The sequence below is a fragment of the Burkholderiales bacterium genome, assembly GCA_035560005.1.
Lineage (GTDB): Bacteria > Pseudomonadota > Gammaproteobacteria > Burkholderiales > Eutrophovitaceae > DASRFY01.
The window spans coordinates 56,733-113,962 of the sequence record DATMAN010000068.1; the positions used below are offsets into that span (position 1 = coordinate 56,733).

Here is a 57,230-nt window from a genome sequence, read left to right on the forward strand (position 1 = left end):
CGCGACTCCATCGTCGGCAAGATCACCTTCGACGATCACGGTCAGAACAGCGTCCCGCTGATTACCAAGTTTGTCGTCCAGGATGGCAGGTGGGCCGTGTGGGAGGACAGCGAATACGCGAAGGGCCGGCGCAAACTGCCGCGTCCCTGAGCGGGCAGCCTGTTCGATGGACTTGGGTTTCGCCGGACAGTATGTGCTGAACGGAGTGGTCCTCGGCGTCATCTACGCGATGGTCGCCGTGGGCTTCACGCTGTTCTTCGGGGTGCTGGACGTGATCAAGTTCTCGCACGGCGACGTGGTGATGGCCGGCGCGTTCACCGCGCTCGCCGTATTCGGTGGCCTGCAGGCCATGGACGCGGGTCATGGGGTCATGGCGGCAATGCTGCTCGCGCTCAGCGCAATGGCCGCGATGGCCCTGCTCGGCGCCGCGGTCGCCAAGTTTCTTATCATTCCACTGAAACGCGCGCCCTCGCTCAACACGCTGCTCATCACCCTGATGTTCGGCTTGGCGCTGCGCGAAGCGGTGCGGCTTTTCTATCCAGGCGGCTCGAATCCGAAGCCGTTCCCGCGTCTGTTGCCGACCGAGGCGCTGACTTGGGGTAACTTCACCCTGCGGCTGGACAGCGTGCTGCTGGTCGGTATCGGAGTGGGCGCGATCGTCGCCGTCCACTGGCTGATTCGGCGCACTCGATTGGGATTGGCGATCCGCGCCGTGGCGCAGGACGCCGAAACCGCGCAGGTCATGGGCATCGATTTCGAGCGCGTGGTTGTGCTGACTTTCGCCCTGGGTTCGGCACTGGCCGCGCTCGCCGGCGTGGCAAACGGCCTGTACTACAACGAAGTGAACTTCAGCATGGGTCTTCTGCTCGGCGTGATCGGTTTCAGCGCCGCCGTCGTCGGCGGCCTGGGCAGCCTATACGGGGCGATCATCGGCGGGTTTCTGTTCGCGGCTCTGCAAACGGTCGGTGCGATCTGGTTTTCCGTGCCGGCTTACAAGGACGTTTTTGCCTTTGCCTGCATCATCGCGCTGATGGCGTGGAAGCCGACCGGGCTGATCGCCGAGCGCAGCGCCGAGCGCGTATGAGGTCAGCCGGCGCGCCCCCGGCATTCTGGCCGCTGGGGGTCGCGGCCCCTGCTTGCGGGCTGTTCGTGGTGCTATTCCTGTGGCTGGAGGCGCAGTGGGAGATCGCGCTGCTGGCGCTTCTGCTGGTGGCCGGGTTGCTGGCCGCCGGGCGCCTGGGCTTCATCGCGCGCGTGCAAGCGACGGCCGACGCGCGCCCGCGCCTGGCGCTGATCAGTGTCCTGATCGTTGCGCTCGGTGGGATGGCGGTGCTGCACGGCCAGCATTTCGCGTTGCTGATGCTGGCGACCGTGGCGCTCTACATCACAGTGTGTCTGGGACTTACGCTGCAATTCGGCTACGCGGGCGTGGTGAATTTCGCAGGCGCCGCGTTCTTTGGTATCGGGGCCTACAGCGCCGCCGTGCTGGCGCAGCACACCGGTCTGCCTCACTTGCTGATTCTTCCGGCTGGCGGTCTGCTGGCGGCCCTGATCGGCTCTCTGCTCATCCTGCCGATGTTGCGCACCCGTGGCCACTATGCCGCGTTGATCACGATTGCCTTCGGCATTTTGTTTCGCACGTTTCTCGAGGTGAACGACGCGCTGGGCGGCCCGCAGGGGCTCAAAGTTCCGGGGTTGCAGGTTGCTGGCTGGTCGTTCAATGACCCGATTCCATTGGGAGCGGAGCGCGAGGCCTCGTTTTACTTCGGCTACACGCTGGCCGCGCTTGCGCTGGCCTTGGCGGCTTATGTGATGGTCAAGCGCATCGAACGTTCTTGGATCGGGTTGAGCCTGGATGCCGTGCGCAGCGACGAGATCGCGGCATCCGCCTTCGGCATCGACGTCGCGCGCTGGAAGATCCTCGCCTTCACGGCCGGCAATCTGCTGGCCGGGATGGCCGGCGCCCTCTACGCGATGATGGCCGGCTTCGTCGCGCCCGCCAGTTTCACCTTCGGCGATTCGCTGCTGCTGGTGGCGATCGTGCTGCTCGGTGGCAGCGGCAATCCACTGGGTGTCGTTCCCGCCGCGCTGCTGGTCGTGGTGCTGCCGGAAAAGCTGCAGGTGATCCAGGAATATCGACTGCTGCTGTTTGCGGCCCTGGTGATCGTGATCCTGCGCTTTCGGCCCGAGGGCCTGCTGCCGAGGCGCATGCGCCAATACTTTCCCGGCTGGCGGCGATGGTGACACAAGCGTTGCTTCAGGTGCGGGGCCTGACCGTCCGTTTCGGCGGCCTGACCGCGCTCGATGCCTTCGACTTCGAGCTGGAGCAGGGAGAAATGGTCGGGCTGATCGGCCCGAACGGCTCGGGCAAGACGACGTTTTTCAACGCTCTCACCGGCATCTATCGGCCGGCGGCCGGAGAGATCCACCTGCACGGCCGCGCGATCACGGGACTGCCGCCGCAGCGCATCTACCAGGCTGGGGTGACGCGCACGTTCCAACGCCTCCGACTCGCGCTGCAACTGTCGGTGTTCGACAATTTGATGATCGGCAACCATCGTCGTCTGGACCACGGACTGCTCGGCAACCTGATCGGCCGGCGCCGGCTGAGGCGGCAGATCGAGCACAACGTCGCCCAAGCCCGCGCGTTGCTGGAGCGCTTCAGCGCGCCGCTCGCTCGCCGGCTGTTCGATCCGGTGTCGCAGCTGCCGATGATCGATCGCCGCCGGGTCGAAGTTTGTCGGGCACTGATCAGCGAGCCTGCGATTTTGCTGCTGGACGAGCCCTCGGCCGGGATGACGCACGAGGAAACGCGCGCCCTGATGGACGACTTGCTCGCGTGCCGGGAGCGCCTGCCGCGGCTCGCCATGGTCTTGATCGAGCACGAGATGGGCGTGATCGAGCGCGTGACCGATCGGTGCGTCGTGCTCAACTACGGCCAGACCATCGCGCGCGGGACTTATCGGGACGTGGCCGCCGATCCCAAGGTGCGCGCCGCCTACCTGGGCGAAGACTGACGTGAGCGCAGGGCTCGTGCTCGAAGACGTGGTGGCGGGCTATGATCAGGCCGACGTGCTGGCCGGCGTTTCTCTGCAGGTGCGGCCGGGCACGATCACCTGTCTGCTGGGGGCCAACGGTGCCGGCAAGACCACGCTCATCCGCGCGGTGCTCGGACTGACCCCTGCGCGAGCGGGGCGGATCGTGTTCGACGGACGCGAGATCACCCGACTTTCGACCCACGAGATCATTCGGCTGGGCATTGCCTGCGTGCCAGAAGGGCGGCGCGTCTTTCCGGCCATGACGGTAGAGGAAAATCTCCGGGTGGGCGCTTATCGGGAAGACGACAAGGCCCGTATCGCGCAGCGGCTGGCGCAGGTCTATGCCATTTTCCCGAGACTCAAAGAGCGCGCCGCGCAGCTCGCGGGGACCCTGTCGGGCGGTGAACAGGCGATGCTGTCGATTGGGCGCGGGATGATGTCCGCCCCGCGGCTGCTCATCTTCGACGAGCCTTCGCTCGGCCTTTCGCCGCTGTACGTGAAGGAGAATTTCAACGTAATCCGCCGCATCAACGACAGCGGCATCACGGTGCTGCTGGTGGAGCAGAATGTGCGCCGGACGCTCGAGGTGGCTCACCGCGGCTACGTGCTGGCGCAGGGACGGATCGTCGCACAGGGCGAGGCCGGCGCGCTCAGGGACGATCCGCAAGTGCGTGCGGCCTACTTCGGTCACTGAAGGAGTCGAGGACGATGAATTCCACGGTTGATGCCGTGCAACTGACCCGGGAGATCGTGCGCATGAACACGATCAACCCGCCCGGAGACGAGGAGGCGTGCGCGCGGCGTCTGGGTGCCCTGCTGGAGAGCGTGGGCTTCTCGGTGGCCTACCACAAACTCGGCGACAAGCGCGCGAACCTGGTGGCGCGCATCGGCGGCGGGGTGCGGAACAAGCCGCTGTGCTTCACCGGCCATATCGACACGGTGCCGCTGGGAGCGGCTGCCTGGTGCAAGGATCCGTTCGCCGGAGAGACGCACGCCGGACGGCTCTACGGGCGCGGCACGAGCGACATGAAGTGCGGCGTGGCCGCGTTCGTCACCGCAGCCGTGCGGCTCGGACGCCGGCTCGAGCGCAGCGCCGGCCTGGAGCTGGTCATCACCGCGGGTGAGGAAACCGGATGCCAAGGGGCCTTCGATCTCGTGCGCAAAGGCGCGCTCGGGCAAGCCGGTGCAGTGCTCGTGGGCGAACCCACCTCGAACTATCCCTTGGTCGGTCACAAAGGGGCTTTCTGGCTTCTCGCACGCACCCGCGGCGTCACCGCGCACGGCTCGATGCCGGAAAAGGGCGTCAACGCGATCTACAAGGCTGGCCGGGCGCTCGGCGCGCTGGAGAAGTTCCGCTTCGCCGACCCGGCGCACGCACTGATGGGACAGTCCACGCTCAACGTGGGCACCATTCGCGGAGGACTCAACATCAATTCCGTCCCCGACGAAGCGGTGATCGCCATCGACATCCGCAGCGTGCCCTCCGCCAGTCATGCTGAACTGAAGGCGCAGTTGCAGCGTGCGCTGGGATCGGACGTGGAGCTCGAGGTCCTGCTCGACCTTGCGCCGGTGTACACGCCACCGGACGATCCCTGGGTACAGGAGGTGTTCGACGTCATGCAGTCGCATCTGGGCGTGCGGCCGGAACCGAAGACCGCCAGCTATTTCACCGACGCAGCGGCGCTCGTCGGCGCCTATCGCTCGCCGCCCATCGTAATTCTGGGACCGGGAGAGCCCCAGATGGCGCATCAGACCGACGAGTACTGCGTCGTGGAGCGCATCGGAGTCGCGGTGGCAGCCTACGAGGAAATCACGCGACGGTGGTGCGGGCTCTGAGCAACACAACGCGTTTCTCGGCCCTTCCCGTGGCCGAGAGGGCTGAAGCGCTACTCGATCCCGGCGCGCTCGAGGCGCAATCGTCTGCCGGCAGCCTGTGGCTCGCGCGCGGGCGCCTGGCGCTGCGGCCGGTGCTCCTGGCCGTGACCGACCGCACACGCGCCGGCGGAGCGCTTGGCGCGGCCGAAAGCGGCGCGCTGCGCAATCTGCTCAGCCAGGCGTGCAGGGATGGGCAGGCGGTCGTGCTGCTTCTCGAGTCGGCTGGAGCGAAGCTCGACGAGGGCCTCTCGGCCTTGGGCGCGTTCCGGCGTCTGTTCGCGGCAGCGCTGGAGGCGCGCCTGGCCGGCGTGCCGATGGCAGCGGTCATCACTGGCGACTGCTTTGGCGGCGCCAGCCTGCTGGCTTGCGCCTGCGCGCAAAGATTCGCTCTGGCCGGTGCTCGTTTCGGTCTGTCCGGGCCGGGGATCATCCAGGCGCTGGGTGGAGTGACCGAACTCGACGCCTCCGACCGTGACGCCGTGCAAAGGCTGCTGGGTGTCTCGGCGCGACACGGCGCTCGCCTGTTCGAGCGGATTTGCGACGACAATGGTCCAGCGCTGCGCACCGCTCTATCCGGGCTGCTGGCGGCCCGGCCGACGATCGACTTGCACGCCGAGCACCGACGGTTGCGCGAGCGTCTGACCAAGGCCGGCGTGGCGGTTCACGCGCCGGGCGACGCCTGGCGCGCGTTCGGGTCAGGGCGCGCGGTCGGCGCGCTCGAATGCTGGCTGGCCGCCGATGCGGTCCTCGATCGCCCGGCGGAAGATCTCGCAATCACCCTCGACTCTCCGGGTCAGGCGACCACGCGCCTGGACGAAGCTGTGGGGTTGTCTCAATACGTCGCGCACCTGGCCTTGTGCCTGGCCAGCTTCAGGGCGGGCGGCGGGCGGCTGCGGCTGCGGCTCGGCGGCGAAGCCGCTGGCGCGATCTATGTGGCGCTCGCCGCGCCAGCCGATCGTGTCAGTGCCTCGCGCTCGACCCTCGTCAGAACGCTGCCGCCGCGCGCAGTCGCCGAGGTACTGCGGACACCGGCGGCCGAGGAAAGCATCGAAGCGGCGCTCACTGCCGGCGTGGTGGACGAAATCGCATGAGCGGCGCCAACCTGTACGCGGCAATCGCACAGGCGAATGCCCGGCGCAGCGAGGCAATCGCGCTGGAAACCGAGGACGGTGCGCAATACCGTTACGGCGACCTCGACGCCTGGTCGGCGCGTTATGCGAACCTGATGGTCGGTCTGGGACTCGCGCCGGGTGATCGCGTCGCGGTGCAGACGGAGAAAAGCCACCACGCGCTGTTCTTCTACCTGGCGTGCCTGCGCGCCGGGCTGGTGTATGTACCGCTGAATACCGCCTATCAGAGGAGCGAGCTGGAATACTTCCTCCAGGATGCCGAACCGCGCCTCGTCGTTGGGCAGATCGGTCGCGAAGGGCAACTGGCCGAGCTGCTGCGCGCAAGTTCTGCATCGCGACTGCTGACGTTGGACGAGACCGGCACCGGGAGCCTGCGCGAGGCAGCCGAAACGTGCGCGGCGCACTTCGACACGGTCGGGGTCGCGCCGGATCAGCTCGCGGTCATCATCTACACCTCGGGGACCACCGGACGTCCCAAGGGCGCGATGGTCACCCACCGCAACCTGCTGTCCAACGCCCTGGCTCTGATCCGCAGTTGGGGATTCACCGATCGCGACGTGCTGCTGCACGCACTGCCGATGTTCCACGTGCACGGCCTGTTTGTCGCCAACCACTGCGCGCTGCTTTCGGGAGCGAAGATGCTCTGGCGGCGGAAATTCGACCCGCGTGCCGCGTTGCGCGACCTGCCGCGCGCCACGGTGTTCATGGGAGTCCCGACTTACTACACGCGGCTGCTGGCCGAGTCCGAGTTCGGGCGTGCGCAGTGCTCCGGCATGCGTCTGTTCATCTCCGGTTCGGCACCGTTGTTGCCGGACACCTTCGGGCAATTCGAGGCACGCGCCGGTTTGCGGATCCTGGAGCGCTACGGCATGTCGGAAGCGGGAATGATCGCGTCCAACCCGCTGAGCGGCGAACGCCGGCCCGGCACCGTGGGATTCCCCCTTCCGGGTGTGAGCGTGCGCGTCGCCGATGCCGAGGACCGGGTGCTGCCTGTCGGCGCGGCCGGCATGATCCAGGTCAAGGGCGACAACGTCTTCGCCGGCTACTGGCGTCGACCGGAGGCCACGAGGCAGGAGTTCACGTCGGACGGCTGGTTTCGTACCGGCGATATCGGCAGCTTCGACCGCGACGGTTATCTGTCGATCGTGGGACGCGCCAAGGATCTCATCATCAGCGGCGGCTACAACGTCTATCCGAGGGAAGTGGAATCGGTGCTGGAGCGCCTGCCGGGCGTGGCGGAGTCCGCGGTGGTGGGTGTGCCGCACCCGGATTTCGGGGAGGCGGTGACCGCGGTCGTGGTCGCCGTGCCCGGCGCCGTGCTGAACGAAAACGAAATCATCGCGGCACTCAAATCGCAGCTCGCCAACTACAAGGTTCCCAAGCGTGTGTTCATCGTAGCGGAGCTGCCGCGCAACGCCATGGGCAAGGTCCAGAAGAACCTCCTGCGGGAACTTTTCGCTCGGGCATGATCGACGCCCGCGAAACGGCGCAGTTCGCCGAATCGCTCGCCGAGGACATTGCGACCGCCGGCTATTCGATCCGCGCCGGATTTATCGATGAAGAAGAGCTGGCCGCACTGCGCGCGGCTTTGCTCTCGTTGCAGGCGGTGGGACGCTTCCGTCCAGCGGGCGTGGGCAAGTCGGCGGAAGTATGCGGCACCGAGCGCAGCGACCGGATCGCGTGGTTGGATCCGGAGCACGCATCACCGGGTGTTTCGGCGGTGTTGGCGCGCTTCGAAGCATTGCGTCTTGTGCTCAACCGCAGACTGTTTCTCGGGCTGTTCGAACTCGAGTGTCATTTCGCGCACTACCCGCCGGGCGCCTTCTATCGTAGACATCTGGACCAGCTGCGAGGGGATTCCAGACGCGCACTCACCTGTGTGCTGTATCTGAACGACGCGTGGCGCGCTGAAGATGGCGGGGCTTTGCGCATTTATCTGGACCTGGAGGGTCGAGCGCTCGATGTCATGCCACAGGGTGGCAGACTGGTCTGTCTGCTCAGCGATCGCTTCGAACACGAAGTTCTGCCGGCGCAGCGCGATCGCTGGAGCCTCACCGGCTGGTTTCGCCGCCGCTGACTTTCGGCGTCGATGAACCGCTCGGCGCGCGCAGCGCGAGCGTGGAGGCACGGCGATCAGGCCGCGAAAAGCGACCACAACATGCGTGAGGCGAGCAGGAAGAGAACCACGGCGAAGATTTTCTTCAACAACGGAACCGGCATGCGATGCGCCGCCCGGGCGCCGAGCGGGACGGTGACGAAGGTGCCGAGCACGATCCCAACCAGCGCCGGCAGGTATACATAGCCCATGCTCCAAGGCGGCAGAAGATCCAGATCCAGCCCGTGGAAAATGTATCCGGCCGCGCCCGCCGCGGCGATCGGCAGCCCGAGCGCAGCCGATGTCCCGACGGCGTTGCGCATCGGGACGTTGCACAAGGTCATCAGCGGGATCGAGATCACGCCTCCGCCGGCACCAACCAGGCTGGACATTACGCCGACCAGCACCGCGGCGATCCACATGCCGACCGGCCCCGGCAATTGCCGCGATGGTTCCGGCCGGATGTCGAGAAACACTTGGGCGGCGGAGTAGTAGACGAACGCGACGAAAATGACCGCCAGATATCTAGATCTGAGCGCTTCCGCGACGAAGGTTCCCACCAGCGTGCCGATCACCAGCCCCGGCGCCGCGCGGCGCACGATGTCCCAGCGCACGGCCCCATGACGATGATGCGCGCGCAAGCTGGCCAAGGACGTGAAGACGATGCTGGTGAGTGAAGTTCCGAGCGCCAGGTGCAGTACGCGGTCCGGTGCGAAGTCCTGGGCGGCAAACAGGAAGACCATCAGCGGAACCAGCAGTACGCCGCCGCCGATTCCGAGCATGCCGGCGAAGAAGCCGACCACAACGCCCATCATCAGATAAGCGACCCACCACTCCACCAGGGCGTGCTCCCGATTATCGGGCGCCGTTCAGCGCTTGATTTCCGGGGAATGCTCCGAAAATCCCTGCGCGCGGCGCCGTACAAGCCCTTGAACGAGATCCCACTCGCGTTCGCTGACCGGGGTAATCGAGAGCCGGTTGCCGCGCCTGAGCACCTGCATCGACCGAAGCGCGCGGTGCGAGCGCAGCTCTTGCAGCGAGATCAGGCGCGTCTTTTCCACCAGAGTCACGTCTACGTTGTACCAGCGCGGGCTGTGGCGCGTGGCTTTGGGATCGTAATACTCGCTCGCGGGATCGAACTGGGTCGGATCCGGATAGGCGAGCCGGGCTATCCGGACGATGCCGACGATTCCGGGCTGCGGGCAGCTGGAGTGGTAGAAGAAGGCGAGGTCGCCGACCTTCATTTCATCGCGCATGAAGTTGCGCGCCTGGTAGTTGCGCACTCCGGTCCAAGGCTCGGTGCGGTTCGGTCGATCGGCAAGGTCGTCGACGCTGAACACGTCGGGCTCGGACTTCATGAGCCAGTAGCGCATGAGCGGGTACGCGCGACGAGAAAGCGGCCGAGCCGCCTGTGTCGGAAATGGGGAGCCCCCCGCGAATGCCGTCAGGCCGACGTCTTGAACCGAAGGTTCAAGGGCGGTCGCCTTCCGAGCGCATCAGGCGCTTCCGGACTGGACGCGCACAACAGCGCTGCTTGAGTCGGCAACCAGAATCATCGTGTTGGTTCAGAGAATCCAAAGCCCGAACAAGCACCGCAGGGGACATCGAAGCGTTCAAAACAGCTCGTCCTGCGAGTTCATCGCCTGATCGATGGCTGCCTGCATGCTGGCCATTCTACGCTTCAGCTCCGCGATGTCAAAAGCGCCGTCGACGCGCGTCGACAGCAGCTCATGGGCGATGTTGAGCGCCGCCATGATGGCGATGCGCTCCATGCCGATCACTTTGCCGCTGTCCCGGATCTCGCGCATCTTCTGGTCGAGATAGGCGACGGCCTTGAGCAGATCTTTCTTTTCCTCCTCGGTACACGAGACGCGAAACTGTCGCCCGAGGATCGTCACGTCCAGGCCTGAGGCTTGTTTGCTCATTCGGTACCTTCGGGAACCTGCTCCAGCAGCGCTTCGAGGCGGTTCCTGGCGGCGCCGATCTTTTCCGCCAGTCGCTTGTTCTCGTTGCGCGCGCTGGCGAGTTGCTGCCGCAGCTCGCTGTTGTCCTTGCGGAGCCGCTGGCACAGCTGCACCAACTGATGAATCTTCTGATCGAGTGCGTTGAGGTCAGCTTCCATAGGCACACTATAGTTTTGAAAATCTAGCAAAGTCAACTGGTAACGGGACTTTTTGAATGTTCTTTTGAATATTTTGCCCAGTTCTGCCAGCAAGCGCTCACCAGCCCGGAAGCGATCCGGCGATGCATTAGTTAGAATGACCGTTCGCTTCAAGGTGCTCCGGCGCGGCCACGCGCCGGGGTTAAACGGGAAACAGGTCCAAAAGCCTGTGCTGCCCCCGCAACGGTAGGCGAGTGCGGGCGCGTCTTTCGGAAAACCGGCCCCGGTTTTCCAGGCCACTGTGACTGCGCGCGGATCAGCCGTGCAACGTCATGGGAAGGCGACGCGCCAAGTCTCGCAAGCCCGGAGACCGGCCTCGCAAGCGAGAATGGGGTTTCCGCGCGGGGCGGTGTCCAATTCGATTCGCTTGTCCATCCGCGGAAACTCCCTGTCAACAATCGGCGCGCGGCGGGCGCGCATTACAGGGAGATTCGAATGAAGACGCTGTTTCAGTGCGCGGTTGCCGGACTGGCGCTGAGCTTTCCGTGCATTGCACTCGCATCGATCGACATCCTGACCGAAGACATCGTCGTCACTCCGACCCGATTCGACGCGAGTCTGGAAAGCCTGGCGGTCGGAGTGACGGTTATCGAACGCGAACAAATCGAAGCGAGCCGGGTGCGCACCGTCGCCGAGGCGCTGAGCGTACTGGGTGGCGTGCACTCGCGCGACAACACCGGGCGGCCAAGCCCTCAGCTCGATCTACGCGGCTTTGGAGTGACCGGCGACCAGAACACGCTGGTCCTTGTCAACGGCCAGCGCATCAGCGAGAACGAGCTTCTGCCGGCCAACGTGGCTTCCATTCCGCTGGCGGCGGTCGAGCGAATCGAGATCCTGCGCAGCGGCGGCGCCGTGCTTTACGGGGGCGGTGCAACCGGGGGAACGATCAACATCATCACGCGTGCTCCGCGGCCGTATAGCCGCAGCGGCGCGGCGCTCGCGGGCGCCGGGAGCTACGACGCTTACACCGCGCAGGCCCGCGCAGAACTGTCAGGGGAGCATCTTGGTTTGCGTCTCGGCGTACTGCGGGACGATACCGACAACTACCGGCGCAACAACGCCAACCGCCAGGATTCCGTCAGTGCAACGCTGCGTCTGGCGCGCGAGCTGGATCGCTGGAACTTCAGCTTCGGGCGCGACCGCCAGGAAACGCGACTGCCGGGCGCCCTGAGCGAGAGCCAGATTGCTGTGGACCGGCGCGCCGCGGCCTTTCCTGATGACCAGGCTTCGCTCGACACGGATTTCGCGTCGCTGGGTTGGCTGCGTTCGCTGGATGGTGTCGAGTTCGGTGCCGATGCGACGTATCGGGGACGCGACGCGACCGGCTCGGTCTCGGGCGGCAGCAGCGCAGCGCGCGGACGAACGGTGCTGCTTTCACCGCGGGCGCGCGTGCGCGGCGTCCTGTTCGGCCAGCCCCACATGCTCGTATTGGGACTAGACTGGGAAAATTGGGAGTATGACACCCTCACCGCTTTCCCGGGTTTCGACTCCGATGCCGCATCGGTTCAGAAGAACGGGGCCATCTATGCGCTCGACACCTGGGAGCCGCGCCAGGGCAGCACGCTGACGCTCGGCGCGCGCGCCCAGCGGAGCCGTACCCGAATCAACGAACGCTCGACGTTCTCGCCGGCCAGCAGCCTCTCCAGAACCGACGGCCTCAAGGCCTATGAACTGGCGTTGCGTCAACAGCTCGTCGATCGTCTCTCGCTGTACTTCAGGGCGGGCAACAGCTTCAGGCTGGCCACGGTGGACGAAAATCGGGGCAGGCCGGTGCCGCTGGCGCCGCAGACCTCGCGCGACCGCGAAGTCGCCCTCGAGTACGATGGCGCGGGATACTGGGCACGTGCTGCGGCCTATCGTCTGAACGTGTCCAACGAGATCCACTTCATGTTCATTCCGGGCGGAGTCTTCGGACTGTTCGGGGCCAACGTGAATCTCCCACCTACACGCCATGAGGGCGCGGAACTGGGCGCGGGAATGCAGTTCGCGTCCGGAGTGCGGCTTCAGGTGCGCTACGAGTGGCGCCGCGCGCGCTTCCTGGAGGGCCTGTTTGGGGGGACCGATGTCCAAGGAAACGAGATTCCGCTCGTGCCCCGGCATCTTGCATCGGCGCTGCTCACCTGGCGGCCCACTGAACACTGGAGTATTGGGGCATCGGCCCGTTACGTGGGCGAACAGCGCTTCGACAACGACCAGAGCAACACGTTCGGAAGCAAGATGCCCGCGTACGTTGTGGCGGACGTCAAGGCAAGCCGGCATTCGGGCAGATGGGTCTGGACTCTGGCGATCAACAACCTCTTCGCCGAGGAGTATTTCAGCTACGGCATCCTGAACGGCGCAGGCACCAGCTTCAGTGCCTATCCGGCACCCGAGCGCAATCTGTTCCTTACGGCCGAATACCGCTTCGGCCGCTGATCGTGAGGCCCTTTCGGTCCCCAATAGCGGAGGCTACAATCCATCCAGTCCGCCGAACCTGGTCACCCGCCCGGCATGACGTTGCGATAGCACCAGACGCGGGTCTGGAGTCCGGGGAACCACAACATCCAACAACCAGAGGAGATCGCCATGCCGAATTCCAGCCTGACCGGGCACTTCCTGGCGCTGGCACTGGCGGCCGCGGTGGTATCACCAGCCGCTGCCAGGGTGGAGAAGATCGGAAAGGGTGAAGGTTTCGTCGACATCGTCGCGTGGCCCGGATACATCGAGCGCGGCGAGACTGACAAGAACTTCGACTGGGTGACCGGGTTCGAGAAGCAGACCGGCTGCAAAGTGCGGGTGAAGACCGCCGGCACTTCGGACGAGATGGTCGCGCTGATGAACGAGGGCGGCTTTGATCTGGTCACCGCTTCGGGCGATGCGAGCCTGCGGCTGATCGCCGGCAAGCGCGTCCAGGAAGTCAACGTCAATCTGATCCCCAGCTACAAGAGCATCGATCCCCGCCTGCAGAAGGCCCCCTGGCACTACGTCAACGGCAAGCATTACGGCGTACCCTACCAGTGGGGCTATAACGTGCTCGCCTACAACACCAAAGCGTTCAAGAGCCCCCCCAAGAGCTGGGAAGTGGTTTTCAAGGAAACGAGGCTCGACGACGGCAAGTCCAACAAGGGCCGGATTCAGGCGTTCGACGGCCCGATCTACATTGCCGACGCCGCGCTCTATCTGATGCACGCCCGACCGGAGCTCGGGATCAAGAACCCCTACGAACTGGACGAAAAGCAGTACAAGGCCGCCCTGGATCTGCTGCGCGAACAGCGCAAGCTGGTGGCGCGCTACTGGCATGACGCGTTCGTGCAGATCGACGACTTCACCAACGAGGGCGTGGTGGCGTCCTCCTCGTGGGGATTCCAGGTCAATCTGCTGAAGTCGAAGAACGCGCCGATCTCCAGCGTCGTGCCTAAAGAAGGCGCCACCGGTTGGGCCGACACCACGATGATGCACGCGGAGGCCAAGCACCCCAACTGCGCCTACCTGTGGATGGAGCATTCTCTGAACAAGAAACTGCAGGGTGATCTTGCCGCCTGGTTCGGGTCGGTGCCGGTCGTGCCCGAAGCCTGCAAGGGCAATGCGCTGCTCGGGGATAAGGGGTGCGAGACCAACGGGATCAACGAGTTCGACCGCATCTGGTTCTGGCGTACCCCGGTCGCCGACTGCGGTGGCGGGCGCACCTGTGTGCCCTACTACCGCTGGGTGACGGACTACATCGCGATCCTCGGCGGTCGCTAGGAACGGCGCCCCCGCGCTTCGCTCTGGCGCCGGAGAGCAGGCACACACAGGACGGGCCGCGAAAGCGGCCCGTCCTGTGTCGCATCTTTTCATCATGCCCACGCCCACCAGCATTGCCGTGAGTTTCGCCGCTGTCTCACGCGCGTTCGGGGTGGTGCGCGCCGTGGACGACGTCAGTTTCGAAGTGCGCGACGGTGAGTTCTTTTCCATGCTCGGACCGTCCGGTTCGGGCAAGACCACATGCCTGCGGCTCATCGCCGGCTTCGAACTGCCGGATCGCGGCGCGATCGTCATCCACGGGAGGAACGTTGCGGGTGTCCCGCCCTACGAGCGCGACGTCAACACCGTTTTCCAGGACTATGCGCTGTTCCCGCACATGACCGTGTACGAAAACGTCGAGTACGGCCTGATGATCCGCAGGGTTGCGGCCGCGCAGCGGCGCAGCCGTGCGGATGAGATGCTCGCGCTGGTAAAGCTCGAAGGCATGGGGGATCGCAGACCTTCCCAGCTGTCCGGAGGTCAACGCCAGCGCGTGGCCCTGGCGCGCGCTTTGATCAATCGGCCGGGCCTGCTGTTGCTCGACGAGCCGCTGGGTGCACTCGACCTGAAGCTGCGCGAGCAGATGCAGGAAGAACTGAAGGCCCTGCAGCGACAGGTCGGGATCACCTTCGTCTACGTCACGCACGACCAGGGCGAAGCGCTCGCCATGAGCGACCGGCTCGCGGTGTTCAACCGTGGCAGGATCGAGCAGATCGGTACACCCGCGCAGATCTACGAGCATCCGGCCACCGTTTTCGTTGCCGGTTTCGTCGGCGTGTCCAACCTCTGTACCGGCGAGCTGGCGCGGCGGCTGACCGGCTCGGAGCGACCGTTCGCGATCCGACCGGAAAAGATCCTGTTCGCCGCGCCGCAGGCCCCGGCCCCGGAGGGCAGCGTCTGCGTGACCGGCCGGGTCTCGGCGGTGACGTATCTGGGCGCTTCAACCCGCTATACCGTGGCGCTCGATGGGGGCGGTGAACTCACGGTGGTGCGGCAGAACTTGGCCGGACCCGACGCCGGGCCGCACGTGAGCGAGGCGGTCCGGCTGTTTTGGCCGCGCCATCTCATGCAGCCGCTGAGCGGGGCCGCTAGATGACCACGCTGGCGGCGCCTTCCCCTCTGCAGCGGATTTCCACGGCGCTGTATCTGCGCCCGCGCATCCTGCTGTTCCTGCTGCTCGCACCGCCACTCATCTGGCTGGGTGTGATCTACCTGGGATCGCTGTTCGCGCTGCTGTTGCAGAGCTTTTTCTATATCGACGAGTTCGCGGGAACCATCGTCCACGACTTTTCGCTGCGTACCTACGGCGAGCTGTTCACGCGCGCCAACTTCGACATCTTCCTGCGTACTGCGGTAATGGCGGCGGTAGTCACGGTCGCCGCGGCGATCGTCGCCTTTCCCATCGCCTATTACATGGTGCGCTACGCCTCCCTGAAGACCAAGGCGCTGCTGTATCTGGCGGTGATGCTGCCGCTGTGGTCGAGCTATCTGGTGCGGGTCTATGCCTGGAAGCTGATCCTGGCGAAGGAAGGCATCGTGACCTGGATCGCGGAGCAGACGCATCTGGCCTGGCTGCTCGACTCGATCCTCGCCATTCCGGTCATCGGCGGTCCCTCGCTCTCGATCTCTTATATAGGCACGTTTCTGGTGTTCCTGTACATCTGGCTGCCGTTCATGATCCTGCCGATCGTCGCGGCGCTGGAGCGGGTGCCGGCCTCGCTCGTCGAGGCTTCGGCCGATCTGGGCGCGCATCCCGGTGCGACCTTCCGCAGGGTGATCCTCCCGCTGGCGCTGCCGGGAGTGGTGGCCGGTTCGATCTTCACCTTCTCGCTCACCCTGGGCGACTACATCATTCCCGGCATCATCGGCAATTCGCGCCCCTTCATCGGCCAGGCGGTCTACCAGCTCCAAGGCACCGCGGGCAACATCCCGCTGGCTGCGGCGTTCACCGTGGTGCCAATCGCAGTCATGTCCGTCTATCTGATGATCGCAAAGCGTGCGGGAGCCTTCGATGCGCTCTAGCGCCGGGAAGCGTTCGCCGCGCAGTGGCAGACGCGCCGGAGTGCCGCTCCGGATCGCGACCATCGGCGGGTTGCTGTTCCTGCACGTGCCGCTGTTCATCATCATCCTCTATGCCTTCAGCGCGGAGGAGCGCAGCTTCGTCTTTCCACCGCCGGGGTTCACCACGCGGTGGTTCGCGGTGGCGCTCGAGCGCGAGGACGTGCGTCGCGCGTTGTTGCTCTCGCTGCAGGTGGCGGTCGTGGCCACCGCCGCGGCGATGGTGCTCGGCACGCTCGCGGCGGCCGCGGTGTGGCGCACGCGCTTCTTCGGGCGCGAAGCGATTTCGCTCCTGCTGATCCTGCCGATCGCGCTGCCGGGAATCATTACCGGGATCGCGCTGCGCTCCGCGCTGAACCTGATGGACATTCCGTTCAGCTTCTGGACCATCGTCATCGGCCACGCTACGTTTTGCATCGTCGTGGTGTACAACAACGTGCTGGCGCGGTTGCGACGCTCGGCGCCCGCCCTGATCGAAGCATCCATGGATCTTGGCGCCAACGGCTTTCAGACCTTCCGCTACATCGTGCTGCCGCACATCGCCACGGCGTTGCTCGCCGGGGGCATGCTCGCCTTCGCGCTCTCGTTCGACGAAGTGATCGTTACCACCTTCACCGCCGGCCAGCAGTCCACGCTGCCGATCTGGATGCTCTCTGAGCTGATCCGCCCGCGACAGCGGCCGGTAACCAATGTGGTCGCCGTTTTCGTGATCGCGGTGACGCTGATCCCGATTCTGGCGGCGTTCTACCTGACCCGTGACACCCATGAAGCCGCCGGAGGCGGCAGATAAGACAACTGGAGGAGCACAACATGCAAACCAGGCTGCTCATCGACGGCGAACTGTCCCCGGGAGCCGGGGCGGAGCATGCGGTGATCAACCCGCACAACGGCGAGACGATCGCCAGAGTCCGCGAAGCTTCGGCTGAACAGATCGATCAGGCGGTCAGGGCGGCCGCAGCCGCCTTCAAGACCTGGGGCCACACCACTCCCCAGGAACGCTCGCTGCTGCTGCTCAAGCTCGCCGAACACATCGAAACGAACGCCCGAGACTACGCCGAAATCGAATCGAGGAACTGTGGCAAGCCGCTGGCCCGCGTGCTCAACGACGAGATGCCGGCGATTATCGACTGCTTTCGCTTCTTCGCCGGCGCGGCACGCTGCCTGCAGGGATCGGCCGCGGACGAGTACCTTGCCGGTCACACCAGCATGATCCGGCGCGATCCGCTGGGCGTGGTGGCGCAGATCACGCCGTGGAACTATCCGCTGATGATGGCGGCCTGGAAGCTCGCGCCGGCCTTGGCTGCCGGCAACACCGTGGTGTTGAAGCCCTCGGAGATGACGCCCCTCACCACGCTCACGTTGGCTGAGACGCTCGCCGCGCTCTATCCGAAAGGCGTGGTCAACCTCGTGCATGGCACGGGCGCGTCGGTGGGCTCGTCGCTGATCAATCACCCTGGTGTGCGCATGATCTCGGTCACCGGCAGTATCGCCACCGGGCAGAAGGTGCTGGAGGCTGCGCGCTCCACGCTGAAGCGAACCCATCTGGAGCTGGGTGGAAAGGCGCCGGTGATCGTCTTCGAGGATGCCGATCTGGAAGCGGTCGTCAACGGCATCAAAGTTTTCGGTTACTACAACGCCGGGCAGGACTGCACCGCCGCCTGCCGGGTGTACGCGGCGGCGAAGGTGCACGACAGGCTGGTCGCCGACCTGGGGGCCGCGGTGAAGTCGATCCGGTTCGGCGACCCGGATGCGGAGGATTCGGAAATCGGGCCGCTGATCTCCGCTCAGCAGCGCGAGCGCGTCGCGGGATTCGTCGAGCGGGCGCTCGCCAGCCGGCACATGGAAGCGGTGGCCGGCGGCCGGCCGGCCGCGGGCGGCGGCTTTTACTACGAGCCGACGCTGATCGCGGGAGCCCGGCAGGAAGATGAAATCGTGCGCAGGGAGGTGTTCGGTCCGGTAGTGTCGGTCACCCGCTTCTCCGACGTCGAGCAGGCGATCGAATGGGCCAACGACTCGGAGTACGGGCTGGCCTCTTCGGTCTGGAGCAGGGATCTCGGCAAGGCCATGAAGGTGGCGAGCCGGCTCGAGTACGGCTGCACGTGGGTCAACACGCACTTCATGCTGGTCAACGAAATGCCGCACGGCGGGCTGAAGATGTCCGGTTATGGCAAGGACCTGGCGCTCTACGGGCTGGAGGATTACACGGCGGTGCGGCACGTCATGCTCAATCTCGGCTAGGTGCCGAGCGCGCAGCGAACCCGAGGCAGACGCGCGTAAGGCCTCGGTACCCGTCAGCGCGGTGCAACGCGCGCGGGGAGCTGTGCTATCGTGCGCCCCATGCGAGCGCTGAGCAGCACGCAGCTGTACTTCCGGCTGTTGCGCCATGTCCGGCCCTACTGGGCCATCTTTGCACTCTCCATCCTGGGCATGCTGATCAGCGCCGCGACCGAGGTGGCGCTGCCCGCAGCGATCAAGCCGTTTCTCGACGGCACCTTCATCGACAAGGACCCCTTTCTCATCCGCTGGATGCCGGTGTTGCTGGTGGTGATCTTCCTGGTGCGGGGCATCGGCCAGTACATCGGCCAGTACGCCAGCACCTGGGTCGGAAACAAGGTCGTGATGGATCTGCGCGACCGGATGTTCCGCCGCATGCTGGCGCTGCCGCTCGGCTACTTTCACGACCACGCCTCGGGCAACCTCGTCTCGCGCTTCACCTACGACGTGACCCAGGTCGCCCAGGCGGCCACACAGGCCGTCACGGTGCTGGTGCGCGATTCGCTGTCCATCGTCGGGTTGGTCGCCTACCTGCTGTACCTGAACTGGAAGCTCACGCTGATCTCGCTGCTCATGGTTCCGCCGATCGCGCTGGTTGTGCGGGTGTTCAACTTCCGGCTGCGCCACATGAGCCGGGCGACGCAGGCGGCGATGGGCGATCTGACGCAGGTGGTCCAGGAGAGCATCGACTGCAACAAGGTGGTGAAGATCTTCGGCGGGCAGGACTACGAGACCGCGCGCTTCAACGCCACCAGCAACCGCTTGCGCGGTTTTCAGATGAAGCACACCGCCGCAGCCGCGGCGAACGTGCCCATCGTCCAGTTGCTGGCCGCGATCGCCACCGCGGTGGTGATCTACTACGCCACGCTCCAAGCCCAGCAGGACGCCACGACCGTGGGCGGCTTCGTCTCCTTCCTTGCTGCGATGCTGATGGTCACGGCGCCGCTCAAGCGCCTGACCGGCGTGGCGGAGCACCTGCAGCGCGGCTTGGCCGCGGCCGAAAGCGTGTTCGCCCTGGTCGACGAGCCGCCGGAACGCGACGCCGGCCGCGTGACGCTCGACCGCGCTGCCGGCGAGATCCGCTTCGAGCACGTAACCTTCCGGTACCCGCGCAGCGCGCGACCGGCGCTGCGCGATATCAATCTCACGGTCCGCGTGGGCGAGACCGTCGCGCTGGTCGGCTCCTCGGGCAGCGGCAAGACCACGCTCGCCAATCTCATTCCGCGCTTCTACCGTCCGGATTCCGGGCGCATTCTGCTTGACGGCCACGATTTGGACTCGCTCACACTGGCGAGCCTGCGCGCCAACATCGCGCTCGTCAGCCAGGAGGTCGCCCTGTTCAACGACACGGTGGCGGCCAACATCGCCTACGGCACCAACGCCGGCGCCGACCGCAAGGACATTGAGCGCGCTGCCGAGGCAGCACACGCAATGGAATTCATCCGCGCCATGCCCCAGGGGCTCGACACGCTGATCGGCGAGAACGGAATGCGTCTCTCCGGCGGGCAGCGCCAGCGCCTGGCGATCGCCCGCACGATCTTGAAGAACGCCCCGGTCCTGATCCTCGACGAAGCGACCTCGGCGCTCGACTCGGAATCGGAAAAGCACGTGCAGGCCGCGCTGGAGGAGTTGATGCGCAACCGTACCACGGTGGTCATCGCGCACCGGCTTTCGACGATCGAGAAGGCGCATCGGATCGTCGTGTTGGACGAAGGGCGGATCGCCGAGACCGGGTCGCATGCCGAGCTGCTGGCGCGGGGCGGCATCTACGCACGCCTCTACCACATCCAGTTCGCGCTGGGCGCCGTGCAGGCGAGCCCGGCGCTTGCTTCGACTGGTAGCGCCTGAGCGCTACGGGGCACGCCGCCGGCTCTAGTGTGCCCGATCCCAGTTCGGGCCGGCGCCGATGTCGACGACCAGCGGCACGGCGAGCTTGGCCACGCCGGACATCAGCTCCGGGACGCACTGGCTGATCCGCCCCAGCTCCGCCTCCGGCGCCTCGAACACCAGTTCGTCGTGCACCTGCATGATGAGTCGGGTGGCCAGATGTTCCGCGGTAATCCAGCGCTGCACCGCGATCATGGCGAGCTTGATGAGGTCGGCCGCCGTGCCTTGCATCGGCGCGTTGATCGCGGCGCGCTCCGCGGCTTGGCGCCGGGCGTTGTTCGACGCGCGGATGTCGTTCAAGTACAGACGCCGACCGAACACCGTCTCCACGTAACCGCGGGTCCTCGCGCTCTCCCGGGTGCGCTGCATGTAGTCGGCGACGCCGGGGTAACGGGAGAAGTAGCGGTCCATGTACTGCTGCGCGGCAGCGCGCTCGATGCCGAGTTGCGCCGCCAGCCCGAACGCGGACATGCCGTAGATCAGCCCGAAGTTGATCACCTTGGCGTAGCGCCGCTGCTCGGGCGTGACGGCGTCCGTTGCGACGCCGAAGATCTCCGAAGCGGTGTGCCGGTGGACATCTTCTCCCCGGGAGAAGGCCTTCAGCAGGTTCGGGTCCTGCGACAAGTGCGCCATGATGCGCAGCTCGATCTGCGAGTAGTCGGCGGATACGATCATCCATCCCCGGTCGGCGATGAACGCCTCGCGGATCCGGCGTCCCTCCGGCGTGCGCGCCGGAATGTTTTGCAGGTTCGGCTCGTTGCTCGCCAGGCGTCCGGTCACTGCAACGGCCTGTCCATAGGTCGTGTGCACGCGGCCGGTCCTCGGATTGACCATTTTCGGAAGCTTGTCGGTATAGGTGGACTTCAGCTTGGAGAGCGCACGGTGTTCCAGGATCAGCTTGGGCAGCGGGTGATCGAGTGCCAGTTGCTCCAGCACGTCCTCGTCGGTCGAAGGCTGTCCGGTGGGCGTCTTCTTCAGGATCGGCAGCTGGTGTGCCTCGAACAGGATCTCCTGCAACTGCTTGGGGGAGCCAAGGTTGAAGCGCCGGCCAGCAAGTTCGTGCACCCGCCGTTCCAGTTCGGCGATGCGTTGTCCCAGCTCCCTGCTCTGCCCTTCCAGGGCGGCGACATCGAGCAGCACGCCGTTGCGTTCCATGACGAACAGCACGTCCAGCACGGGCATCTCGATCTCGTGATAGACATAGCTCAAGCGTTCATCGCGCGCGAGCTGCGGGTACATCGCCTGGTGCAGCCGCAGCGTCACGTCGGCGTCTTCCCCCGAGTACTGCGTCGCCCGGGCGATATCCACCTGTTCGAAGCCGATGCGTGAGGTGCCTTTCCCGGTTACCTCGTCATAGGTGATGGTCTTGATACCGAGATGGCGCTCGGCCAAAGCGTCCATGTCGTGCGGCCGGTGCGCTTCGAGGACATAGGACTGCAGCAGCGTGTCGTGCTGCACGCCGGTCACGCGGATGCCGTGGTTCATCAACACATGCATGTCGTACTTCAGGTTCTGGCCCAGCTTGGCGCGCGCCGCGCTTTCGAGCCACGGCCCGAGCCGGCGCAGCACCGTTTCCACTGACAACTGCTGCGGGGCTCCGGCATAGCGGTGACCCATCGGGATATACGCCGCGCAGCCAGGTTCGGTGCACAGCGAGATGCCCACCAGCTCGGCCGCCATCGGGTCGAGGCTGGTCGTCTCGGTGTCGATGGAAACGAGCGCGGCGCGCTCGACGCGCTGGGCCCAATCCTCCAGGTCCTGCTCCGTCAGTACCGTGCGGTAGTCGCGCGGGGGCGCTGCCGGCGGGCTCGCCGGCGTGGCGTCTGGGGCGGCCGACTCCACGCCCGGCGAACGCTCTTTCAGCTCGCGCAGCCAGGATCTGAAGTCCAGCCGCTCGAACAGCTCGGCCAGCCGTTTCACATCCGGCGGCTGCGGTTGCAGCTGCTCGACTTCGAACGGCAGGTCGACATCGGTCTTGATCGTGAGGAGCTGCCGCGCGGTGGGCAGCCAAGAGATCGCCTTGCGCAGGTTCTCGCCCGCCGCGCCCCCGATCTCATCGGCGTGGCGCACGATTTCTTCCAGTGAACCGTATTGGGCCAGCCACTTCGCCGCGGTCTTCGGGCCGACTTTTTCCACGCCGGGCACGTTGTCCACGCTGTCACCGACCAGGGTGAGGAAGTCGATCATCTGCTCTGGCCGCACTCCGAATTTGGTTTCCACGCCCTTGGCGTCCAGCGTCTCGTTGGACATGGTGTTGACGAGCGTCACGGAGCCGTCGAGCAGCTGGGCGAGGTCCTTGTCGCCGGTCGAGATCACGGTGCGCATGCCCTTGCGGCTTGCCTGCCTGGCCAGCGTGCCGATCACGTCGTCGGCCTCGACGCCTTCCACGGCGAGCAGCGGCCAGCCCATGGCCCGGATGCATGCTTGCAAGGGCTCGAGCTGTGCCGCGAGATCGTCGGGCATCGGCGGCCGGTTAGCCTTGTATTGCGGGTAGACGTCGTCGCGAAAGGTCTTTCCTTTTGCGTCGAATACGCAAGCGATATAATCCGCGGCGGTTTCCTTCCTCAGACGGCGCAGCATATTCAGAACGCCGTACACCGCGCCCGTGGGCTCCCCGTTCCTGTTGCGCAAGTCCGGCAGCGCGTGAAATGCACGGTACAGATAAGACGAGCCGTCGACCAGCAGCAGCGTTTTCATCACAGCGTGAAGTCAGAGGATGCCGAATGAGCGAAAAGCAGAAACTTCCGGTCCCGCTTGCGCCCGAACTGGTGGAGAAAGCCTGGTCGGCGCGCGAGTCGTGGCGAGTGTTCGGAATTATGGCAGAGTTCGTCGAGGCCACCGAACGCCTGGCCCACATCCGGCCCGCGGTGTCGATATTCGGCAGCGCGCGTGTATCGCCCGAACATCCCTACTACAAACTCACCGAGAACATCGCCCGCGCGCTCTCCGATGCCGGTTTCGCGGTGATCTCCGGCGGCGGGCCGGGGATCATGGAAGCGGCGAACCGGGGCGCCTACTTCGGCAAGTCGCTCTCGGTGGGCCTGAACATCCAGCTGCCGCATGAACAGCTCTCGAACGCCTACCAGGACATCAGTCAGACCTTCCGGCATTTCTTCGCGCGCAAGGTCATGTTCGTGAAGTTCGCTTCGGCCTATGTAGTGCTGCCCGGCGGCTTCGGCACCATGGACGAGCTGATGGAGGCGCTGACCCTGGTGCAGACCGGTAAATCGCGCAAGATCCCGATCATCCTGGTGCACAAGCCGTTCTGGCGCGGGCTGCTGGACTGGCTGCGCACCACGCTGGTGGATGAGAAGATGATCGACGCGGAGGACATGAACCTGATCCAGATCATCGACGACCCGAAACAGATCGTCGAGGCGATCTTCACGCACTACGAGCACCGCACCTTCGAGCCTTCCGCCGCGGAGCGCGAGGCGCAGCTCAGTCTGTAGCCCGCCGCCGCTCATGTCGGTCTTCACCACCGTCACCCGGGAAGAGCTCGCCGCATGGCTGAAAAACTACTCGATCGGCGTGCTCACGCATTTCGAAGGCATCCTGTCGGGCATCGAGAACACCAATTACTTCGTCACGACCACCCACGGCCGCTACGTGCTCACACTGTTTGAGAAGCTGACCAGGAACGAGCTTCCGTTCTATCTCAACCTGATGGCGCACTTGTCGAATCACGGACTGCCGGTTCCCAGGCCGATCGCCAATCTGCAGAACCAGTTGCTGGGAGAACTCAAGGGCAAACCGGCGGCTATCGTGACTTGCCTGCCCGGGGAGCCGGTGATGAGTCCCACGCCACAGCATTGCGCGCAGGTGGGCGAGGTGCTCGCCGACCTCCACCTGGCGGGACAGACCTATCAGGGCTACCTGGACAACCTGCGCGGGCCGAAGTGGTGGACCGCGGTCGCGCCGGAGATCTACCCCTTTCTGTCGGCGGAGCAGCGCGCGCTGCTGGAATCGGAAATCGCATTCCAGGCCAGCCAGTCGCGCGAGGGGCTTCCGCGCGGAGTGGTGCATGCCGATCTGTTTCGCGACAACGTGCTGTTCAACGGCAGCGGGGTGGGCGGATTCATCGATTTCTATTTCGCCTGCGTGGACAGCTTGATCTACGACGTGGCGATCACTGTGAACGACTGGTGCACCACGGCCGAATGCGCACTCGATCCGCAGCGCGCGCGGGCGCTGCTGGGGGCCTATGAGTCGGTGCGTCCCTTCACCGAGGCCGAAGTGAGGGCTTGGCCAGCGATGCTGCGCGCAGGGGCGCTGCGTTTCTGGGTATCGCGCCTCTACGACTACTACCTGCCGCGGCCCGGCGAACTGACCCATGCGCACGATCCGGACCGGTTCCGCCGGATCCTGCTCCATCACCGTAACGCCTCGCCGGCGCCGTTGCGCTTGTCAGCGTGATGCACATCCGGCGGGTCGGCGCAAGACGGCTCCATTCCCGGAGTCTGGCGCACGGGTGATCGGCCTGATCGCGCCGGCCGTTGCTCTCGATCCGTGCTGCCTGGCCGTTTCCTGCCTTTGCGCTGTTCCTCGGTGTCCGCGATGTTCCGGACGGCTCGAACTTGAATTCTTCTTCAGCCGGGGGAGAGTCTGGCATATTCGAGCGCGAGCAGTTTCAGTCCGGCGTCACGGAAACTGACCTGCACGCGCGCGTCCGCACCCCGTCCTTCGAACCTGACGATCACGCCGGAGCCGAACTTGGGATGGGTCACGTTCTGGCCGATGCGCAAGCCGGCCACCGTCGCCGGCGGCTGCGAACCACCCGGTGCGAAAGGTGCAGCCCGGGCCGCGGCGGGCCGCGGTGCGACCGCGTTGACGCGCCGGATGAGCGGGGCGGGAATCTCGTCGAGGAAGCGCGAACTGATGTTGTAGCGCGTCTGCCCGTGCAGCAGGCGCGTTTGCGCGTATGTCAAATACAGCCGGCGCCGTGCACGAGTGATGGCCACGTACATGAGCCGCCGTTCTTCCTCCAGTCCACCCTCTTCGTGCAGCGAGTTCTCGTGCGGGAACAGCCCTTCTTCCAGACCGCTGATGAACACCGCGTGAAATTCCAGCCCTTTGGCCGAGTGCACCGTCATGAGCTGCAGAGCATCGGCACCTGCCGCGGCCTGGTGCTCGCCGGCTTCGAGCGCCGCGTGCGTGAGGAAGGCCTGCAGCGGATCGGGGCTCGCTTCTTCCGCAGAAACTGTGAGTGCCTTCTCGCCCTCGGCGGAGCGACCCGCCAAGCCTTCTTCCGCAGTGAACGCCGCTCCAGCGTTTACCAGTTCCTCGAGGTTCGCCACGCGCTCCGCGCCGTCTCTCTCGGCCCGATAGTGCGCCATCAGGCCGCTCGCCTCGAGAACGTGCTCGATGACTTCCGGCAGCGGCAAGTCCAGTGTCGCGCGGCGCATGTCCTCGATCGAGTGCAGGAATGCCGCGAGCGCGGCTCCCGGTTTGCCGGCCGGCGCGCTGGTCAGCGCGGCCTGCCACAGCGTGCTGCCCGCCTGCTCGGCGGCGGCCTGCAGCTGCTCCAGCGTGCGGTTGCCGATGCCGCGCGCCGGGAAGTTCACCACGCGCAGGAAGGCGCCGTCGTCCGCCGGGCTGGCGATGAGCCGCAGATAGGCCAGCGCGTGCTTGATCTCCTGGCGTTCGAAGAAGCGCAGGCCTCCGTACACCCGGTAAGGGATGCCCGCGCTGAACAGAGCGTGCTCCAGCATGCGCGACTGCGCGTTGGAGCGGTACAGCAGCGCTATGTCGGACAGTGCCACGCCCTCGCCGCGCAGCCTGCAGACCTCTTCGAGGATGTAGGCGGCTTCCTCCGAGTCGGTCGCCGCCTCGAACAGCTGCAGCGGTTCGCCCTTGCCTTGCGCGGTCCAGAGGTTCTTGCCGAGCCGCAGCCGGTTATGGCTGATCAGCGCGTTGGCCGCGTCCAGTATGTTGCCGTGGGAGCGGTAGTTTTGTTCGAGCTTGATGACCTTGCGCACGCCGAAGTCGCGCTCGAAATCGAGCATGTTGTCCGAGCGCGCCCCGCGAAACGCATAGATCGACTGGTCGTCGTCGCCGACGGCGAACACCGCATTCGAGCGGCCCGCGATCAGCCGCAGCCACAGATACTGGAGCCGGTTGGTGTCCTGGAACTCGTCGACCAGGATGTGCTTGAAACGCTCCTGATAGTGCGCGCGCAGCGGTTCGTTCGCTTGCAGCAGCTCGAAGCAGCGCAGCAGCAATTCGGCGAAATCGACCACGCCTTCGCGGTTGCATTGCGCGTCGTAGGCCGCGTAAACCTCGCTCAGGCGGCGCGAGAAATCGTCCGCCGCCTCCACGCGCGAGGCGCGCAGGCCCTTCTCCTTGCTGGCGTTGATGAAGTACTGCGCCTGCTTCGGCGGGTATTTTTCGTCGTCCATGCCCAGCGCCTTGATGACGCGCTTGATCATCGAAAGCTGGTCGGCGCTGTCCAGGATCTGGAAGCTCTGCGGCAGACCGGCGTCGCGGTGGTGGGCGCGCAGCAGCCGGTTGCACAATCCGTGGAAAGTGCCTACCCACATGCCGCGGGTATTGATCGGCAGCATCGCGGAAACGCGCGTGAGCATCTCGCGCGCCGCCTTGTTGGTGAAGGTGACCGCCATCAGAGCGAGCGGGCTCACCTGACCGGTCTGGATCAGCCAGGCGATGCGGGTGGTGAGCACCCGCGTCTTGCCCGACCCGGCACCGGAGAGAATCAGCGCGGACTGGTTGGGGAGCGTGACGGCTTCGAGTTGTTGTTCGTTCAGGCCTTCGAGAATCTCTGACATCGCTGGCACGGGCGGGGACGGCGGCGCAATGGTACACGAAACCTCTAGGCATTCCGGTGGCGGGAGCGTCAAGCGCGGATCGCTCTACCGGCGCGGACGAGGCCAGAACAGGCGGGAACCGGGGTCAACGGTTCGCCAAGCGCGGCGGCGACGTCAGCGACGGGAAGCGGCCGGCGAGACGCCGGGATAAGCCTGCCTGAGGCGATCGCCCAGCGCGCGTGCCTCGACCCGGGTGGCAAACCCCTCCAGGCGCACGATGTAGAGGTTGCGTGCGCCTTCGCGCACCGGCCGGATTCGCGCCGGATAGCCATCGTCGCGCAGTCTGTCGTAAAGCGCCAGCGCGCCGTCTTGGCCGTCGAAGCGGGCGACGTCGAGGTTCCAGCTCCCCGTTCGCGACTGCGCGCCGCCTCCTGCCCGGATCTCGGTCTGCTGCGCCCACTCCTCGAGACGCTCTGGAGGTAGGGTCTGGACGCTAGGTTCGCCGCCCGCCGGAGCCTGGTAATACGTTCCCGCTTCTTTCAGCTCGAGCGCCTGGTCCGCTCCGCGGCTTATCGTGACACTGCCCTCGAGGAGCGCGACGACCTCACGATCGCCGAAGTTTCTGCCCCAGATGTCGGTGCCGCGGATTCCCGCCGTGACAGTGGTGAACTGCACGTCGATCTCGCGCCGGTAGCGGCTGCGGCTCGCCGCATCGGTCGTGAGCCGGAAGGCGCCTTCAAGCACCCTGAGCGTGGCTCGAAGCAGGCGAGCGCCCTCGCGGCGCACCGAGAGGGTTTCCAGCCTGAGGCTGCCGTTTTCCCCCAGTTTCACCCGGCTGCCGTCGGCGAGCTTCAGTTGCGCGCGCGACTCCCCTCCGGTTAAGACCTGGTCGCCGGCGCGCAATTCGGCTCCGGCCGCCAGCGGCAGCCGCTTGCCGTCTCGCGCCAGCCAAGCCGGGGCTTGAAGCACCTCCACCACGGCGTCAGCGGCAGCCGGCGCGGCGACGACGGCACTCAGCAGCAAAGCCAATGCAATGGCAACGTTACCGGGCATCGTCCGGTCCCCCGTTTGTCTGTCTGTCGGAACTTACGCAGCAGCGCGGCGTGCGGTTACGCAAGCCGACGATATAATTCCGCACTTTTCCGCCAGCGAGAAGCCGGTCGATGGACAGCCAGTACCACCCCGCAGCGGTGGAGCAGCGGGTGCAACGGCAGTGGGCCGACAAGCACGCGTTTCGAGCCGTCGAAGATGCCGGCCGCCCGAAGTATTACTGCCTGTCGATGTTTCCGTATCCGTCGGGCAAGCTGCACATGGGCCACGTGCGCAACTACACGATCGGCGACGTGCTCACGCGCTATCACCGGATGCGCGGCTTCAACGTGCTGCAGCCGATGGGCTGGGACGCGTTCGGGCTGCCGGCCGAGAACGCCGCCATGGCCAACGGCGTGCCGCCCGCGAAGTGGACCTACGACAACATCGCCTACATGAAGCGCCAGCTGCAGTCGCTGGGTTTCGCCATCGACTGGCAGCGCGAGATCGCGACTTGCAAGCCGGAGTACTACCGCTGGAATCAGTGGCTGTTTCTGCGCATGCTGGAAAAGGGTCTGGTCTACCAGAAGACCGGGGTGGTGAACTGGGACCCGGTGGACCAGACCGTGCTGGCCAACGAACAGGTGATCGACGGCCGCGGCTGGCGCACCGGCGCCGTGGTGGAGAAGCGCGAGATCCCGATGTACTACATGCGCATCACCGCCTATGCCGAGGAGCTGCTCGCCGCGCTGGACCGCCTGCCGGGCTGGCCGGAGCGCGTCAAGACGATGCAGGCGAACTGGATCGGCCGCAGCGAGGGCGTCAACATCGGTTTCCCCTACACGCTGGATGGCGAAGTCCGGCAGCTGCGCGTGTTCACCACCCGCGCCGATACCCTGATGGGCGCAACCTTCTGCGCGGTGGCGGCCGAGCATCCGCTGGCGGTCCGCGCCGCGCAGAGCAACCGGCAGCTCGCCGCCTTCATCGAGGAGTGCAAGCGGGGCAGCGTGATGGAAGCGGATCTCGCCACCATCGAAAAGAAAGGCATGCCCACGGGTCTGTTCGTCACACACCCGATTTCGGGCGAGCCGATCGAAGTCTGGGTCGGCAACTACGTGCTGATGAGCTACGGCGAAGGCGCCGTGATGGGGGTGCCTGCGCACGACGAGCGCGACTTCGCCTTTGCCAAGAAGTACGGTCTGCCGATCAAGCCGGTCATCGACGTCGAGGGAAAGCCCTACTCGACCGATGCCTGGCAGCCCTGGTATGCAAACTACGGTCGCTGCGTCAATTCCGGAAAGTACGACGGGCTCGACTACCCCGCGGCGGTGGAGGCGATCGCGCGCGATCTCGGGGCCAAGGGCTTGGGCGAAAAGCAGGTCCACTGGCGGCTGCGTGACTGGGGCATCTCGCGCCAGCGCTACTGGGGCACGCCGATTCCGATCGTGCACTGCGCGGCGTGCGGCGAAGTGCCCGTGCCGGATGAGCACCTGCCGGTGGTGCTGCCGGAGGACTGCGTCCCCGACGGCACCGGCAATCCGCTGGCGCGGCGCGCAGATTTCCTGAACACCGACTGCCCGCGGTGCGGGCGGCCTGCGCGGCGCGAGACCGACACGATGGACACGTTCGTCGACTCCTCGTGGTACTTTCTGCGCTTCGCCTGCCCGGACAACGAGCGGCAGATGGTGGACTGGCGCGTGAAGTACTGGCTACCGGTGGACCAGTACATCGGTGGGATCGAGCACGCTATCCTGCACCTGCTCTACGCGCGCTTCTGGACCAAGGTGATGCGCGACCTGGGGCTGGTAGCGCTCGACGAGCCATTCACCAACCTGTTGACCCAGGGAATGGTGCTGAACGAGATCTTCTACCGCAGGCTCGAATCCGGCCGCATCGTCTACTACAACCCCGCCGAGGTAGAGCTGAAGTTCGACGAGCAGGGCAGGCGCGTGGGCGCGGTCCTCGCGGCCGACGGCCAGCCGGTCGAGTCCGGCGGCGTGGGCACGATGTCGAAGTCCAAAAACAACGGCGTCGATCCGCAGGCGCTGATCGATCGTTACGGCGCGGACACAGCGAGGTTGTTCATCATGTTCGCTTCGCCCCCCGAGCAGACGCTGGAATGGTCGGATTCCGGAGTCGAGGGTGCCTACCGTTTCCTGCGGCGCCTGTGGTCGTTTGCCTACGATCATCGAGACCTCATCCTCGGGGAGTCCGCACGGCGCGGCGAAGGCGCGGAGCCGTGCTCCTATCCCGAGGACTGGCGCACGGCGGATCCGGAGGGGGCGTCGGTTCGGCGTGAGGTGCACGCCGTGTTGAAGCAAGTGAACTTCGATTTTCAGAAGTGCCAGTTCAACACCGTGGTGTCCGGGGCGATGAAGATCCTGAACGCGCTGTCCAGCCCCCGCGCTTTGGGCAGGATGGACGGCGATCCCTACGACTGGTCCTCCAAGGACCGCGCACACCTGCTTCACGAGTCGATGGGCATCCTGCTGCGCATTCTCTATCCGATCGTGCCGCACATCACCCAGGAACTGTGGCGTTCACTGGGCTTCGGCCAGGATTTGATGGAGGCGAGCTGGCCGCAAGTCGACCCGGCGGCACTCGAGCAGGACGAAATCGAACTGGTTCTGCAGGTCAACGGCAAGCTGCGCGGCAACATCCGGGTCGCGCGCGACGCCGACCGCGCGATGATCGAGCAGCAGGCGCTGGCCAGTCCGAGCGTGCAGCGCCACATCGCGGGGCAGGCCGTGAAGAAGGTCGTGGTCGTGCCGGGGCGTCTGGTCAACATCGTCGTCTGAGGATCGCCCGCGAGTGAAGCGCCTGAAGACGAGTAGCCACGGCCTCCGGCTTTGGGGACTGGCGGTGGTCCTGCTTCTCGCGGCGACGACGCTCAGCGCCTGCGGGTTTCGGCTACGCGGCCAGGCAGCGTTGCCGTTCGAGAGCATCTACATCGAAACCGTCGGATTCTCCTTGCTTGGCGCGGAACTGCGCCGCGCGATCCGCACCGGCGGCAAGACGCGCGTGGCCGACCGACCGGACGACGCGGAAGTCGTTCTGCGCATCACCGGCGAGCAGCAGGAGAAGCACGTCCTGTCGCTGTCCACCGCGGGCAAGGTGCGGGAGTTCGAGCTGCGCTATCGGCTCGCGTACCGGCTGCTGGACCGCACCAGCAACGACATCGTCCCGCCCGACGAGATCACCCTGCGGCGCGACTTGACCTATGACGACACCCAAGTACTGGCCAAGGAATCGGAAGAGGCGCTGCTCTACGAGGACATGAAGTCCGATGCCGTCCAGCAGTTGCTGCGGCGTCTGTCGGTAGTCAGGCTGTCCTCCTGATTCGCGCCGCTATAATCGCGCGCTGATTGCGCACCGCCCCCGCCATGCCCGAAGGTTCCGTAGGCGTCGTCAGCCCCAAGCTGCTGCACTTCGACGAGCCGATCGCGCTCAAGTCGGGGTTCACGCTCGACCGCTACGATCTGGCCTACGAGACCTACGGCGAACTCAACGCGGCGCGCAGCAACGCCATCCTGGTGTGCCACGCCCTGAATGCCTCGCACCACGTGGCCGGTATCTACGCCGACGACCCGAAAGACGTGGGCTGGTGGGACAACCTCATCGGACCGGGCAAGCCCGTCGACACCAACCGCTTTTTTGTCGTCGGCGTGAACAATCTCGGCGGCTGTCACGGCTCGACCGGTCCGGCCAGCATCAATCCGAACACCGGAAAGCGCTGGGGCGGAGACTTTCCGGTGGTAACCGTGGAGGACTGGGTCGAGGCGCAGGCCAGGCTGGCGACCCGGCTCGGCATCGAGCGCTTCGCGGCCATCATGGGCGGCAGCCTCGGCGCGATGCAGGCGTTGCAGTGGACCATCAGCCAGCCCGAGCGCGTGCGCAACGCGCTGGTCATTGCGGCGGCGCCGAAGCTCTCGGCCCAGAACATCGCGTTCAACGAGGTCGCGCGGCAGGCGATCACCACCGACCCGGATTTCCATGGCGGTAACTTCTACGAATACGGCGTGGTTCCAAAGCGGGGGCTTCGCATCGCGCGCATGATCGGGCACATCACCTACCTGTCCGACGACGTCATGGCGGAGAAATTCGGCCGCGCCCTGCGCGAAGGAGAACTGAAGTTCAACTTCGACGTGGAGTTCCAGATCGAGTCGTACCTGCGCTATCAGGGCGACAAGTTCGCCGAGCGTTTCGACGCCAACACCTATTTGCGCATCACCAAGGCGCTGGATTATTTCGACCCGGCCGCCGCCCACGGGGGCGACCTCTCCGCGGCGCTTTCTCCCGCCAGGGCGAACTTCCTGGTGGTGTCTTTCACCTCCGACTGGCGCTTCTCGCCCGCGCGCTCGCGCGAGATCGTCAAAGCCTTGGTCGACAACCGGCGCAACGTGAGCTACGCCGAAATCGACGCGCCCCACGGGCACGACGCGTTCCTGATGGACGATCCGCGCTATCACAACCTGATCCGCGCCTATCTGGAGAACATTCCGCTGTGAACGCCCCGCACACGCCGCCGCCGGCGTCGTCCAAGCTCGCACGCCGCGCCGATTTCGAGGCGATCGCTCAATGGGTGCAGCCCGGCGCGCACGTGCTCGATCTGGGCTGCGGGGACGGGTCACTGCTGCGCTATCTGAGGGAAACGCGCGGGGCGAGCGGCTACGGGATCGAGATCGACGACGAGAAGGTACTGGCGTGCGTGAAGCACGGCGTGAACGTGCTGCAGGCGGACCTCGAGTCCGGTCTTTCGGGCTTCGAGAGCGACCAGTTCGACTACGTTATCCTCTCGCTCACGCTGCAGGCGGTGCGCCACACCGAACGCCTGGTGAGGGAGATGCTGCGGGTTGGCCGCGAAGGCATCGTCACGTTCCCGAACTTCGGCTACTGGCGCCATCGGTTGCAGGTGCTGGCCGGGCGCATGCCGGTTTCCAAGGAACTACCCTACCAGTGGTACGACACGCCCAACGTGCACCTGTTCACGATCACGGACTTCGAGATCTTCTGCGCCGGCCACGGCATTCGCATTCTCGAACGGCGCGTGCTCGACGAAGGGCGCGAGGTTGCCTTCCTGCCCAACCTGCTCGGGGCGCTGGCCGTCTATCGTTTCGACGACTCCGGTCCGGCCTGAGGCGCTGCCGGATGCGCACGGCGGGCGAGCCAGACCAGAGCGAGCACCGGCACGCCCAGGGCGGCGCTGCCGGAGAAGAACACCGCGTAGCCGTAGTGATCCACCACCCAGCCCGACCATCCGGCGAGGAACTTCGGCAGCAGCAGCATCACCGAGCTGAACAACGCATATTGCGTGGCCGAATAGGCCACGTTGGTAAGCCCCGACAGATAGGCGACGAACGCAGCACTGGCGATTCCGGCACTCAGGTTGTCGGCGCAGATCACCATCAGCAGCCCGGGCAGATCATGGCCCCGGGTCGAGAGCCAGGCGAACAGCAGATTGGTCAGCGCTGAGAGCGCTGCTCCCAGGAACAGTACCCGCATCACCCCCAGCCGCAGCGCGAGTACCCCACCCAGCGCCGCGCCGGCAAGCGTCATCAGGACCCCGTAGACTCCCGAGACCACCGCCACTTCGTCCTTGGCGAATCCCATGTCGCGGTAGAACGGATTGGACATGACGCCCAGCACGATGTCGGAGATGCGGTAGGTCCCGATCAGCGCGAGCAGCAGGACCGCGTTCCAGCGGTAGCGCAGCACGAAGTCAACGAAGGGGCCGATGACTGCGGAATAGAACCACGACAACATTGCGGCGAGCCGCGGGGGAAGGCGACGCGCATGCAGCCGCTCGGCCATTGCGCGCTCGCGTTGCACGGTTTGGGGCGAGATCGCAACGACCGGCTCGCGGGAGAACAGCACGGTGGTGATGCCCACGCTCACGCAGGCCGACATGCACAGATAGGCGATGAGCCACGGCAGATGCTGGTAGCTTTCCTCGTCGGGATCGAACGCCGCCGCGATCGAAAGCGCGCCTGCCGAAGCGGTGATCATCGCAGCCCGGTAACCCACCTGGTAGGCGGCGGCCAGCGCTGCCTGAAGAGACGGCGCCGCCGACTCGATGCGAAACGCGTCCAGCGCGATGTCCTGCGTGGCCGAAGCGAAAGCCACCAGCACGGCGAATCCCACCAGGCGGTGCAGATGAGTGGTCGGGTCGCTCAAGGCCATGCCGACGAGCCCTAGCGCGATGACGACCTGGGAGGCCAGCAGCCAGCTGCGACGGCGCCCGAGGGCGCGGGTAAGCAGCGGTAGCGGCAACCGGTCCACGAGCGGCGCCCAGACCCACTTGAACCCGTAGGCAAGACCGATCCAGCTCAGAAAGCCGATCGTAGTGCGGTCGATTCCCGCCTCGCGCAGGCGATAGGACAGCGTGCCCAGCACCAGCAGCAGCGGCAGGCCGGCGGAGAACCCGAGCAGCAGCATGCGCGCCACCCGCGGCTCGGCATAGACGCGCAGATCACTGAGCCAGCTTCTGCGCGCCGCCGGCTCAGGCACGCGCCGTCCTAGAGCGTGTAGTCATACTCGATGATGAGCGGCGCGTGATCGGAAAAACGCTGTGCCTTGTAGATCTCGGCGCGCCGCGCCTTGCGCGCGATGCCGGGCGTGGCGATTTGGTAGTCGATGCGCCATCCCACGTTCTTGGCCCAGGCCCGGCCGCGATTCGACCACCACGTGTATTGCTCCGGCTCCTTGTTGAGCAACCGGAAGACGTCGACGTAGCCGAGTTTGTCGAACACGCCGGAGAGCCATTCGCGCTCCTCCGGCAGAAAGCCGGAGTTCTTCTGGTTGGCACGCCAGTTTTTCAGATCGATCTCCTTGTGCGCAACGTTCCAGTCGCCGCACAGGATGACTTCACGTCCGCTGGTGGCGAGCCGGTGCAGCGGCCCGATGACGCGCTCCATGAACTTGAACTTTACCGCCAGCCGTTCCGGAGAGCTGGAACCGGAAGGAATGTAGATCGACGCGATCGAGAGATTGCCGTACTGCGCCTCGATGTAACGGCCCTCGGAGTCGATGTCCGGAATGCCCAGTCCTTCGATGACGCGATCGGGACGCTTGCGGCAGTACACTCCTACGCCGCTGTATCCCGGCCGGTCGGAATAGTGGAAGTATCCCCGGTAACCGTCGGGATTGAGCATTTCCTCGCGCATGTCCTTGGCCTGTGCCTTGATCTCCTGCACGCAGACCACGTCGGCACCGTGCGAGGCGATCCACTTCAGGAAACCTTTGTTGACGGCCGAGCGTATGCCGTTTAGATTCAGCGTGACGATGCGAAGCACGAAATGAGTTCGGATTTCCGGCAGGAGTTCATCGCCTTCGCTCTGGCCAAGAAAGTACTGTGCTTCGGCGAGTTCAAAACCAAGGCAGGGCGTCTTTCCCCGTATTTCTTCAACGCCGGGCTGTTCAACGACGGCGACTCGTTGCGCCGGCTCGGGCAATTCTACGCGAAAGCCATTGGCGCGGCGGCGCTCGAGTTCGACATGCTGTTCGGTCCCGCCTACAAGGGCATTCCGCTGGTCACGGCGACCGCCGTCGCTCTGGCAGAGAGCGGGCGCAACGTGCCGTTCTGTTTCAACCGCAAGGAAGCCAAGGACCACGGTGAAGGCGGGTTGACGATCGGCGCGCCGCTCGCAGGCCGCGCGATCATCGTCGATGATGTGATCTCGGCCGGGACCTCGGTCGGAGAATCGGTGCGGATCATCCGCGCGGCCGGCGCCGAGCCGTGTGCGGTGGTCATCGCGCTCGATCGCATGGAGCGCGGCTCGGGGACACAGTCTGCCGCCCAGGAGGTGCGCGCCCGCTTCGGAATACCGGTCGTCAGCATCGCCAATCTCGATGATTTGATGGCGTTTCTGTCGGCTCGGCGGGAGCTGGCACAGCAGTTGCGCGAAGTCGAGCGTTATCGCAGCCAATACGGGGCAATCCCATGAAGGGCTTACAGAGAATCCTCATCGGCGCGTTCCTGGCCCTGCTTGGCGCCAGCTTCGCCGCGCACGCCCAGGTCAAGCGCTCCGGTCCGGCCAGCGCGATGTACAAGTGCAAAGACGCCGAGGGACGCACTTACTACGCCGACAAGCTCGGGCCCGAGTGCGTGGGGGGCGTTCAGGAGTTGTCGCGCCAGGGCCTGAGAGTTCATCGGCCCGCGCCGGCCGGAGCGTCGAGCGCGGAGACAACCGCCGCAGCGCCCGTGAATCTCGACCGCGAGCGGCGCGACAAGGCGCTGCTCGCGACCTACTCCTCGGAAGAGCAGATCGAGGCCGCCAAGCAGCGCAACCTGGCGCTGCCGGTACAGGCGATCAAACAGGCGGAGTCGAAACTGGAACGCGCCCGGAAGGAGCTGCACGGGCTGCAGGCCCAGGCAGATGGCTATGCCGGCCAAAAGAAGCAGATCCCCGCCTCGTTGCTGGAGGACGTGCGTTCCAAGGAAGCCCTGGTTGCCCGGCTCGCCGAGGAGCTGCAGAGAAAACGGGAGCACGTGGCCGGGATCGAGCAGCGCTTCGAAGCCGACAAGCAGCGCTTCCGCGAACTCAGCCTGAAGCAGGCCGCGCGCTAACCCGCAAGCTTGCGGCGCAAGATGTCGTTCACCTGGGCCGGGTTGGCCCGGCCCTGGGTTGCCTTCATCACCTGCCCGACCAGGGCGTTGAACGCCTTCTGCTTTCCGTTCTTGTAGTCGGCCACCTGTTGCGCGTTCTGGGCCAGCACCTGGTCGACGATTCCCTCGATCGCGGCGGAATCCGAGATCTGCTTCAGCCCGCGTCGTTCGATCACTGCGTCCGCGCTGCCCTCTCCCTCCCACAGGGCATCGAACACTTCCTTGGCCATCTTGGAAGACAGCGTTCCATCCAGCAGCCGCGCAAGCAAACCGGCAAGCGTGCCCGGCGCCAGCGGTGAGCGGGCGATGTCCAGTTCGGCGCGATTGAGCGCCGCGGCCAGCTCGCCGTTGATCCAGTTCGCCGCGAGCTTGGCGGCCGCTGGCCGGTCGGCGGCCCGCAAGGCGTCGAGCACCGACTCGAAGAACTCCGCGGTCTCGCGGTCGGCGACCAGCAGCTGCGCGTCATAGGCGGACAGCGCATAGTCGCGCTGATAGCGCTCGCACCGCGCCTGAGGCAGCTCGGGCAGCTGCGCGCGCACACGCTCCAGCCAGTCTTGCGCGATCTCCAGCGGAAGCAGGTCCGGGTCAGGAAAGTAGCGGTAGTCATGCGCGTCTTCCTTCGTGCGCATCATGCGGGTGCGCCCGCTCTCGGGTTCGAACAGCACGGTGGCCTGCTCCACGCGCCCTCCGCTTTCCAGGGTGTGGATCTGCCATTGCGCTTCGTACTCGATGGCCTGCTGGAGGAAGCGGAACGAGTTGAGATTCTTGATCTCCCGGCGCGTTCCGAGCGGTGCGCCCGGCCTGCGTACCGAGACGTTGGCATCGCACCGGAAGCTGCCTTCCTGCATGTTTGCGTCGCTGATGCCGATCCAGCGCACCAAAGCGTGCAGCGCCTTTGCATAGGCTACCGCCTCCGCTGCCGATCGCATCTCCGGCTCCGAGACGATTTCCAGCAGCGGCGTTCCGGCACGATTCAGATCGATCCCGGACATGCCGTGAAAATCCTCGTGCAGCGACTTGCCGGCATCTTCCTCGAGGTGTGCACGGGTCAGGCGTATGGTCTTCTCCCGGCCGTCCGCGCGGATGCCGATGGCGCCTCCCTGGACGATGGGGATTTCGTACTGGCTGATCTGGTAGCCCTTGGGCAGATCCGGGTAGAAGTAATTCTTGCGGGCGAAGATCGACCGGCGGTTGATGCTCGCTCCCACCGCCAGCCCGAAACGCAGTGCCCGCTCCACCGCGCCCTTGTTCAGCACCGGCAGCACGCCCGGCAAGGCCATGTCGATGGCGCACGCCTGGGTATTCGGCGCTGCGCCGAAAGCGGTCGACGCGCCGGAAAAGATCTTCGACTTGGTCGACAGCTGCACGTGGGTCTCCAACCCGATGACGATTTCCCATTCCATGGCGATACCCTAGTGCGCGCGCCATCGGGCGCGGCAGATGCAGAAGCTGTGCGCACAAAGGTCCAAAGGGGCGAACACTGTCCTTGCCTCCCCGATCATTCGAACCCGGGCGGAACGCGCAGGTGCCAGTCGGTTGCCTGCTGGTAACGATGGGCCACGCCGAGCAGTCTTGCCTCCTCGAAGTAGTTGGCCATGAGCTGCAGGCCCACCGGCCGATTGCGGGCGCCGAAGCCGCAGGGAATGCTCATTCCCGGAATGCCGGCCAGGCTGCCCGGTATGGTGTACAGATCCGACAGATACATGGCGACCGGGTCGGCGGCTCTCTGGCCGAAGTCGAACGCGACGCTCGTGGTGACCGGGCCGGCAATGACGTCACATTCGGCAAAGGCGCGCCGGAACTCGTCTGCGATCAGGCGCCGGACCTTCTGCGCCTTCAGGTAATACGCGTCGTAGTAGCCGTGCGAGAGCACGTAGGTGCCGATCAGAATGCGGCGCTTGGGTTCCGCGCCGAAGCCTTCGGCTCGAGTCTTCTTCATCATGTCGGTGAGGTCGGCGTAGCGCTTTGCGCGGTGGCCATAGCGCACGCCGTCGAACCGGCTCAGATTCGAGGAACACTCGGCGGGCGCGATCACGTAGTACACGGGTATCCCGAGCCGCGCGTTCGGCAGCGAAATTTCCTTCAGTCGCGCGCCCAGCCGGGCGTAGACATCGAGTGCCTCTCGCACCGCTTTCTCCACGTCGGGCTCCAGCCCGGCGCCGAAAAACTCCTTCGGAATCCCGATGCGCAGCCCCCGAAGGTCGATCTCCAGATCGCGCGTGTAATCCTCGGGCTCGCGCTCCACGCTAGTGGAATCCTTCGGATCGAAGCCCAGCATCGCGTTGAACACCAGGGCGGCGTCCTCGGCGCTGCGGGTCATGATTCCCGCCTGATCCAGGCTGGAGGCAAAGGCGATCATTCCCCAGCGCGAAGCGCGGCCGTAGGTCGGCTTGATGCCCGTCACTCCCGAGAAGGCGGCCGGCTCGCGGATCGAGCCCCCGGTATCGGTCGCTGTGGCCGCCGGCACCAGCCTGGCCGCCACCGCGGCAGCCGAGCCCCCGGAGCTGCCGCCGGGAACCGCCGAGCGGTCCCAGGGATTGAGGACGCTGCCATAGGCGCTGTTCTCGTTCGAGGAACCCATGGCGAACTCGTCGCAGTTGAGCTTGCCCAGGGTGACCATGCCCGCTTCGGCCAGTCTCTGCACCACCGTGGCGTCGAACGGGCTCATGTAGCCCTCGAGCATGCGCGAGCCGGCCGTCGAGGCGAAGTCCCGAGTCACGAAGATGTCTTTGTGAGCGACCGGCACCCCGGTGAGCGGGCCGCCTTCTCCGGCGGCGAGGCGCTGGTCGGCGCGGCGCGCCTGCGCTAGGGTCACATCGGGACGCACGTCGAGAAAGGCGTTCAGTTCCCGGCAGCGGCCGATGCGGTCCAGAAACAGCTGCGCCAGCTCGCATGCGGAGATCTGCCTCGCGCGGAGCAGACGGCCCAGTTCGGCCACGGACTGGTCGAACACCGGGTGGCCCCTACTCGATGACTCTGGGAACCAGGAATAGGCCGTTTTCCTGGGCCGGCGCGTTGCGCATGTTGGCGTCGCGATCGTCCGGCTCGGTGACCACATCCTCGCGCAGCCGCTGGCTTCCCCCCAGCGGGTGCGACATCGGCTCCACGCCCGCCGTCTCCACCGCCTGCATCTGCTCGATCAACCGAAGAATGCCGTTCAGCTGTTCGCGGATGCGTTCGGCTTCTGCAGCCGTGATGTCGATGCGCGCCAGATGGGCGATGCGGCCGATATCGTCGAGGCTAAGAGACATTCTGGAAGCGTGAGCTTGCGGAGGGGCCCGCCGGGGTCTAGCGCCGCCGCGGGGGGCGGCCGAGCGAGCCGCGAATGCCCGTGTTTTCTGTTAACTGCCTAGCGGCGTTAGGTTATCATAAGTCGCCCAGCTTTCCGCGTGGCAACGCGCCCCTTCCACGGACTATGTTCGGCTTCCTCAACGGCTATTTCTCCAACGACATCGCGATCGACCTCGGTACGGCGAATACGCTGATCTACGTCCGCGGCAAGGGGATCGTGCTCAATGAGCCCTCGGTTGTGGCGATCCGCCAGGAGGGCGGACCGAACGGCAAGAAGGTCATTCAGGAAGTGGGGCTCGCCGCCAAGCAGATGCTCGGACGCACGCCGGGCAACATCACCGCCATTCGCCCCATGAAGGACGGGGTGATCGCCGACTTCACCGTGACCGAGCAGATGCTCAAGCAGTTCATCAAGAAGGTCCACGACAACCGCTTCTTCGCACCGAGTCCGCGCATCGTCATCTGTGTGCCCTGTGGTTCCACCCAGGTGGAGCGGCGCGCGATCCGGGAGTCGGCCTATGGCGCGGGTGCGCGCAAGGTCGAACTGATCGAGGAGCCGATGGCCGCCGCGATCGGCGCCGGGTTGCCGGTGGAGGAGGCGACCGGTTCGATGGTGGTCGACATCGGTGGGGGTACCACCGAGGTCGGCGTCATCTCGCTCGGCGGCATCGTCTACTCCGGGTCGGTCCGGGTCGGCGGCGACAAGTTCGACGAAGCGATCATCAACTACATCCGTCGCAACTACGGCATGCTGATCGGCGAGACGACTGCGGAGGAAATCAAGAAGGAGATCGGCTCGGCCTTCCCAGGCTCCGAAGTGCGCGAAAAGGAAGTCAAGGGCCGCAACCTCGCGGAAGGCATTCCGCGCAGCTTCACCATCTCCAGCAACGAGATCCTGGAAGCACTGACCGATCCGCTGAACAGCATCGTCTCCGCGGTGAAGTCGGCGCTGGAGCAGACGCCGCCGGAACTCGGTGCGGACATCGCCGAGAAAGGAATGGTTCTGACCGGTGGCGGCGCGCTGCTGCGGGACATCGACCGCCTGCTCATGGAGGAGACGGGCCTTCCGGTCATCGTCGCCGACGACCCGCTCACCTGCGTGGTGCGCGGATCGGGCAAGGCGCTGGAGAAGATGGACAAGCTCTCCGGAGTGTTCACCAGCGATTGAGTCACGGCCAGGCGACGGTGGGTAGCCAGCGCCGGCACGCCGTGCCGCTGGGGCGCTGAGCGCCTGCGCCACACGCACCACCCATGGAGCACACCCCGCCACCCTTCTTCAAGCGTGGACCAAGCCTGCTCACGCGGCTCACCTTCTTTTCCCTGTTGTCCATCGTTCTGCTTTATTCGGACGCGCGCTTTCGCTACCTGGAAGACGTGCGCCGCGCCGTGGCGGTCGTGCTCTATCCCTTGCAGCGGCTGGCGCATGTCCCGGGCGAAGTCGCCGGGCGGATCTCCGGGTTCTTCGTCACGCACTCGGCCCTGAGGCGCGAGAACGAGCGGCTCAAGCACGAGAACTTCGTCAACTCGGGTCAACTACAGGCCTACCAGGCGCTGGCGGCCGAGAACGACCACCTGCGCGCGTTGATGCAGTTGCGCGGCCGGATCGAGCGCCCCTCGCAGGTCGCGGAGATTCTCTACGCCGCGCGCGACCCCTTCGTGCGCAGGGTCGTGCTGGACAAGGGCTCGACCCACGGCGTGGAGCTCGGCGCCGCGGTGGTCGGCGACGCGGGGCTGGTGGGCCAGGTGCAGCGGGTCTTTCCCTGGGCGGCGGAGGTGTCGCTGGTGACCGACCGCGACCAGGTCATTCCGGTGCAGGTGGTCCGCAACGGCCTGCGCGGTGTCCTGTTCGGTCTGGGCTACGACGGCGCGCTCGATCTGCGTTTCCTGCCGGTCAACGCCGACATTCAAAGCGGAGATCTGCTCGTCACCTCCGGCATCGACGGGACCTATCCGCCGGGCCTTCCGGTAGCGACCGTGGCCAACATCGAGCGCAATGCCGCCTATCCGTTCGCGCGGGTGCTGTGCACGCCCAGCGCCGCCGTCAACAGCCACCGCCAGTTGCTCGTGCTGGCCAAGGGGCCGCCGTTGCCAGAGCGCCTGCCGGCGGCGGACGCTCCCAAGGCACGCAAGACCCAACGCGCAGCGCAATGAACGTCTTCGGCTTCGAACAGCGCCACGCGGAGGAGATCCTGTTGCCGGTGAGGCCCGGCTACGTGGCGCTGAGCCTCCTGATCGCCTTCATGATCAACCTGCTGCCGCTGGAGGGGATGGCGCTTGCGCTGCGTCCGGACTTCGTCGCCCTGGTGCTGCTCTACTGGGGGCTGGAGTATCCGCGTCGGGTGGGCTTCGTACCGGCTTTCGCGCTCGGCCTGGCGATGGATGTGTCCGTGGGCAGCCTGTTCGGGCAGCACGCGCTCGCTTACTGCGCGCTCATGTTCGGTGCCATCGCCATGCATCGCCGCTTGCCGCTCTTCGGCGTGCGCGAACAGATCCTGCACGTCTTCGGCGTACTGCTTGCCGCGCAACTGATCGTGCTCGTAGTCCGTCTAGCGGCGGACAGCGACTTCCCGGGCTGGTGGTATTTCCTGCCCGCGGTCAGCGGCGCGATCCTATGGCCGCCGGTGCGCCACCTGCTGCGCGCGCCGCTGCGGCCGCGCGCTGCCGCGCAGGACGCCTGAGACCGTCGACCGCAGAGCGCCGCGTGAACCGAACGGTCGAGCTGAGAGATCATCAGCGCGAGCTGTATCTGTTCCAGATCCGGCTCGCGATCGCCGGCGCAGTGGTGTTGATCGCCTTCGCGCTGCTGTTCGTGCGCTTCGTCTATCTGCAGGTCGTGCAGCACCAGTACTACCACCTGCTTGCAGAGCAGAACCGGGTCAACGTCGTTCCCGTGGTGCCCAATCGCGGAGTGATCGTGGATCGCAACGGAGTGGTACTGGCCAACAACTTCGGCGCCTACACGCTGGAAATCGTTCCGGCCCAGGTAGACGACATCGACGCAGTGATCGACGAACTCGCCGGGCTGATCGAGATCACCGCGAAAGACCGCAAGCGCTTCCAGAAGCTGCTGGAGGAGGTTCCGGACTTCTCCGGCGTGCCGATCCGCACGCGACTGAACGACGAGGAAGTGGCGCGTTTCGCGGTCGAGCGCTACCGTTTTCCGGGCGTCGAGATCAACGCGCGGCTTTTCCGCCACTATCCGCTGGGCGAAGTCGCCTCGCATGTCGTCGGCTACATCGGCCGGATGAGCGAACCCGACTTCGAGGCCCTGCAGCGCCAGGGGCTCGCTCACAACTACAGCAAGTCGGACTATATCGGCAAAGTGGGCCTGGAGCAGCGTTACGAGAAGGAGCTGCGCGGCATCACCGGCTACGAACACGTCGAAACCGACGCCAACGGCCGCTCGGTGCGCACCCTGCGGTCGATCCTGCCAGTGTCGGGCAACAATCTCTTGCTGGCGCTCGACGCCAAGCTGCAGCAGGTGGCCGAGAACGTGTTCGGCGACTTCCGCGGCGCGCTGGTGGCGATCGAGCCCGCCACCGGCGGCGTGCTGGCGCTGGTGTCCCGACCGGGCTTCGATCCGAACCTCTTTGTCGAAGGCATCGAACCGCAGCACTGGGAGGCGCTGAACAACTCGCCCGATCACCCGCTGAACAACCGGGCGCTGCAGGGCGTCTATCCTCCCGGATCGACCTTCAAGCCCTTCATGGCGCTGGCCGGACTGGAACTTGGCAAGCGCACTCCGGGGTACACCATCTCCGACCCAGGCTACTTCGTGCTCGGCGGATCGGGGCACGTGTTCCGCGACTGGAAAGCCGGCGGGCACGGCCTTGTCAACCTGCATGACGCGATCGTGGTGTCCTGCGACACGTATTTCTACGGCCTGGCGCATGATCTGGGTATCGACGCCATCCACCAGTTCATGGGACAGTTCGGCTTCGGCAAGCGCACGGGTATCGACATCGAGGGCGAGGTCGCGGGGTTGCTGCCTTCCCAGCAATGGAAGCAGAAGCGCTTCGGCCAGCGCTGGTTTCCCGGGGATACCATCTCGGTGGGGATCGGGCAGGGCTACAACCTGGCCACGCCGTTGCAGCTAGCGTATGCAACCGCCATTCTGGCCAACGACGGGCGGGTGTTCCGACCGCATATCGTCAAGCAGGTCGAGAACAGTCAGACCGGCGAGCGGCTCACCATCGAGCCGCAGCCGATCGGCCAGGTGGAACTGAGGGAACAGAATCTGCGCCGCATCCGTGAGGCGATGATCGACGTCACGCGCCCTGGGGGCACCGCGGCGTGGGCGGGAATGAATGCAAAATACACCTTTGCCGGCAAGACCGGAACGGCGCAGGTGTTCAGCATGAAGGGGCAGGTCTACGACGAACGTCGGGTGCACGAGCGGTTGCGCGACCACGCGCTGTTCGTCGCTTTTGCGCCGGCCGAGCTGCCGCAGATCGCGGTGGCGGTCCTGGTGGAAAACGGTGGACACGGCAGCAGTACGGCCGCCCCGATCGCCCGCAAGGTGATCGACTACTACCTGCTGGGCATCGAACCGCAACCCGTCAAGCCCGCCGCTGCGGACGAGGAGGCCGAGGGTGATTAACCGGCTGGCCTCAATGGTCGGCAAGCACCTCGACCGGCAACTCCTGTTCATGGTTGGCGCGCTGCTCGCCGTGGGCATGCTGACGCTCTACAGCGCTTCGGGAGGGAGTCTAGACCGGGTTGCGGCTCAGTTCGGCAATGCGCTGGTCGCGCTGCTCGTGATGTGGGTCGCCGCCAACACGCCGCTGCACTATCTCCACCGCATCGCGCTGCCGGTCTATGTCGTCGGTCTGGTTCTGCTGGTCGGCGTGGCGTTCTTTGGCGAAGTGGTCAACGGCGCGCGGCGCTGGCTCAATCTCGGCATCACGCGCATCCAACCCTCGGAATTGATGAAGATTGCGGTGCCGCTGATGCTGGCCTGGTACTTCGACCGCTACGAGGCCGTGCTGAAGCTGCGCAACTTCGTAGTGGGGGCGGTGCTGCTGCTGGTCCCCGTCGCCCTGATCGCGCGGCAGCCGGACCTTGGCACGGCGCTGCTCATTCTCGCCGCCGGGTTCTACGTGCTGTTTCTGGCCGGGCTGTCGTGGAAGATCCTGGCGGCGCTCGGGGTGCTCGCCGCCGGCAGCCTGCCGCTGCTCTGGTCTTACATGCACGACTACCAGCGCCAGCGGGTGTTGACTCTGCTCGACCCGGCGCAGGACCCGCTCGGGGCTGGCTACCATACGATTCAGTCCACCATCGCCCTGGGCTCTGGAGGCGTGCTCGGCAAGGGCTGGCTCAACGGCACCCAGGCGCATCTCGATTTCCTGCCCGAGCGCACCACCGATTTCATCTTCGCCGTCTATGCGGAGGAGTTCGGACTGGCCGGCAATCTGGTCCTTCTGATCCTGTTCCTGCTGGTCATCGGCCGCGGGCTGGTCATCGCGGCCAACGCGCCGACCTTGTTCACGCGCCTGGTAGCGGGCGCGATTACCCTGACGTTTTTCACCTACGTCTTCGTCAATGTCGGCATGGTGAGCGGAATCCTGCCCGTCGTCGGAGTGCCGCTGCCCCTGATCTCCTACGGCGGCACTTCCCTGGTGACGATCCTGTTCGGCGTGGGTCTGCTCATGAGCATCCACACTCACCGCAGGCTCGTGCAGACATAGACCCGAGGACGGAGTGCCGAAAGCCGAACGGCGGGTTTGCGGAGCAAGTGCGGTCGCGGCGCTGTGCCTCGCAGTCGCGCTTGCCGCGTGCGGTTCGGTTCGCCCCCGCCCCGGCGGTTACTACCTCGACGACGGTCCGGGCGCCAACCCTCCGGCCGGTCTCGACCGTGTCCCGGACGCGGTGCCGCGCGCCGAACCGATCAATCGTTTCGCTTCGCGCCCCTACACGGTGCTGGGGCGCACTTATACGCCTTACACGGAGCTGCGGCCCTATCGGGCGCGCGGCCGCGCGAGCTGGTACGGGCGGCGCTATCACGGGCAAAGAACGTCCTTGGGGGAGATCTACGACATGTACTCAATGAGCGGCGCGCACACGCTGCTGCCTTTGCCGAGCTATGCCCGCGTGACCAACCTGGAAAACGGCCGCTCGGTCGTGGTGCGCATCAACGACCGCGGCCCCTTCCGCGAGGACCGCATCGTCGATCTGTCCTACGCTGCGGCACACAGGCTCGGGTTTCTGAACAGGGGCAGTGCGCTGGTGGAAGTCGAAGCCATCGTGCCTGGGCAGGAGCAACCTGTTTCGAGCGTGGCGGCTGTGACCGCGATTGCCCCGGCGCCGATGCCGATCACGGGCGATGCCGCTGGCGTGTTCGTTCAGCTGGGAGCGTTCGCCTCGCCCGAGAATGCGGCGGCGTTTGCGCGGCGCGTGCGCGCAGACCTGTCGTGGCTTCGCAATGCGCCGGTCGTGCATCGCCAAGGCGCTCTATACAAGGTCCGTACCGGTCCCTATGCCGACCGCGAGTCGGCGGAACGCGATGCCGCGCGCATGCGCCGGGCACTGGGCTTCAGTCCCTTCTTGACCAACCCCTGATCATCCACCGAAAACGTGCGTACTCTGATCTGCGGCTCCGTGGCCTACGACACCATCATGGTGTTCCACGATCGCTTCCGCAACCACATCCTTCCTGACCAGATTCATATCCTGAACGTGTCGTTCCTTGTTCCGGACATGCGCCGCGAATTCGGCGGCTGCGCGGGCAATATCGCCTACACCCTGAAGATGCTGGGCGGCGATCCGCTGGTCATGGCCACCGTCGGGCAGGACGCCCAGCCCTACCTCTACCGCCTGGAAAAACTGCGCCTGTCGCAGGCCCACTTGCGGCAGGTCGACGACACGTATACCGCGCAGGCCTTCATCACCACCGATCTGGACGACAACCAGATCACCGCGTTTCATCCGGGCGCGATGAACCATTCCCATCTGAACCATGTGTACGACGCCCGGGACGTCGGACTGGGCATCGTCGCACCCGACGGGCGCGAAGGCATGTTGCAGCACGCGCGCGAGTTCCACGACGCGGGCATTGCGTTCGTTTTCGATCCGGGCCAGGGGTTGCCGATGTTCGGCAAGGAAGAATTGCTCGAATTCGTGGACCGGGCGGATTTCGTGGCAACCAACGACTACGAAGCGAAGCTGCTGCAGGAGCGTACCGGTCAGAGCGTCGAGGCCCTGGCCAGGAAGGTCAAAGCCTTCGTCGTCACCCAGGGCGCCCACGGCTCGCTCATTCTGGCTGGCGGCCGGGAGTTTCGCATCCCCGCGGTAAAGCCCACCCGTGTGGTGGACCCGACCGGCTGCGGCGACGCCTACCGCGCCGGCCTTCTCTACGGAATCGCCAACGACCTGGATTGGCCCACAACCGGACGGCTTGCCTCGCTGCTCGGATCGATGAAGATCGCGCAGCGCGGCGCGCAGAACCATCAGTTCACCCCGGAAGAAGTCGCCGCGCGCTATCGCGAAGCGTTCGGCGCGGCACCCTGGTAGTCGGCCTCCCGCTTTTCGAATGCCCGCGCTCACCATTGTCCAGCAGCGAACCCAAGTCCGACGCCCGCTGCGCTGAGAGGCCGGCAGTGGCCGTTTCTCCACGGCGCGTGATGCGTCTCGTGCGGCTGGTCGCGCAACTGCTCGCCGGGCTGGTCACGGTCGCTTTGCTCTTCCCTTTCTACGGGCGCGAACGGCGCTGGCGCGCCGTGCAACGCTGGTCGGCGGGCATCTGCAGGATCGTGGGCCTCGAATTGAGCGTTTCGGGGGAGGTTCCGCGGCCCGCCGGACGTCCCGTGCTGGTGGTCGCCAATCATGTTTCCTGGCTCGACATCCAGGCGATTCACGCGGTCTGCCCGGTGCGCTTCGTGGCGAAATCGGAAGTGCGCAACTGGGCTGCCATCGGCTGGCTCTCCGCCCGCACCGGCACCCTGTTCATTCATCGCAGCCGGCACCGCCATGCCGCTCAGATCAATCGTGCCATCCATGAAGCGTTCGCGGCCGGGGACATGATCGCGGTATTCCCTGAAGGTACGACCACCGACGGCAAGCGGTTGCTGCGCTTTCACACCTCGCTCCTGCAGCCCGCGGTCGACGAGCAGGCACTCGTGGTCCCGCTCGCGCTGCGCTACGTGGACAGCGCCGGCGCGATCGACCTCACACCGAGCTACGTCGGTGACCGCAACCTCGTCCAGTCCGTCCTGGCGATCGTGGCCGCACCGCGCTTGCGCGCAGAGTTGCGCTTCTTGCCCGCCATCGAGGCGAAGGGTCGCACCCGGCGCGAACTGGCGCAGTTCACGCACACCGCCATTGCGACCGCGCTCAAGCTGCACGCCGCGGGCAGCGCACCTGGCAAGCCTTGCGATCCTCCAGCCGCACCGCCGACAGACCGCGCCCCCACAGGCACCCGCTGTCCAGCGCCAGAAGATTGCGCTCGATCCTGAGGCCGAGCGCCGACCAGTGGCCGCAGACCACGGTCGCCCCCGCGCTTTTGCGGCCAGGGACGAGAAACCACGGCAAGTAGCCGGACGGGACTTGCGCCAGCGTCCCCGTGAATGACAGCTCCATGCGCCCGTCGGGCGTGCAGATGCGCAGCCGCGTCATCGCGTTGATGATGACCCGCAGCCTGTCATGGCCGCCGAGCCGTTCCTCCCAACGGTCGGGTTGGCTGCCGTACATGTGCTGGATCAAGGCGCGGTAGCGCGGCCCGCGCAGCGCTTCTTCCACTTCCGCCGCAAGCTCGCGCGCGCGCGCCACGTCCCACGCCGGCAGCAGGCCGGCGTGAACCATTACCGCATCGCCTTCCACATGCAGCATCGGCCGCGCCCGCAGCCAGGCGAGCAGCTCCTCGCGGTCCGGCGCCGTGAGGATCGCATCGAGTGTATCGCTGGCGTGGATGCGGCCGAAGCCCTCCGCCACCGCCAAGAGGTGCAGGTCGTGGTTGCCCAGCACGGTGACCGCCCGGTCGCCCAGCGAGCGCACGAAGCGCAGGCATTCCAGCGACTGCGGGCCGCGGTTGACCAGGTCGCCGACGAACCACAGACGGTCGCGTGCGCCGTTGAATCCGATTTCGCTCAAGAGCTGTTGCAGGGAGTCGAAGCAGCCCTGCAGGTCGCCGATTGCGTAGGTGGCCATGCCGAGATTTCACCTCGGACGCACCTCGTAGAGAACCGCAAGACCAGAAACCGGATTCTTGATCTTGTCTCTGCTGGTGGTCTTGGTGCGCTGGTGGTTCGCTGTTCTTGTGTAGTGGGGTCTGCGAGAAAAGCGTGGCGAGCCGCGCTTTTCGTTGGCTGCCGGTCGCGCTATTTCGACCTGGCCACCATGTAGTCGACCGCGGCTTTGATGTCGGCATCCGGCGTGGACATCGCACCGCCCTTCGGTGGCATCATGCGGATGCCCTGGATGGCGTGCTCATGCAGGGTGCCGATGCCTTGCGCGATGCGCGGCTTCCACGCGGCCTGGTCGCCGAGCTTGGGTGCGCCGGCCACACCGGTTGCGTGACAAGCTTGGCAAGCCGCCCTGTAGACCTGCTCGCCGCGATTCGCACCGGTCTGCGGCGCGGGCGCCGCGACCGTGGGCGCGGGTTGCGCCGCAGCCGCGCCCGGAGACGGGGCCGTGGCGACTGCGGCGCCAATTACCACCTCGCCGACCGGCTTCAAGCGCTGTGCCACCGCCTCCTCGCTCATGGCCGGAGCGTCGGCATCGACTTTCAATCCCCCGGTAATCAGCTCGATCAGCAGCACGATGCCCACGACGGGAGCCAGGAATCCCGCGAGCACGACCGCCGCCAGTTGCTTCGGGGTCTTGATGAAGGAGGCGTGTTCTTCGATGTGCGGGTCTGCCATGCGCGGCATCGCTTGCGGACAGCGTTGAAAAAAACCGCGCGATTATAGGCGAGATCGTGCGCAGCGGAAAGCGAAACGTAGACCGAACAAGCGTTTACGGTTATCCTAAACGCCCTCGCGCCCGTAGCTCAGTTGGATAGAGTACTGCCCTCCGAAGGCAGGGGTCGGACGTTCGAATCGTCTCGGGCGCGCCAAGTCTTTCGCCGCAAACGGCCTTCTGCGCGCGGCTTGCGGATCTCGGCAACGCATTGCTCGAGCGCAATCCCCAGCCTCGCCAGACCGCTGGCGTGATTCGGTTGTTGCGCTGCGATAGAATCGCCGGTCCACAGGTCGCTCGCGCATCGCTGATGTTTCCTTCCCCTACCTTCGCCGCCGCCGGCGTGCGCCTGCGCGAGATACCGTACAACTACACGTCGTTCTCCGATCGGGAGATCGTGATCCGGCTGCTCGGCGAGGGGATCTGGAAGCTGCTGGACGAACTGCGCGCGGAGCGCCGCACCGGGCGTTCGGCGCGCATGCTCTACGAGGTGCTGGGCGACATCTGGGTCGTCCAGCGCAACCCGTATCTGCAAGACGACCTGCTCGCCAACCGGCGCCGCCGCGAGCTGCTGGTGCAGGCCATGCGCCACCGGCTGCGCGAGATCGAGAAGCGGCGCCTGAACGACGATGCGCGCGTGTCGCGCCTGCTGCAAGCCGCGGCGCGCGCGGTCGAAGCCTTCGATCGCGAGTTCGACGCAATGGCCGCCATGCGCCGCAAGGCGCTGAGGCGGCTGCGGCGCGTGACCCGGCGCGACAACATCGCCTTCGACGGCCTGGCGCGGGTCTCGCACGTCACCGACGCGACCGACTGGCGCGTCGAGTACCCGTTTGTGGTGCTCTACCCCGACACCGAAGCCGAGGTCGCCGGGCTGGTCCGGGCCTGCAGCGATCTCGGACTCACGATCATTCCCCGCGGCGGCGGGACCGGCTACACCGGCGGCGCGGTGCCGCTCAGCCGTTACTCGGCGGTCATCAACACCGAGAAACTTGACAGGCTCGGGCCGGTGGAGCGTATGAAGCTGCCCGGCCTCGACCGTGAAGTCGCGACGATTGAATGCGGCGCCGGTGTGGTCACCAAACGGGTCATGGAAGCGGCAGAAGCCGCCGGGCTGGTGTTCGCGGTCGATCCGACTTCCGCCGACGCCTCCTGCATCGGCGGCAACATCGCGATGAACGCCGGCGGCAAGAAGGCGGTGCTGTGGGGCACGGCATTGGACAACCTCGCCGCCTGGAAAATGGTCACGCCACAGGCCGACTGGCTGCTGGTCGAGCGGCTGGACCACAACCTGGGCAAGATCCACGACGCGCCACTGGCGCGTTTTCGCCTCACGCGCTTCGAGGCCGACGGGCGCACGCCGCGCGGCGCGCCCGAGATCCTGGAGATCCCGGGCCGGAAGTTCAGAAAAGAGGGACTGGGCAAGGACGTCACCGACAAGTTCCTCGCCGGCCTGCCAGGGGTGCAGAAAGAAGGCTGCGACGGAATCATCACGTCTGCGCGCTTCATCCTGCATCGCATGCCGGCGCACACCCGCACCGTGTGCCTAGAGTTCTATGGGAGCGTGGCCGAAGCCGTGCCCTCCATCGTCGAGATCAAGGACTATCTCGATGGGCGCCCGGGCGGCGCGGTCCTGGCGGGGCTCGAGCACCTGGATGAGCGCTACGTCAAGGCCGTGGGCTACGCGCCCAAGGCCAAGCGCGCAGGCCGCCCCAAGATGGTGCTGCTCGCCGACATCGTCGGCGACGACCAGAACGCAGTGGGAGAAGCCGCCTCGCGCGTGGTGAGAATCGCCAACGCGCGGCACGGCGAAGGGTTCGTCGCGGTGAGCCCCGAGGCGCGCAGGAAATTCTGGCTCGACCGCGCGCGTACCGCAGCCATCGCCCGGCACACGAACGCCTTCAAGATCAACGAGGACGTCGTCATTCCGCTCGACCGCCTGGCGCAGTATTCTGACGGCATCGAGCGGATCAACATCGAGTTTTCGCTCAAGAACAAGATCCGGCTGATGGAAGCGCTGGAGGAGTATTTCTGCGGCGATCTGCCGGTGCACGCAGAGCTGGGCAATGTTGCCAAGCCGGAGCTGCTGGGCGGCAGGGTGGAGGCGGCGCTCGACCTGGTGCGCGCTGCGCGCGGCCGCTGGCAGTGGCTGTTGGAGCATCTCGATTCCGCGTATGAAAGCAAGAACGCAGCGGGAAGCACGAAGGATGAGGAAAATTCAAGCGCCGCACCCCTTTGTCCTGCGAAAAGCGTGTTCCAGGCGCTGCAGGACCGAACGCTGGTTGTGTCCTGGAAGACCGAAGTGCGCGAGCCGCTGCTGCAGCTCTTCGACGGCCGCGCGTTCGACCCGATCCGCGCCGGGATCGAGGCGGTGCATCGGAGCGTGCTGAAGAGCCGGATCTTCGTCGCGCTGCACATGCACGCCGGCGACGGCAACGTGCACACCAACATCCCCGTGAACTCCGACGACTACGCGATGCTGCAGGAAGCCAACCGCGCCGTGAGCCGCATCATGGGACTGGCCAAGTCGCTGGGCGGAGTGATCTCGGGCGAGCACGGCATCGGCATCACCAAGCTCGATTATCTCGACCCGGAAGAAGTCACCGCCTTCCAGCGATACAAGGAGCGAGTGGACCCCGAGGGCCGCTTCAACAAGGGCAAGCTGCTCCGCGGCGCCAACCTCGCCAACGCCTATACGCCGAGCTTCAACCTGCTGGAGCTGGAAAGCCTGATCCTGGAGCAAAGCGAGATCGGGCGCATTTCCGATTCGATCAAGGACTGTCTGCGTTGTGGCAAGTGCAAGCCGGTGTGCGCGACCCACGTGCCGCGCGCCAACCTCCTCTACAGCCCGCGCAACAAGATCCTCGCGACGTCGCTGCTGATCGAAGCCTTCCTTTATGAGGAGCAGACTCGGCGCGGCATCAGCCTGCGGCACTTCGACGAGTTCGGCGACGTGGCCGATCACTGCACGGTCTGCCACAAGTGCCTCAATCCCTGTCCGGTCGACATCGATTTCGGCGACGTGTCGATCGCGATGCGCAATTTCCTGCGCAAGCAGGGCCGCAAGAAATTCAATCTTGGCACGGCGGCCTCGATGCTTTTTCTCAACGCGACCGATCCGGCGGCCATCAAGCTGGCGCGCAAGGTGATGATCGAGTGGGGCTACCGGGCGCAACGGCTGGCCTACCGGGCCGCCAGGACCTTTCGCCTGACGCAGGAGCAGGTGCGCCAGCCGCCGGCCACCTTGGGGCGCGCGCCGGTGAGGGCGCAGGTCATCCACTTTATCAACAAGCCGATGCCCGGCGGCTTGCCGAAAAGGACCTCCCGAGCGTTGCTCGACATCGAGGACCGTTCGGTCGTTCCGGTCATCCGCAATCCGCGCAAGGTGACCGACGATTCGGAGGCGGTGTTCTATTTTCCCGGCTGCGGCAGCGAGCGGCTCTTTGGCCAGGTGGGGCTCGCCACCCAGGCACTGCTGTTCGACATCGGCGCGATCACCGTGCTGCCGCCCGGGTATCTGTGCTGCGGCTATCCGCAAACCGCCGCCGGAGAAGCCGAAAAGGGCCAGAAGATCATCACCGACAACCGCGTGTTGTTTCATCGGGTGGCGAACACGCTCAACTATCTGGACATCCGCACGGTCATCGTCTCCTGCGGGACCTGCCTGGATCAGCTCCAGCACTACGAGTTCGACAAGATCTTTCCCGGCAGCCGGCTGCTCGACATCCACGAGTACCTGCTGGAGAAGGGGGTGAAGCTCGAGGGCGTGAAGGGCGTGCGCTACATGTACCACGACCCGTGCCACACGCCGATGAAGACTTACCAGCCGCTCGGCGTCGTCCGGGAGCTGATGAATTCGGATGTGAAGCCGAGCGAGCGCTGCTGCGGCGAATCCGGAACGCTTGCGCTATCGCGGCCGGATATCTCCACGCAAGTGCGTTTCCGCAAGCACGAGGAGCTGCAAAAGGATGTGGCGTCGATCCGCGCCGCAGGTCACGGCGGCGAGGTCAAGATTCTGACCTCCTGTCCGTCCTGCCTGCAGGGGTTGTGGCGCTATCGGGACGACACAGGGGTCGACGCCGACTACATCGTGGTGGAAATGGCGCGGCATCTGCTGGGCGAGAACTGGATGGCCGACTACGTCGCGCGGGCCAACGGCGGTGGAATCGAAAGGGTTCTCTTGTAAGGCGCCGATCGGTGGTTAAGTGAGTGACAGGGTGATTGGGTAATCGGGACTGGTTGACTGGGTGAGTAAGAGCGGTTCGATCACTTGGTCAGCCAATCACCCGCACCCGACGCTTCGCACTGCATCCAGAATGCCCAGCACCACTCCCGGCTCCTCCGCTTGCTTCTTCTGCCAACAACCCGGCGGCAACGTGCTTTGGCGGGACGACTTCTGCCGCGTCGTGGTCGCCGGCGATGCGGACCACCCCGGGATCTGCCGCGTGGTGCTGAACGCGCACATCCGGGAAATGACCGACCTGCCGCTCGCGCAGCGCGAGCGTCTGATGCGCGTGGTGTGGGCGGTGGAGCACGCGCTGCGCGACGCGCTGCGGCCGCACAAGATCAATCTCGCGAGCTTGGGCAACCAGGTTCCCCACCTGCACTGGCACGTCATCCCGCGGTTCATCGACGATCCGCATTTTCCCAACCCCGTCTGGGGTTCGAGGACCGGCGGGCGGCGGCGACCGCTGCCGCTCTCTTTCCAGGACACCTTGAAGCGCGCGCTCGAAGCCAATCCGGAGGAAGGTTAGGCGCGTACCGTAGCGGGTGCCGGAGCCTTCTTCGGCAGCAGCTTGCGCGTGTCGGGGAAGACCACCGAGAACGTGCTGCCTTTGCCCGGGGTGCTTTCGATCTGCAGGGTGGCCTGGTGGCGCATCAGCACGTGCTTGACGATGGCGAGCCCCAACCCCGTGCCTCCAGTCTCGCGCGAGCGACTCTTGTCCACGCGGTAGAAGCGCTCGGTCAGGCGGTCGATATGCCGGCGTTCGATGCCGATGCCCGTGTCCTGCACGCTGAAGACGGGTGCGTCGCCCTTGCGCTCCCAGCGCAAGTCGATCTCGCCGTCCTCCGGTGTGTAGCGCACGGCGTTGCTGACCAGATTGCCGAACGCGCTGCGCAGCTCCTCGGTATTGCCGCGGATCCAGTCCTGCGCTTCGATCCGCAAGCGGATGCGGTGGCGTCCGGCGGACAGCGCGAGGGCGTCCTGGTAGAGCGATTTCAGCAGCTCGGGCACGTCGACGTCTTCCTCGCGCAGAGGATTCTGTGCGCTTTCCAGGCGCGATAGGGTCAGCAGATCCTCCACCAGCCGGTTCATGCGCCGGGTCTGCTGGGTCATGAGCTCGATGGAACGCCGGGCCATTTCCGGATCGGCGTCCAGCGTGTTCTCCAGCGTCTCGAGGAAACCGTGCACCACGGTGAGCGGCGTGCGCAGCTCGTGGGAGACGTTGGCGATGAAATCGCGCCGGGTCGTCTCCAGCTTCTCCCAGCGCGTGACATCGCGCCCCAATATGAGCTTCTGCCGGTCCCCGTAGGGCACCAATTGCAGGGAGAGTATTCGGTCGGAGTCGTCGGTGGACATCCTCAGCGTCAGCGGCTCGCTGATCTGGCCGGCGGCCAGATAGTCGGAGAACTGGGGTTGGCGAACGATATAGGTGATCTGCTGGCCGAGGTCGCGCCGGGCTTTCAGTCCGAGATATTCCTGCGCCTTGGGATTGCACCACTGGATGCGGTCGTTCTCGTCGAGCAGGACCACGGCTTCGGGAAGGGCCGCCGCGGCGAGCTGAAAGCGCGACAAGGCCTCCGTCAGCCGCGCTTCGCTCAGCTTCTGGCGCTTGAGCATGCGCAGGACCAGCGAGAAGACGTGCTCCCAGGCACCGGATCCCGCCGGCACGTTCTCCCTGTTCGGGTCGCGCAGCCACCGATACAGGATCGACAGGTTGCGCACGTGATGCAGCGCCAGTCCGAGCAGCAGTACGCCCAGGATCGACAGCGCGGCGGTGTGGCCAAGGAACGGCCAGGACAGCAACGCGCCCACGCAGATCAGAACGACGGTGGAAAGGGGTCGTCCCCAGAACTGCTTCAAGTCTTCCGCCCCCTTCGTACGAGGGAGCCCAATTATCCCACGCGTGGGCCGCTCAGCCGGCGGAGAACCGGTAGCCGGTGCCGCGCACCGTCTGGATGAGGCGGTCCAGGCGGGTGGGTTCAAGCGCCTTGCGCAGCCGGCGGATGTGCACGTCGACCGTACGCTCTTCGACGAACACGTGGTCGCCCCACACCTGGTCGAGCAACTGTGCTCTGGAGTACACGCGTTCGGGATGGGTCATGAGGAAGTGCAGAAGCCTGAATTCCGTGGGGCCAAGCTCGACCGGCTCGCCGTTTCCGCTCACCCGGTGGCTGGCAGGATCGAGCCGCAATCCGCCGATCTGCACCACGTCGTCGGTCATCTGCGGCGCCCGGCGCCGCAGTACGGCCTTGATCCGGGCATTGAGTTCGCGCGGAGAGAAAGGCTTGGTGATGTAATCGTCCGCGCCGGTCTCCAGGCCGTGCAGCTTGTCCGGCTCCTCGGAGCGGGCGGTGAGCATGATAATGGGCACGTTCTGGGTGCGTTTGTCGGCGCGCAGCCGTTTGGCCAGCTCGATGCCGCTGATTCCCGGCAGCATCCAGTCGAGCAGTACAAGGTCGGGCAGCGCGTTGAAAACCAGGTGAAGAGCTTGTTCTGCGTTGTCGGCGCGCAACGGCTGGTGTCCGGCCTGTCTGAGGTTGTAGGCGATCAGTTCCTGGATCGCTGGTTCGTCTTCGACCACGAGGATGGTGGCTGGCATGAGCGAGCGGCTACGATGACGACGCTTGTAATACTATGAACCAAATGTTACAGGCCGGTGACAGCGCGCCGCCGCCCAAGCGAGTGGTTTCATGCGGTCGGGCCCGCTATCATGCGGCAGCGGCCAGGCCGGCCGCCAGATCGCGTTAACCGGGTATTCCGAGTGGCAGGTCTCCAAAGCGGCGCCCCGCGCCCCACCCAGATCGTTCTTCACCAGCAATCGAAGGTTCTCGAGATTGCATTCGACGACGGGAAGGCGTTCAGGCTGCCCTGCGAGCTGCTGCGGGTGTATTCGCCTTCGGCCGAGGTGCGCGGTCATGGGCCGGGACAGGAGGTGCTGCAGACCGGCAAGCGCGAGGTCGGCATCAATGCGATCGAGCCGGTGGGCAACTATGCAATCCGCCTGGTGTTCAGCGACGGCCACGACAGCGGTCTGTACTCCTGGGACTACCTGTATTCTCTCGGCGAGAACCAGGAAACGCTCTGGAAGCAGTATCTCGAGCGCCTCGAAAAAGCGGGTGCCAGCCGCGATGCCGCCGCGCCTGCGCCC

At 65.6% G+C, this 57,230-nt stretch carries 50 protein-coding genes, 1 tRNA gene, 1 other RNA gene, 1 pseudogene and 1 riboswitch (2 of these 54 cut by a window edge); of the genes and pseudogenes, 36 read left to right on the forward strand and 17 right to left on the reverse strand.

The window, feature by feature from the left end; translation table 11 throughout:
* The 9 genes in view from VNM24_10240 to VNM24_10280 are tightly spaced (at most 29 nt apart) and all read left to right on the forward strand, a layout consistent with a single transcriptional unit that may run on beyond the window.
* On the forward strand, nt 1-150 hold the final stretch of the coding sequence (locus VNM24_10240) for a branched-chain amino acid ABC transporter substrate-binding protein (protein HWQ38970.1). Its footprint begins 960 nt before the window's first position; 150 of the gene's 1,110 nt are visible here — the last part of the coding sequence; the start codon falls outside the window, past its left edge; it ends in the stop codon at nt 148-150.
* Nucleotides 151-166: 16 nt separating this feature from the next.
* Nucleotides 167-1,084 carry a branched-chain amino acid ABC transporter permease gene (locus tag VNM24_10245; GenBank protein HWQ38971.1) on the forward strand — a complete coding sequence of 306 codons (918 nt, stop codon included), beginning with the start codon at nt 167-169 and terminating at the stop codon, nt 1,082-1,084.
* Nucleotides 1,081-2,244, forward strand: coding sequence for a branched-chain amino acid ABC transporter permease (locus VNM24_10250; GenBank protein ID HWQ38972.1), 1,164 nt, complete (start codon nt 1,081-1,083; stop codon nt 2,242-2,244). The genes VNM24_10245 and VNM24_10250 overlap by 4 nt, the downstream gene beginning before the upstream one ends.
* Entirely contained in the window at nt 2,238-3,017 is a 780-nt protein-coding gene (locus tag VNM24_10255) for an ABC transporter ATP-binding protein (protein ID HWQ38973.1), read from the forward strand. Before VNM24_10250 ends, VNM24_10255 begins: the two co-directional genes overlap by 7 nt.
* Nucleotide 3,018: 1 nt before the next feature.
* Complete coding sequence (locus tag VNM24_10260; GenBank protein HWQ38974.1) at nt 3,019-3,732, forward strand: ABC transporter ATP-binding protein; 714 nt, start codon at nt 3,019-3,021, stop codon at nt 3,730-3,732.
* Nucleotides 3,733-3,746: 14 nt separating this feature from the next.
* Entirely contained in the window at nt 3,747-4,874 is a 1,128-nt protein-coding gene (locus VNM24_10265) for a M20 family metallopeptidase (GenBank protein ID HWQ38975.1), read from the forward strand.
* 29 nt (nt 4,875-4,903) lie between these two features.
* Nucleotides 4,904-6,004: a biotin-independent malonate decarboxylase subunit gamma gene (locus VNM24_10270; protein ID HWQ38976.1), complete on the forward strand. Its 1,101-nt coding sequence runs from the start codon at nt 4,904-4,906 to the stop codon at nt 6,002-6,004.
* Complete coding sequence (locus VNM24_10275) at nt 6,001-7,512, forward strand: malonyl-CoA synthase (protein ID HWQ38977.1); 1,512 nt, start codon at nt 6,001-6,003, stop codon at nt 7,510-7,512. The genes VNM24_10270 and VNM24_10275 overlap by 4 nt, the downstream gene beginning before the upstream one ends.
* Entirely contained in the window at nt 7,509-8,120 is a 612-nt protein-coding gene (locus tag VNM24_10280; GenBank protein HWQ38978.1) for a 2OG-Fe(II) oxygenase, read from the forward strand. Before VNM24_10275 ends, VNM24_10280 begins: the two co-directional genes overlap by 4 nt.
* A 56-nt stretch (nt 8,121-8,176) precedes the next feature.
* On the opposite strand, the gene VNM24_10285 is transcribed toward VNM24_10280, so the two are convergent.
* From VNM24_10285 to VNM24_10305, 5 genes are all read right to left on the reverse strand, one after another.
* Nucleotides 8,177-8,977: a sulfite exporter TauE/SafE family protein gene (locus VNM24_10285; protein HWQ38979.1), complete on the reverse strand. Its 801-nt coding sequence runs from the start codon at nt 8,975-8,977 to the stop codon at nt 8,177-8,179.
* Between the two features lie 30 nt (nt 8,978-9,007).
* Entirely contained in the window at nt 9,008-9,511 is a 504-nt protein-coding gene (locus VNM24_10290) for an EVE domain-containing protein (protein HWQ38980.1), read from the reverse strand.
* Nucleotides 9,512-9,563: 52 nt separating this feature from the next.
* Nucleotides 9,564-9,742: non-coding RNA, 6S RNA (gene ssrS / locus VNM24_10295), on the reverse strand.
* Between the two features lie 9 nt (nt 9,743-9,751).
* Entirely contained in the window at nt 9,752-10,063 is a 312-nt protein-coding gene (locus VNM24_10300; protein ID HWQ38981.1) for a cell division protein ZapA, read from the reverse strand.
* On the reverse strand, nt 10,060-10,413 hold the full coding sequence (locus tag VNM24_10305; GenBank protein HWQ38982.1) for a hypothetical protein: 354 nt from the start codon (nt 10,411-10,413) through the stop codon (nt 10,060-10,062). Before VNM24_10305 ends, VNM24_10300 begins: the two co-directional genes overlap by 4 nt.
* Nucleotides 10,396-10,633: riboswitch (cobalamin riboswitch) on the forward strand. It overlaps the preceding gene by 18 nt.
* 101 nt (nt 10,634-10,734) lie before the next feature.
* On the opposite strand from VNM24_10305, the gene VNM24_10310 reads away from it, so the two are divergent.
* The 7 genes from VNM24_10310 (at nt 10,735) to msbA (ending at nt 20,241) form a co-directional block, all read left to right on the forward strand.
* On the forward strand, nt 10,735-12,714 hold the full coding sequence (locus VNM24_10310) for a TonB-dependent receptor (protein ID HWQ38983.1): 1,980 nt from the start codon (nt 10,735-10,737) through the stop codon (nt 12,712-12,714).
* Between the two features lie 150 nt (nt 12,715-12,864).
* Entirely contained in the window at nt 12,865-14,022 is a 1,158-nt protein-coding gene (locus tag VNM24_10315; protein ID HWQ38984.1) for an ABC transporter substrate-binding protein, read from the forward strand.
* Nucleotides 14,023-14,116: 94 nt separating this feature from the next.
* Nucleotides 14,117-15,157, forward strand: coding sequence for an ABC transporter ATP-binding protein (locus VNM24_10320; protein ID HWQ38985.1), 1,041 nt, complete (start codon nt 14,117-14,119; stop codon nt 15,155-15,157).
* Nucleotides 15,154-16,083, forward strand: coding sequence for an ABC transporter permease (locus VNM24_10325; GenBank protein ID HWQ38986.1), 930 nt, complete (start codon nt 15,154-15,156; stop codon nt 16,081-16,083). Before VNM24_10320 ends, VNM24_10325 begins: the two co-directional genes overlap by 4 nt.
* 40 nt (nt 16,084-16,123) lie before the next feature.
* A complete protein-coding gene (locus VNM24_10330) occupies nt 16,124-16,909 on the forward strand; it encodes an ABC transporter permease (GenBank protein ID HWQ38987.1) in 786 nt (261 codons plus the stop codon).
* A gap of 20 nt (nt 16,910-16,929) precedes the next feature.
* The gene (locus VNM24_10335) at nt 16,930-18,357 is read left to right on the forward strand and encodes a gamma-aminobutyraldehyde dehydrogenase (GenBank protein ID HWQ38988.1); all 1,428 of its coding nucleotides are present in this window, start codon (nt 16,930-16,932) and stop codon (nt 18,355-18,357) included.
* Between the two features lie 99 nt (nt 18,358-18,456).
* Nucleotides 18,457-20,241, forward strand: coding sequence for a lipid A export permease/ATP-binding protein MsbA (msbA, locus tag VNM24_10340; GenBank protein ID HWQ38989.1), 1,785 nt, complete (start codon nt 18,457-18,459; stop codon nt 20,239-20,241).
* A 24-nt stretch (nt 20,242-20,265) separates the two neighbouring features.
* On the opposite strand, the gene polA is transcribed toward msbA, so the two are convergent.
* Nucleotides 20,266-22,977 carry a DNA polymerase I gene (gene polA / locus VNM24_10345; protein HWQ38990.1) on the reverse strand — a complete coding sequence of 904 codons (2,712 nt, stop codon included), beginning with the start codon at nt 22,975-22,977 and terminating at the stop codon, nt 20,266-20,268.
* Nucleotides 22,978-23,003: 26 nt separating this feature from the next.
* On the opposite strand from polA, the gene VNM24_10350 reads away from it, so the two are divergent.
* Both VNM24_10350 and VNM24_10355 read left to right on the forward strand, forming a co-directional pair.
* The gene (locus tag VNM24_10350) at nt 23,004-23,732 is read left to right on the forward strand and encodes a TIGR00730 family Rossman fold protein (protein HWQ38991.1); all 729 of its coding nucleotides are present in this window, start codon (nt 23,004-23,006) and stop codon (nt 23,730-23,732) included.
* A 13-nt stretch (nt 23,733-23,745) separates the two neighbouring features.
* On the forward strand, nt 23,746-24,696 hold the full coding sequence (locus VNM24_10355; protein ID HWQ38992.1) for a homoserine kinase: 951 nt from the start codon (nt 23,746-23,748) through the stop codon (nt 24,694-24,696).
* A gap of 173 nt (nt 24,697-24,869) precedes the next feature.
* Here the strand turns inward: VNM24_10355 and VNM24_10360 are convergent, their stop codons facing one another.
* Together VNM24_10360 and VNM24_10365 are read right to left on the reverse strand one after the other, a co-directional pair.
* The gene (locus VNM24_10360; GenBank protein HWQ38993.1) at nt 24,870-27,065 is read right to left on the reverse strand and encodes a UvrD-helicase domain-containing protein; all 2,196 of its coding nucleotides are present in this window, start codon (nt 27,063-27,065) and stop codon (nt 24,870-24,872) included.
* Nucleotides 27,066-27,218: 153 nt separating this feature from the next.
* Nucleotides 27,219-28,097 (reverse strand): FecR domain-containing protein, encoded by an 879-nt coding sequence (locus tag VNM24_10365; protein ID HWQ38994.1) that lies wholly within the window; start codon nt 28,095-28,097, stop codon nt 27,219-27,221.
* Between the two features lie 110 nt (nt 28,098-28,207).
* Between VNM24_10365 and leuS the strand changes: the two genes are divergently transcribed.
* The 4 genes from leuS to metW are packed head-to-tail and all read left to right on the forward strand — an operon-like array spanning nt 28,208 to nt 33,210.
* A complete protein-coding gene (leuS, locus tag VNM24_10370; GenBank protein HWQ38995.1) occupies nt 28,208-30,871 on the forward strand; it encodes a leucine--tRNA ligase in 2,664 nt (887 codons plus the stop codon).
* A 13-nt stretch (nt 30,872-30,884) separates the two neighbouring features.
* Nucleotides 30,885-31,412 carry an LPS assembly lipoprotein LptE gene (gene lptE / locus VNM24_10375; GenBank protein ID HWQ38996.1) on the forward strand — a complete coding sequence of 176 codons (528 nt, stop codon included), beginning with the start codon at nt 30,885-30,887 and terminating at the stop codon, nt 31,410-31,412.
* A 44-nt stretch (nt 31,413-31,456) separates the two neighbouring features.
* Nucleotides 31,457-32,581 carry a homoserine O-acetyltransferase gene (locus VNM24_10380; GenBank protein HWQ38997.1) on the forward strand — a complete coding sequence of 375 codons (1,125 nt, stop codon included), beginning with the start codon at nt 31,457-31,459 and terminating at the stop codon, nt 32,579-32,581.
* A complete protein-coding gene (gene metW / locus VNM24_10385; protein HWQ38998.1) occupies nt 32,578-33,210 on the forward strand; it encodes a methionine biosynthesis protein MetW in 633 nt (210 codons plus the stop codon). The genes VNM24_10380 and metW overlap by 4 nt, the downstream gene beginning before the upstream one ends.
* Here the strand turns inward: metW and VNM24_10390 are convergent.
* Nucleotides 33,180-34,580: an AmpG family muropeptide MFS transporter gene (locus VNM24_10390; GenBank protein ID HWQ38999.1), complete on the reverse strand. Its 1,401-nt coding sequence runs from the start codon at nt 34,578-34,580 to the stop codon at nt 33,180-33,182. The genes metW and VNM24_10390 overlap by 31 nt on opposite strands.
* Before the next feature lie 8 nt (nt 34,581-34,588).
* Nucleotides 34,589-35,365, reverse strand: a complete 777-nt coding sequence (locus tag VNM24_10395) for an exodeoxyribonuclease III (GenBank protein HWQ39000.1) — start codon at nt 35,363-35,365, stop codon at nt 34,589-34,591.
* 3 nt (nt 35,366-35,368) lie between these two features.
* Between VNM24_10395 and pyrE the strand changes: the two genes are divergently transcribed.
* Together pyrE and VNM24_10405 are read left to right on the forward strand one after the other, a co-directional pair.
* Complete coding sequence (gene pyrE / locus VNM24_10400; GenBank protein HWQ39001.1) at nt 35,369-36,016, forward strand: orotate phosphoribosyltransferase; 648 nt, start codon at nt 35,369-35,371, stop codon at nt 36,014-36,016.
* Nucleotides 36,013-36,639 (forward strand): hypothetical protein, encoded by a 627-nt coding sequence (locus tag VNM24_10405; protein HWQ39002.1) that lies wholly within the window; start codon nt 36,013-36,015, stop codon nt 36,637-36,639. Before pyrE ends, VNM24_10405 begins: the two co-directional genes overlap by 4 nt.
* Here the strand turns inward: VNM24_10405 and gatB are convergent.
* From gatB to gatC, 3 genes are all read right to left on the reverse strand, one after another.
* Nucleotides 36,636-38,081: an Asp-tRNA(Asn)/Glu-tRNA(Gln) amidotransferase subunit GatB gene (gene gatB / locus VNM24_10410; GenBank protein ID HWQ39003.1), complete on the reverse strand. Its 1,446-nt coding sequence runs from the start codon at nt 38,079-38,081 to the stop codon at nt 36,636-36,638. The genes VNM24_10405 and gatB overlap by 4 nt on opposite strands.
* A 95-nt stretch (nt 38,082-38,176) precedes the next feature.
* A complete protein-coding gene (gene gatA, locus VNM24_10415) occupies nt 38,177-39,631 on the reverse strand; it encodes an Asp-tRNA(Asn)/Glu-tRNA(Gln) amidotransferase subunit GatA (GenBank protein HWQ39004.1) in 1,455 nt (484 codons plus the stop codon).
* Nucleotides 39,632-39,641: 10 nt separating this feature from the next.
* On the reverse strand, nt 39,642-39,929 hold the full coding sequence (gene gatC / locus VNM24_10420) for an Asp-tRNA(Asn)/Glu-tRNA(Gln) amidotransferase subunit GatC (GenBank protein HWQ39005.1): 288 nt from the start codon (nt 39,927-39,929) through the stop codon (nt 39,642-39,644).
* A gap of 164 nt (nt 39,930-40,093) precedes the next feature.
* On the opposite strand from gatC, the gene VNM24_10425 reads away from it, so the two are divergent.
* From VNM24_10425 to VNM24_10460, 8 genes and pseudogenes are all read left to right on the forward strand, one after another.
* Nucleotides 40,094-41,137, forward strand: a complete 1,044-nt coding sequence (locus VNM24_10425; GenBank protein ID HWQ39006.1) for a rod shape-determining protein — start codon at nt 40,094-40,096, stop codon at nt 41,135-41,137.
* Nucleotides 41,138-41,220: 83 nt separating this feature from the next.
* On the forward strand, nt 41,221-42,120 hold the full coding sequence (gene mreC, locus VNM24_10430) for a rod shape-determining protein MreC (GenBank protein ID HWQ39007.1): 900 nt from the start codon (nt 41,221-41,223) through the stop codon (nt 42,118-42,120).
* Entirely contained in the window at nt 42,117-42,647 is a 531-nt protein-coding gene (gene mreD / locus VNM24_10435) for a rod shape-determining protein MreD (protein ID HWQ39008.1), read from the forward strand. Before mreC ends, mreD begins: the two co-directional genes overlap by 4 nt.
* A gap of 23 nt (nt 42,648-42,670) precedes the next feature.
* Complete coding sequence (mrdA, locus tag VNM24_10440) at nt 42,671-44,569, forward strand: penicillin-binding protein 2 (GenBank protein ID HWQ39009.1); 1,899 nt, start codon at nt 42,671-42,673, stop codon at nt 44,567-44,569.
* Between the two features lie 13 nt (nt 44,570-44,582).
* Entirely contained in the window at nt 44,583-45,656 is a 1,074-nt protein-coding gene (rodA, locus tag VNM24_10445; protein ID HWQ39010.1) for a rod shape-determining protein RodA, read from the forward strand.
* A 13-nt stretch (nt 45,657-45,669) separates the two neighbouring features.
* A complete protein-coding gene (locus tag VNM24_10450) occupies nt 45,670-46,527 on the forward strand; it encodes a septal ring lytic transglycosylase RlpA family protein (GenBank protein ID HWQ39011.1) in 858 nt (285 codons plus the stop codon).
* A 15-nt stretch (nt 46,528-46,542) separates the two neighbouring features.
* A complete protein-coding gene (locus VNM24_10455) occupies nt 46,543-47,478 on the forward strand; it encodes a carbohydrate kinase family protein (GenBank protein ID HWQ39012.1) in 936 nt (311 codons plus the stop codon).
* A gap of 110 nt (nt 47,479-47,588) precedes the next feature.
* Nucleotides 47,589-48,089: pseudogene (locus tag VNM24_10460) on the forward strand (lysophospholipid acyltransferase family protein).
* Between the two features lie 208 nt (nt 48,090-48,297).
* On the opposite strand, the gene VNM24_10465 reads toward VNM24_10460, so the two are convergent.
* Nucleotides 48,298-49,110, reverse strand: a complete 813-nt coding sequence (locus VNM24_10465) for a symmetrical bis(5'-nucleosyl)-tetraphosphatase (protein ID HWQ39013.1) — start codon at nt 49,108-49,110, stop codon at nt 48,298-48,300.
* Nucleotides 49,111-49,280: 170 nt separating this feature from the next.
* Nucleotides 49,281-49,823: a c-type cytochrome gene (locus VNM24_10470; GenBank protein HWQ39014.1), complete on the reverse strand. Its 543-nt coding sequence runs from the start codon at nt 49,821-49,823 to the stop codon at nt 49,281-49,283.
* 117 nt (nt 49,824-49,940) lie between these two features.
* Between VNM24_10470 and VNM24_10475 the strand changes: the two genes are divergently transcribed.
* From VNM24_10475 to VNM24_10485, 3 genes are all read left to right on the forward strand, one after another.
* A tRNA-Arg gene (locus VNM24_10475) sits at nt 49,941-50,017 on the forward strand.
* Between the two features lie 153 nt (nt 50,018-50,170).
* Complete coding sequence (locus VNM24_10480; protein ID HWQ39015.1) at nt 50,171-54,043, forward strand: FAD/FMN-binding oxidoreductase; 3,873 nt, start codon at nt 50,171-50,173, stop codon at nt 54,041-54,043.
* A 130-nt stretch (nt 54,044-54,173) separates the two neighbouring features.
* The gene (locus tag VNM24_10485; protein ID HWQ39016.1) at nt 54,174-54,611 is read left to right on the forward strand and encodes an HIT family protein; all 438 of its coding nucleotides are present in this window, start codon (nt 54,174-54,176) and stop codon (nt 54,609-54,611) included.
* On the opposite strand, the gene phoR is transcribed toward VNM24_10485, so the two are convergent.
* Both phoR and phoB read right to left on the reverse strand, forming a co-directional pair.
* Nucleotides 54,608-55,942 carry a phosphate regulon sensor histidine kinase PhoR gene (gene phoR / locus VNM24_10490; GenBank protein HWQ39017.1) on the reverse strand — a complete coding sequence of 445 codons (1,335 nt, stop codon included), beginning with the start codon at nt 55,940-55,942 and terminating at the stop codon, nt 54,608-54,610. The two genes, VNM24_10485 and phoR, sit on opposite strands and share 4 nt — an antisense overlap.
* Nucleotides 55,943-55,994: 52 nt before the next feature.
* Complete coding sequence (phoB, locus tag VNM24_10495; protein HWQ39018.1) at nt 55,995-56,681, reverse strand: phosphate regulon transcriptional regulator PhoB; 687 nt, start codon at nt 56,679-56,681, stop codon at nt 55,995-55,997.
* Nucleotides 56,682-56,843: 162 nt separating this feature from the next.
* On the opposite strand from phoB, the gene VNM24_10500 reads away from it, so the two are divergent.
* Nucleotides 56,844-57,230, forward strand: the 5' portion of a protein-coding gene (locus tag VNM24_10500; protein HWQ39019.1) for a DUF971 domain-containing protein. 36 nt of this gene lie beyond the right edge of the window; 387 of the gene's 423 nt are visible here — the first part of the coding sequence; the start codon lies at nt 56,844-56,846; the stop codon falls past the right edge of the window.

Excerpts from the sequence above, each read along its gene's own strand:
- VNM24_10245 (HWQ38971.1), top strand. The coding sequence starts at position 167 with ATGGACTTGGGTTTCGCCGGACAGTATGTGCTGAACGGAGTGGTCCTC.
- VNM24_10250 (HWQ38972.1), top strand. The coding sequence starts at position 1,081 with ATGAGGTCAGCCGGCGCGCCCCCGGCATTCTGGCCGCTGGGGGTCGCG.
- VNM24_10255 (HWQ38973.1), top strand. The coding sequence starts at position 2,238 with ATGGTGACACAAGCGTTGCTTCAGGTGCGGGGCCTGACCGTCCGTTTC.
- VNM24_10265 (HWQ38975.1), top strand. The coding sequence starts at position 3,747 with ATGAATTCCACGGTTGATGCCGTGCAACTGACCCGGGAGATCGTGCGC.
- VNM24_10275 (HWQ38977.1), top strand. The coding sequence starts at position 6,001 with ATGAGCGGCGCCAACCTGTACGCGGCAATCGCACAGGCGAATGCCCGG.
- VNM24_10280 (HWQ38978.1), top strand. The coding sequence starts at position 7,509 with ATGATCGACGCCCGCGAAACGGCGCAGTTCGCCGAATCGCTCGCCGAG.
- VNM24_10290 (HWQ38980.1), bottom strand. The coding sequence starts at position 9,511 with ATGCGCTACTGGCTCATGAAGTCCGAGCCCGACGTGTTCAGCGTCGAC.
- VNM24_10300 (HWQ38981.1), bottom strand. The coding sequence starts at position 10,063 with ATGAGCAAACAAGCCTCAGGCCTGGACGTGACGATCCTCGGGCGACAG.
- VNM24_10310 (HWQ38983.1), top strand. The coding sequence starts at position 10,735 with ATGAAGACGCTGTTTCAGTGCGCGGTTGCCGGACTGGCGCTGAGCTTT.
- VNM24_10315 (HWQ38984.1), top strand. The coding sequence starts at position 12,865 with ATGCCGAATTCCAGCCTGACCGGGCACTTCCTGGCGCTGGCACTGGCG.
- VNM24_10320 (HWQ38985.1), top strand. The coding sequence starts at position 14,117 with ATGCCCACGCCCACCAGCATTGCCGTGAGTTTCGCCGCTGTCTCACGC.
- VNM24_10325 (HWQ38986.1), top strand. The coding sequence starts at position 15,154 with ATGACCACGCTGGCGGCGCCTTCCCCTCTGCAGCGGATTTCCACGGCG.
- VNM24_10335 (HWQ38988.1), top strand. The coding sequence starts at position 16,930 with ATGCAAACCAGGCTGCTCATCGACGGCGAACTGTCCCCGGGAGCCGGG.
- msbA (HWQ38989.1), top strand. The coding sequence starts at position 18,457 with ATGCGAGCGCTGAGCAGCACGCAGCTGTACTTCCGGCTGTTGCGCCAT.
- polA (HWQ38990.1), bottom strand. The coding sequence starts at position 22,977 with ATGAAAACGCTGCTGCTGGTCGACGGCTCGTCTTATCTGTACCGTGCA.
- VNM24_10350 (HWQ38991.1), top strand. The coding sequence starts at position 23,004 with ATGAGCGAAAAGCAGAAACTTCCGGTCCCGCTTGCGCCCGAACTGGTG.
- VNM24_10355 (HWQ38992.1), top strand. The coding sequence starts at position 23,746 with ATGTCGGTCTTCACCACCGTCACCCGGGAAGAGCTCGCCGCATGGCTG.
- VNM24_10360 (HWQ38993.1), bottom strand. The coding sequence starts at position 27,065 with ATGTCAGAGATTCTCGAAGGCCTGAACGAACAACAACTCGAAGCCGTC.
- VNM24_10365 (HWQ38994.1), bottom strand. The coding sequence starts at position 28,097 with ATGCCCGGTAACGTTGCCATTGCATTGGCTTTGCTGCTGAGTGCCGTC.
- leuS (HWQ38995.1), top strand. The coding sequence starts at position 28,208 with ATGGACAGCCAGTACCACCCCGCAGCGGTGGAGCAGCGGGTGCAACGG.
- VNM24_10380 (HWQ38997.1), top strand. The coding sequence starts at position 31,457 with ATGCCCGAAGGTTCCGTAGGCGTCGTCAGCCCCAAGCTGCTGCACTTC.
- pyrE (HWQ39001.1), top strand. The coding sequence starts at position 35,369 with ATGAGTTCGGATTTCCGGCAGGAGTTCATCGCCTTCGCTCTGGCCAAG.
- VNM24_10405 (HWQ39002.1), top strand. The coding sequence starts at position 36,013 with ATGAAGGGCTTACAGAGAATCCTCATCGGCGCGTTCCTGGCCCTGCTT.
- gatB (HWQ39003.1), bottom strand. The coding sequence starts at position 38,081 with ATGGAATGGGAAATCGTCATCGGGTTGGAGACCCACGTGCAGCTGTCG.
- gatC (HWQ39005.1), bottom strand. The coding sequence starts at position 39,929 with ATGTCTCTTAGCCTCGACGATATCGGCCGCATCGCCCATCTGGCGCGC.
- VNM24_10425 (HWQ39006.1), top strand. The coding sequence starts at position 40,094 with ATGTTCGGCTTCCTCAACGGCTATTTCTCCAACGACATCGCGATCGAC.
- mreC (HWQ39007.1), top strand. The coding sequence starts at position 41,221 with ATGGAGCACACCCCGCCACCCTTCTTCAAGCGTGGACCAAGCCTGCTC.
- mreD (HWQ39008.1), top strand. The coding sequence starts at position 42,117 with ATGAACGTCTTCGGCTTCGAACAGCGCCACGCGGAGGAGATCCTGTTG.
- rodA (HWQ39010.1), top strand. The coding sequence starts at position 44,583 with ATGGTCGGCAAGCACCTCGACCGGCAACTCCTGTTCATGGTTGGCGCG.
- VNM24_10465 (HWQ39013.1), bottom strand. The coding sequence starts at position 49,110 with ATGGCCACCTACGCAATCGGCGACCTGCAGGGCTGCTTCGACTCCCTG.
- VNM24_10470 (HWQ39014.1), bottom strand. The coding sequence starts at position 49,823 with ATGGCAGACCCGCACATCGAAGAACACGCCTCCTTCATCAAGACCCCG.
- VNM24_10480 (HWQ39015.1), top strand. The coding sequence starts at position 50,171 with ATGTTTCCTTCCCCTACCTTCGCCGCCGCCGGCGTGCGCCTGCGCGAG.
- VNM24_10485 (HWQ39016.1), top strand. The coding sequence starts at position 54,174 with ATGCCCAGCACCACTCCCGGCTCCTCCGCTTGCTTCTTCTGCCAACAA.
- phoB (HWQ39018.1), bottom strand. The coding sequence starts at position 56,681 with ATGCCAGCCACCATCCTCGTGGTCGAAGACGAACCAGCGATCCAGGAA.